This is a genomic window from Paenibacillus thermotolerans (assembly GCF_028745515.1).
Lineage (GTDB): Bacteria > Bacillota > Bacilli > Paenibacillales > YIM-B00363 > Paenibacillus_AE > Paenibacillus_AE thermotolerans.
Window position 1 is genome coordinate 1 of sequence record NZ_JAQZSG010000035.1, and the last position, 48,797, is coordinate 48,797.

Consider the following 48,797-nt stretch of genomic DNA (forward strand, 5'->3'; position numbering starts at 1 on the left):
TGAGAGAGTATTCGAGAGCATTCCCCTTAAATACGAGGGACGGACGCCACAGACCTTATATCGCCATTTTAACCGCCGTTATTCCGCTAACGGACACAACGGACGCTAATCCTCGATTTTTGGCGCATAAACCCGCTTTTTCGAGGTAATAACTGCGGTGGTGTCCGTTAAAAACTGCAAACTACACTCAAAACGCCTAATAGCTGTATCCCTGTCCGTTACGTTAGAGCGAGCCGCCGGCCATCCGAATTTGATAGGTCCGATACCTGAGATTGCCGCTCCTGATTACGAGCAAACATCTCTTACCAAGACAGGGTCGATCATATTGTCCGGTATTCCCTACCGTCGGCCCGCCCCTATATTGTCCAACAGCATGCGGATTTCCGCCATATCCCTGTTCGTTAGCGGCCCGAATTCCATTGCTTTGGCCGCTTCTTCCAGTTGGTTTATCGTCTTCAAGCCCGGAATCGGCACCGTGGCCGCACTTCGTCCCCACAGCCAAGCAAGCGCACCCTGAACCAAAGTTCGTCCGTTTGAAGTTAAAATTTCCTTGACGGCGTCGAGCCTATCCATAAAATCGGGGACCGGCTTACCGTTCTTGAAGTAGACCGCCCATTCGTGTCCCGCACCGCGAACGTCGTCTTTCGATATGAATGACGACCGGTCGAATTTTCCGCTAAGCAGCCCCATGGCGAGCGGCGCATTGTTAATGCTCGTCAGCTCGAGTCGTTCGCACACGTCGATCATTTGGGGATGATCCAGCAGCACATTGAGCCCATGCTGGATGGCGACGCCTGTCGACCTTTCCCCGAATGCTTCGGCGCGTACCGGATCAGCCGTGCTCCACCCGTAGCATCTGATCCAGCCTTCTTTCTTCAGAGTCTCCAGCGAGCCGATGACGGAATCAAGCTCTTCGAGCGTAACGTCGCCGGCATGGAGTTGATACAGATCGATATAATCGGTCCCAAGCCGCCGAAGAGACGCTTCGCATGCCGCACGTACATAAGCGGGGGAAACATCCGTGCGCGAGTATACTTGTTTGGCGGCAGCGTCATGCGTAAAGCCGAACTTTGTGGCAATTACAGCTTCCTGACGTTTCCCTTTCAAGGCGCGTCCAAGTATTTCCTCGCTATGCCCGACTCCGTACGCATCCGCCGTATCGAAAAAGTTCACCCCCAGCTCCAGCGCCCGGCCAATGGCGCGGATGGATGCTTCATCGTCGACTTCCCCCCATCCGTCCGCCAGTCCGTTCAGCCGGAACGGCCCCCCGATCGCCCAGCATCCGAATCCGAGCGGGCTTACCTCGATATCCGATTTTCCCAGCTTCTTTCTTGCCGTCTTCATGTGCCGATTCCTCCTTCTTTCCTGATCTCAAGCCGATTATAATGATTGGGAATGGTTCCTTGTAGAACCAATTATTTAATATTTTCAGGAACCAATTGGAGGATGGGGCTATGTTCGGCATTCAAATCGATTCGTCGCTTTCCTTGTCCGTCACCGCTCAACTATGCGGCCAACTGCGGCGCAATATTGAAAACGGCGTTCTTCCCGCGGGTACGCGCCTTCCGCCGACCCGAAAGCTATCCCAGGAGTTTGGCATTGCAAGGAACATCGTCATCGACGTCTATGAGCAGCTTGCCGCGGAAGGATACGTAACCGGAAAAGTCGGCTCCGGTACCTACGTCGCGGAAGGAATTTCCGCCAATCCGTTAAGCGAAGACGGAGACCAACCGGCAACCGATCCCGCCGTTCCGCACAGAGCCGACGGGTTCATCGACTTTACCGCGGGAACGCCGGATCTGTTCGCTTTTCCGCGAAAGGAATGGGCCAAATATTTGAAGGAGGCGGCCGAAGACGGCTCGAACAACCTTTACGATTACGGCGATATTCGGGGGGAATATGAGCTGCGGTCGGCCATTGCTTCGTATTTGTACCGGACGCGAGGCATGCGATGCCATCCGGACCGCATCATGATCGCATCGGGATCCGCAGACGGACTCGCATTGGCTGCCAGAGCCATGTCCTCCAGATTCCATTCCGTTTACCTCGAAGATCCGACGATCGAATTTGCACAGCATATTTTTCGTCATGCCCATTTCAAGCTGGTGCCGGTTCAGGTCGATGCGTCAGGCATGGAATTGCAGCATATCAGCCGTTTGGAAAAAGGCCACTTGCTTCTATTAACGCCGTCGCATCAATTTCCATGCGGAAGCATTCTGTCCATCCAGCGCCGGCAGCATGCCGTCAAGCTGGCGGAACAGTCCGATTCGTATATTTTGGAGGATGATTACGATGGCGATATCCGTCTCAAAGGCATTCCAGTTCCGCCGCTCTATACACTGGCGCCCGACCGCGTCATCTATATCGGAACCTTCAGCAAGACGCTTGCCCCGAGTCTTCGGATCGGCTTTATTGTCGTACCCAACAAACTGATCGGCGGTTTCGCCTCGCTTAGAGAAGAGATGAATTTGCGTGTCCCTTCCGTTCCGCAAATAGCTTTGGCTCGATTCATTCGAGACGGGCGGCTCGACCGGCACGTTTACAAAATGAAGCTCGTATACAGAAACCGGCGAAATCAACTGGCGGGCGCCTTGCATAACGCCTTCGGGGATCGCGTCACCGTATACGGCGACGAGGCCGGCATGCATATTATGGTTGAAATTTCCGGAATATCCTCCCCTATTGACTGGCATCGTGCCGAAGCATACGGCGTTCGTGTTCAAAGCCCTGAAGATTATGCCTTGATCAGGGGGATTCACGGAAACCGCATCGTGCTCGGATACGGGCACTTAAGCGAGCCTGAAGTTGTTGAAGGAATCGATCGAATCCGCCGGTTCGTCGAGTTTTCCGGCCAATGACTTTGCCGTAAGAGATGAGGTATAATGATGGAATTCATTGCGCTGCAATCCTATTTCTATTAAAGGGGCGACGTCTTTGCTCGCGAGAACCATGATCCTCTGCCTGATCGCTCTTATATCCTTCTCGCTTATTCCGCTATCCTTCGTTCTGGACCGCGACAATCAAACGGCACATCTGCGGGTGCATAACGGGGTTATGGATCTCTCCGGCTGGGACGATTCCGAGACAAAGCGAATCAAACTCGACGGCGAATGGGAATTTTACTGGAACCGGCTGCTGACTCCCGAGCAATTTCGGGAACAAGCGGCGGACAACCCTGTTCCCGACGCTTATATCGCGGTGCCTTCCCAGTGGAACGGAAAAAACATAGGGGGCGCAGCTTTGCCGGCTTACGGCTCCGCAACATACCGGATGACGTTAAAAAACGTGCCGTTCAGCGGCGTTTTTGCCATTAAAAAAATGAACATTCGCTTTTCAAGCGCCGTTTATGCAAACGGCCAAAAGCTGTTTGCGGACGGGGAGCCTTCGCTTCGGGCGGACGGCTACCGGAGCGGGAATGTGCCGCGAATCGGTTTTTTTTCCGCCGATCAAGGGGATATTGAGATTATTGTCCACGTTTCCAACTACGACTACATCAATGCGGGCATTCCGCTCTCCATCTACTTCGGCGAACAGGCCGCCATGACGGAGCATCAACAGATGAGCACGGGATTCGCGTTTGCGATTTTCGCCATTTTGAGCACTCTGGCCGGTACTTATTTCATTTGCTTCGTAATGGCCGCGGTGTATGCGAAAAGAGACTACACGCTGCTCGTCTTTGCCGTTATTTGCTCCCTATTCGCAGCGTACAACGGTTTGATCGAAGAACGTCCGCTCTCGCTCTTGTTTCCGCAGGTTCCGTTCGAAATATTGTATAAGGCGAAGGACATGATTTCGGTTGCCAGCTTCATCGTGTTAGCCGTCTTTTTTTATCAGTTCAATAAAAGTCTCATGTCCTTGAAAATTACCCGAATCATAACGTTTGTTCTCGGCTTTTCTCTCTTGCTGATTGTGGTGCTTCCCATTCGCGAGTACGTTGCCCTCCAACCGCTCGTCATCGGATTGTACGAGCTGCTCATTGTTTGGCTGCTGCTTCGAATCGCATTTCATTATATTAAGAACGGGGCTTCCGACCGGGTAAAAATGTTCCTGCTGTACATGGCGATCCTCTGCATTAACCTATACTCCTTGGACTTGATCCTTTTTGCCTATACCACAAAGGAAAATCAATGGCCCGGGCAAATCTATATCGTATTGTTTAACGTCATCCTGATATTTCTCATCGCATTGCGTTTTTTCGAGGCATATCGGACGATCGACGATATGAAAAACCATTTGATCCGGCAGGATAAGATCAAAGACGATTTTCTGTCCAACACCTCTCATGAATTGAAAACGCCGCTGAACGCTATTGTGAGCATTACCGACACCATTTTGAAGGGAGTAGAGGGTCCGGTAACCGAAAAGCAGGCGCAAAACCTGGCTATCGTGTTGGGGAGCGGAAAGCGGTTGACTCATCTCGTAAATGAACTGCTCGATTATTCCAAAATGAAGCACGGAGATATAGCGCTTTATAAGAGCAGCATCGATTTGAAGGCCGCTGTCGATTCCGTGATCCGAATGCATGCGTTCCTGCTTGGCGGAAAAAAGATCGAGCTCGTCAACGCCGTGCCGGACAACATGGCTCCGGTATACGCGGACGGAAGCCGTCTGCTTCAAATATTGCACAATTTGCTCGGCAATTCGCTCAAATTTACGGACCGCGGCATTGTCGAAGTTAGTGCGGAGGCAATCCGCGGGATGGTTCATGTACGGGTGAAGGATTCGGGCATCGGCATTTCCCCGGATATGCAGGAACGTATTTTTCAAGCATTCGAGCAGGGAGACGCATCGGAGACGAAACAGTACGGAGGAACCGGACTCGGCTTAAGCATTACCAAGAAGCTGGTGGAGCTGCAAGGCGGGCGGATCGAGGTAGATTCCGTTCCCGGACATGGCTCCGTATTTACGTTCACGCTTCCGGTTTCGGCGGGGGAGCCGGAAAGCTTTAATGAGCAGGCTGCAGGAGAGCATGAAGTTTCGTACCGAAACCGCAACGTAACCCAGGAATATCCGATCCGCATAAAAGGCGGTAAAGACGAACCGATTTTGGTGGTGGACGACGATTACGCCAATCTTCAATCGATGATCAACCTGCTCCGGCTGGAAGGCTATTCGGCCGTTGCCGTGAACAGCGGACGGATGGCGCTGGAGGAGCTGTCGCGAAAGACGGACTTTTTCCTCGTCATCTTGGATATCACGATGCCGGACATGTCCGGCATCGACGTGCTGATCAAGCTCAGGGAGCGGTTCTCGCCCTTTGAATTGCCGGCGCTCATGCTGACGGCCAGAAGCAGCTCGACCGATATGCTGCTGGCAATGGAGCACGGGGCGAACGATTTCGTCGGAAAGCCGTTCGAGGCCGAGGAGCTCATGGCGCGCGTTCGAAGCTTGACGCGGCTGAAAGCCTCCGTAAAAAACGCGAAGGATGCGGAGATCGCCTTTTTGCGGTCGCAAATCAAGCCTCACTTTTTGTTTAATGCGTTGAATTCGATTGCCGCGTTGTGCGTCGACGAGCCGCTCATCGCCGAGAAGCTGACGCTTGAGCTTTCGAAATATTTGAGAAGCAGCTTTGATTTTAAGCAGCTGGATTCTCTCACGACGCTTTCAAGCGAGCTAGAGCTGGTTAAGGCCTATATCAGCATCGAGAAGGCGCGTTTCGGCGAACGATTGCAGGTGGAGTACGACATCGATGCCGATATCGACATGGGCATCCGGATTCCGCCGCTGATCGTACAGCCGCTCGTGGAAAACGCCGTAAGGCACGGTTTGATGTCCAAGGTCGAAGGCGGTAAAGTAACGGTCGCGATCCAAAAGCTCAGTAACGATGAGGTGCGTTTTACGATTGAAGATAACGGCTGCGGCATGAGCGAGACCATGCTGGCGGAAGTGCTGAGGCCCGACCCGGAGAAAAAAGGCGTAGGGCTTTGGAACATAGGCAGGCGGATGAAGCTGATTTACGGGGAAGGTCTTCAAATTAAAAGCAAGGAAGGGGCAGGCACGAAGGTGATCTTTCGGATCGGTTCCCCCGCGGCTGAAGTATCGGGAGGCGAAGTATGATGAGGGCGTTGATTGTGGATGACGAGCCGTTATCCGTAAAGCGGCTGGGAAAGCTGCTCGGCGAAAGCGGCAAAGTCGAGAGCTGCGTAACGTTTTTGAATCCGTTGGAAGCTTTGGAGTTTGTGAAGACGAATCGGGTCGATATCGCCTTTCTCGATATTTCGATGCCGGGGATGGGCGGGATGACGCTTTCCAAGCGGTTGTCCGAGCTTGATGAGGAAATCGGCGTTGTTTTTGTAACCAGCTATGACGAATATGCGGTTCAAGCTTTCGATTTGAGCGCGCTGGATTATTTGCTTAAACCGGTAACCGGGGAGCGGCTGTCGAGAACGCTTGAAAGGTTTCAAAAACGGCGGGGAGGGTCGTCCGCCGAAACTCCCGTCTCTGTGTTTATGTTTAACGGCTTTAAAATTTTCGGACCTAGTCCGAATAAAGAGCCACTGAAGCTGAGGAGCCCCAAAACCGAAGAGCTGTTCGCTTTTCTGCTTTACAAAGGCGCCGTCAGCCGGGAGGAAATCATAGAGACGCTGTGGAGCGGACTGGACACCGACAAAGCGGGGAAAAATTTGAACTCCACCTTGTATTATATCCGCAAGGCGCTCGCGGACTATAAGCTGGAGCATTGCATCGAGGCCGACCGAAGCGAGGTCCGGATCGCGGAGAGCGGCATGTATTGCGATTTGTACGAGTTTAGACGGCTGTTGAAGGAAATGAGACTCCATCCGGAAAAACCCGGACTGCTCGAAAGGGCCGAAGCATTATATACGGGGGAATTTCTGAAAGGGAGGGCATACGATTGGGCGGGGGAAGAGACGCGGAAGCTGGAGCAGGATTATATTGAGCTGTTAGAAGCGTCGGCCCAATGGAGTGCCAAGCAACATGATCGGCAAAAATCGGTCCGTTATTTCGACGAGCTTCTTACATTGGATCCTCTTCGGGAAGATATTGCACACAAGCTGATCTGCTTGTACATAGAGCTTGGAAGGAAACATGAAGCGATTCGGCAATACCGTATTTTGGAGGATTCGCTTCGGCGGGAGCTTGGAACGATGCCCGACCGTCGGTTGCTTGAGATGATTACGAACATGACGCTGCAATAGGACCAATTACATTAGTGGCCTTAGGAATCTTGCAAGATTCTTAAGGCCTATTTTTGTTTATTTTTTGTTGATCGCTCAATCGTATAATGATTCCAAGATTCGACATTTTGTGTTGAAACATGTCGTAAGGGGTGAAATCATACAAACATTTTCTGCTAGCTTAGGACGATAATCGAAGAGCTTTACAAGTGAACGGAATGGAGATGCATCAATGAGAAGATTTCTAAAGCTGTTTTTAGTTCTATTAGTTGTTGGATCGGGATTTCAAAATGTTTTTCTGCAACATACATATGCGGCGGGCGCAACCATTACGTGGACCGGCGGCGGGACTAATAACTATTGGTCAAACCAGGCAAACTGGTCCACCAATACGGTTCCCGATCAATACGATATTGTCATTTTCGACGGGACGAGCTCGAAGAATGCCGTAATAGACCGGGAAGCGGGCGTGTACAGCCTGACGATCGCTTCGGGCTATGAGGGAACGATTTCAACGAGCGGTACCCAGACGTTTACGGTCAATCAAAACCTCGCGATTCATGGCGGCGGCTTCAATTTTAGCGGCGTTATGACCGTCAAAGGGACGACCTTCATCGACGGCGGGACCGTTCAGTTGAACGCTGCGGACAGCGCGGGAATCGCTTTTATGGATGATGTCGCTATTAACGGAGGCAATGTTTCCCTTAATGCCGCCTATTATGGCTACTATTACAAAGTATACGGAGATTTTGCAGTAAACCGAGACGGAGTAGTGGAGGGCTCGGCCAATACATCGATTCAAGTGTATGTTTCGGGTACGCAAACGTTCGATACGGGAGCTTCGGCGGTTACGCTGGCGAAGCTGATCGTCGAGAACGGAACAAGCCCGACGAAGCTGACGGTGGACGGGTTGTTAAACCTTAACAATGCCGGCAGCTACTTTCAGCAGAAAAGCGCAATGGACTTGCTTGGAACCATATCCTTCGGACCGGATGCGGCCGCCAGCAGCACCTTTGAAAATACGGGTACGCTTACGGTTTCCGCAGGCGCCGTCATCGATGCGCGGAATGCGAAAACCTACGTGAACTACGGAACCGTTACGGTTGACGGTTTAGGCACCATTCAGCGCAATGCCGCTGCGTTAGGGTTTACCGATGCAAGCGGCGTCGTGCCGGTTGCCGCAGTAAGCAACAACACCGTTTATATAACTTTATACGACGATAACGTCAATGTGCGCGGCAATGCAATTGACCAAGCGCGGGTAACCGTTACGAACGGCTCGGATTCGGAGGAGGTCATCCTGAATGAAACCGGGCCAAACAAGGGGATGTTCATCGGCTCCATTGCAACGGCGCTTTCAAGCGTACCCGGCGACGGCAAGCTCGCCTATGCCGGAAGCGAAAATATTCAAGTGAGCTATACGGATGCGAACGACAGCGGGGACACCATGACACGCTCCCTGCACCAACCCGATGCAGTTTGGGACGGCGGCGGCTCGGACGGCAAGTGGAGCGACCCGCTCAACTGGACCGGGGATCGATTGCCTACTTTGTTCGACAACGTCAAGTTCGACGGCACGTCGGGCAAGGATGCGGTCATCGATCGTCATGTAAAAATAAACGATTTTACAATGGCGGCAAACTATACAGGGAAAATAACCGCACCGCAGCAATTTGACTGGTTTGTTGAAGGCAATGCGGTGATCCGGGGCGGGACGCTCGATAATCAGAGCTATTTTGCCGTCAAGGGCACGACCGACATTGCGGGCGGCAACGTGAAACTGAAAACAACCTCTGCCAAATCCGAGGGGATGCTGTTCCGCGACGATGTGACGATCAGCGGCGGAACGGTATCGTTTGACGGCTATTATTACGACAATTACAACTATGAATACTATAACTTCAAGTTCTACGGCGATTTCAACATAATCGGAGGGACCGTTACCGGCACAAGCAATGCATCATTCCATGTATATGTTTCGGGAACGCAGCGGTTTGATACAGGCAGCAATGCACTGACATTAGGCAGATTCGCCGCCTTTAACGGTAACTCGCCGACGAAGCTCACAGTGGCGGGAGATGTTCGGATCGTCCGTGCAAACGGCGCTGCGGTGAACAGAACGATCGTAGAGCAGTCGGGAACGGTAACCTTCACTTCGGCGGCAAGCTCCGCCGTATTCGATAATGCGGGTACGTTTGCGGTTGCGGACGGGGCCGTGCTTGACGCGCGAAATGCGAAATCGTACATCAATACCGGTGCGATTACGGTGAGCGGCACGGGTTCCATCAAACGGACGGCATCCGTTGTCGGGTTTACGGATGCGGAGGGCAAACCTGTCAACACAATCAGCGGCAACAATGGTTACGTCACGTTATATGACGATAATGTCAATACAAACGGAAGCGCCAAGGATAAGACGACGGTGACCGTCATCAACCCTGCGACCGGTGACGAACAGTCCGTCGAGGTAACGGAGACAGATATTGCTGCGGGCAAGTTTATCGGCTCCTTTGCTACAGCGGCGCTTGCTTACGGGGGAACGGAAAATGATAATTTACAGGTGACCTATACGGACGCCCAAGACAGTGAAGATACGCTGACGGGCTATCTGCAGCGGGACCCGCTCGTCTGGGATGGGGGAGGCGCGGATACGAATTGGAGTAATCCCGAAAACTGGTCCAATAATAAGGTTCCGTCACCGTTTGACAGCGTTTCGTTTACCGCTGCTTCGATGAAAGACGTCACCGTCGATCTGAACGTTAATGTGCTCAACGTAACGGTTGGCGCGGATTATCGCGGAAAGATCGGATCGGATGCAACGAAAGCAATCACGGTTAACGGCGATTTGAAAATCAGCGGCGGAACGTTCGAGACCCAAGGCGATTTCGAAGTGAAGGGAAAAACCTCCATTAACGGCGGCACCGTGAACCTGCTGTCCTATCATCCGCAGCAGATACACTTCTCTGAAGACGTTACGATTAGCGGAGGTACCGTAAATTTCGGCGGCTATTATACTTATTTTCATAAAGATTTTCTAATAACCAAAGGAACAGTAAATTATACAGGCTATTACTACTATATTTACGGAGACTTCGATGTAGCCGGGGGGAATGTAAGCGGCTCGTGGAGCCCTATATTCTACGTCTACGTTTCCGGGGACCAGTTATTTAATGCCGGAGACAGAGCCTTGCAGGCGAGATTTTTTTACGTCTATGCGGGAACCTCGCCTACCAAGCTTACGCTGGCAGGCCATATTAAGATGGATACGTACGGAAGCGAATTTAATATTAGCGCGAACGTTCCGGTAGAGCTTGCAGGCAAGCTTGAGTTCGGGCCGAACACGGCGAATTCGAACAGCACCCTCCTCAATAACGGAACGTTGACGATCGGAGACGGCGCAGTATTGGATTTGCGGAATGCAGGCTTCTACAAAAATAACAACAAAATCGTTGAAGAAGGAACCGGCGGCATTCTTCGATGGGCGAAAGCGATCGGGATTACCGATGAGAACGGCAATCCGGCGCTGAGTAGCTTCCGTTTCGGCAGCCCGCTCATTGTCTCGCTCGTGGATGAAAATAGAAATCTGGATGCTACGGTTACGGAAAGTGTATATGTAACGCTGTATAACTGGACGAACGGCGATGAGGAGAGACTTGATTTAACGGAAGTCGGCGTAAACAAGGGTGAGTTCCGCAATTTATCCGGATTTACGACCGGTGTTACGGTAACGGAAGGCGTGTACAACACCCCGACGAACGTTACGCCTTACGACGGCATCTTTATAGGCGACGGAGCGTCGGCCGTCAATGACGCCATTCAGATCGTTTATCAGGATCCGAAGCACCGATTGGACGAGCAAGTCATATCGATCAACGCGCCGTCGCAAAAAATGTCGGTGATAACGATCGGCTATCCGAATAAAGACGTTACGACCTCCCCGGGGCGCACGACCTTTACGATCACGAATACGGGGGATAAGCCTCTCGAGCTGAGAAGCATGGTCATCGACGACCCGGAAAATTTCAAATTCGCCGGTGACCCGGATCTTACGGATTTGGGCCCGAATCAATCGAGAACGTTCGAGGTTTGGTTCACGCCGTCCACTTACGGAACCAAGCAAGCGAACCTGCTGCTCACGACGAACGATTACCGGAAAGGTACGACGGTCATTCCGCTTTCCGGTACAGCCGATCATACGCCGACGGCGGGTACGATTCCTACGGTTGTTGTCAACGGGACGACTCCGACGGAATTGGATCTGACGACTGTGTTTACCGACGAGGAGGATACGGCGGCAGGGCTGCAGTATTCCATTGTCGGGAATACGAATCCGTCGCTGTTTTCGGGCGTGGAGCTCGATCCGGTGACGAAGAAATTGAAGCTTACGTATGCAGCCAATAAAAGCGGTACGGCCAATATTACGGTAAGAGGCACGGATTCGGGCGGCTTGTTTAAGGATACGACGTTCACCGTAAAGCTGTACGCTCCGAATAACGCCGATTTGGCCGATCTTTCCTTAGGAGGATTCGGTCTGAACCCGGCGTTCGATCCAGAGGTTACTTCGTATAGCGTCAACGTTGCAAATACGGTGACCAGCGTAACGGTTCAAACAAGCCCGATCAGCCCGAATGCCGGCGTAACGGTTAACGATCAAGCGGTCGACGGCGCCGGAGCGAAAACCGTGACGCTAACGGACGGCTTGAACGAAATCAAGGTGACTGTGCTTGCGGAAGACGGGATTACCCGGAAAACGTACACGATTAACGTAACGAAAGCGGAGACGCCGAATCCGGATCTTGGAAGCATTGCGGTAAGCGCGGGCACGCTTAGTCCTGCCTTTGATCCGAATGTAATGATTTATAACGTCAGTGTGCCTAACGGCACCGATTCGATCACGGTCACTCCTGCGGTTTCCGACAGCCGTTCCACGCTATGGGTGAACGGAACGATGCTGGACAGCGGCGAGACGTCCGAAGCGTTCGCATTGACAGCGGGCGATACGAGGGACATTACGATTATTGTGACGGCTCACGACGGCACGACGACCAAAACGTATACGATTCATGCGACGAGACAGCTGTCTAATGTAGCAAAGCTTGGCGGTTTGATCGTAAACGGCGGATATGGGTTCAGCCCGGCATTCGACGCCGACGTGTTCGTGTATTCGATGACCGTCGAGAACGACGTTAGCGAGATTACGCTTGCTCCGGCCGCCGGTCATCCGAATGCAACAGTAACGGTAAACGGGCGGACGGGAGCGAACCGTGTAAGCCTGTCGGTCGGAACCAACGAAATTTCGATTGTCGTGACGGCGGAGGACGGCGTTACCGCGAAGACGTACACGTTGAACGTACTGCGTAAAGCCGCGCCGGGTACTTCCGCTCCGGCTCCGGCTCCCGCTCCGGAAAAGAAGGAGCAAATTAAGATTGACGTGGTTAACGGGCAAGGCGGGACTCCGGTTTCCGCGACCGTAATCGAGCGTACGACAAGCGCGGACGGCACGGTTAAGGATCAAGTTACATTTACGCAAGAGAGCGTGGTCGAAACGGTAGAAAAACTAGCCGAGCAAGCGATCGACACGGCTCGTCTTGTCATCCCGGATACGAACGACATTGTCGATGAAGTCAATGTAACGATTCCCGAAGGCTCCTTGGGCAGGATGAAGGACGGGAACATTAATCTGGAGATTTTTACGGAGAACGCGAAAATTTTTATCCCGAAATCGACGCTCTCCGGCTTTGATGAAGAGCTTTACTTCCGGATCGTGCCGATCAAGAAGGAAAGCGAAAAGAACATCGTCATCGAACGGGCCAAGAAGGAAGAGGCGGTTCGAGAAATCGCCAAGGGACGGCAAGTCGAAGTGTTGGGAAGGCCTGCCGTCATCGAAACGAACATGGAAAGCCAGCCCGTAACGATCACGCTGCCGCTGAAGGCTTCCGATTTGCCGAGCGCCGGTGCGGAGCGGGAAAACGTTCTGAACAATCTCGTCATCTTTATCGAACACGACGACGGGACGAAAGAGCTTGTCAGAGGAAAGCTCGTTACCTATAAAGAAGGTACGTTAGGCGTCGAATTCGGCATCGATAAATTCAGTACGTTCACAATGGTTTACATGGATGGGGCCGAGGCATACTTTGCCCGATTGGATCAAGAGAAAGAGCAAGAGCTTCTGGAAAATCAGAAACCGGCGGAGACGGCGGAGCATAAACGGTATATGTTCGGATTTGAAGACGGCACATTCCGCCCGAACGCATCCGTTACCCGAGCCCAAATGGCGCTTATGCTGTACCGCAATCTGAATATTGACACGGCGCCGCCGTCCGTTAGCAGCTATGCGGATGTCGCGGAGAACCATTGGGCGTTCGAAGCGATAGAGGCGATGCTCAGCGAAGGCATCATGCAGGGCAGCAATGGGCGATTCCGTGCCGATGCGCCGCTTAAGCGCGGGGAAATGGCGCAGCTTGTGGCGAACGTCTTGCAATTGACGAAGCCTGCGGAGCTGACGGGTTATTCCGACGTCGGCGGCCATTGGGCGGAGCAAGCCATTGCGAACGTCGTCGCCGCAGGGTATATGATCGGTTACGGGGACGGAACGTTCCGTCCGAACGAAGCGTTGACCAGAGCCGAAGCCGTGAAGGTGCTCAATCTTGTTTTCAAGCGCGGTCCGTTGAATGGAATGCAAGCGTCGGTTTGGCGGGATGTAGGGATAGAGCATTGGTCATTCGATGACATTATGGAAGCTTCGACAGACCATCGGTTCACCTTGGATGCGGATGGAAATGAACGAATCGTTCAGCCGTAAGCGTCTTCCATTTTAAAAAAGGCAGCTCCTTCGATCATAAGAGTCGAGGGGCTGTTTTGCGTATAAGGGGGGCGGCATCGGGGGAACGTATGAGCGAATTGTATTTACGGCTCGTTTTGAGCGCTAGGAGGCAGAAAGATGAGCGAAATCAACAAGAATCGTTTGGAACAAGGCCCGACAGAAGAAATGGCCGACGAGGCGCTGAAAAACAATTTTCGCTCGGTAGCGGATACGAGCTATGATCCGCAGCAGCGGAATGCCGAGACCGAGGCCATGCAAGGGTTGGCCGAAACGCATGAGCAGGTCAGTGACGATTATGTTTCGGGAGGAAACGAGAAAACATTTCTCCGCGAAGGCAAAGATTTGGCGAAGGAAGACGGGTTTGCTCCGGAAGTGTAGCCGTATGAAAAAAAGACGTGAAGTCCGGATTTATCGGCTCCGCGTCTTTTTTTATTGTATAAGCCGTGGCTTATAGCCAAGCTCTTTCATACTGCTTCGGCGGCTTGACGGCGTCCGGTAGCCGCAGCTTGTGCGCGGCTCTGACCGGCCAATACGGATCCCTAAGCAGCTCCCGCGCCAAAAATACGAGATCTGCCCGGCCGTTGCGGACGATTTCATCCGCGTGGGCCGGATCCGTAATAAGCCCGACCGCGCCCGTTGCAATGCCCGCCTCTCTGCGCAGCTTCTCCGCATAAGGAACTTGATAGCCGGGGAACACTTCGATGCCGGCGTGAACCAAACCGCCGGAGCTGCAATCGATCAAGTCGATGCCCAGCTCTTTCAACCGGCGCGCGTAATACACATGATCTTCCGGAGTCAGTCCTCCTTCCGCGTATTCGTTCACCGAGAGGCGAACAAACAGCGGCCCGTCCCATTCTCGTTGGACCGATTTCACCGTTTGCTCCAGCAGACGGAACCTCCCGTCACGGTCCCCGCCCCATTCGTCGTCCCGCTTGTTGCTTAGCGGAGACAAAAACTGATTGATCAAATATCCGTGCGCGGCATGAATTTCAATAATATCGAAACCGGCTTTTTTGGCGCGGGCAGCGCCTTGCGCGAACGCTTCAATCGTTTCATCGATCTGCGCCGGCGTAAGCGCCTCCGGAGTCCGGCTATTCTGGTCGAACGCAATGGCGGACGGTGCGACGATCGTTCCGTTCGTCACCGATTTGCGTCCCGCGTGGGCAAGCTGGATGCCGATCGCCGCACCGTGCGCGTGGGCGGACTCGGTCAACTCCGCAAGGCCGGCAACATGTTCATCCGACCAAATACCTAAGTCCTGTTGGGAAATTCGCCCTTGAGGCGTTACACCCGTCGCCTCCACCATGATCAAACCGGCGCCGCCGACCGCACGGCTCGTATAGTGTGTTTTGTGCCACGGCTGCACCATTCCGTCTTCGTCCATGCAGCTGTACATGCACATAGGCGACATGACGATGCGGTTTTTCAGCGTAACTCCTTTTATTTCCATAGGTGAGAATAAGCCTGCCAAAGTATGGTCCCTCCAATATCTTTTTACTGTTACAATAATGATTTCAGTTTTATTTGTCAATCCGCGCTCGATGGTCCCAACACTATTATCCAGAACATTACCCGCCGCTATGCGGTAAAAGGGTAAAGTGTAGGGCTCCCTAAAAACAAATGACCCAGCCTGCTCAGGCCGGGTCACAAACCAAAAAGCCAAAAAACAAAAAAACCAAAAGCTTTAAACGAGCTCGCTTTCCAAATAACGCTTCATCCATAAGCATACTTCCCAGAGATCGGCTACCGGCTGACGGGTGAACGGGAGAGCGGGCATATACGAGACCGGACCGAACTCGGGCGTAATCGTCAAATACTCCCGGCCTTCCTCGCGTCTTTGACGCACGACCTCTTTCCACCAGCCGACGTGGAGGTCCAGCTCCGTCTTCCACTCGGGTGCGGCGGGATGGTTTACTTGAGGACCTTCCGGATGGCCTACCCGCGTATGCAAGTGCAGCGTGCGGGAAATCGCCAGCGCGATATCATCGGCATGATCCTGCAAGTGGGATTCGCAAACGCACAGCCAATGGCTGAAATCGGCCGTAATCTTCAGCCCGTCGAATTCGCGGAGCAACCGTGCCGTCGTCCACGGCGTAAACATGGAGCGCTGCCGGTGCGTCTCGTGTCCGATCGGAAATCCGAATTCAGACTCCAGCTGCAGCGCCCCTTCAAAGAACGTTCGCTGTTCCTCCCAAGTGAACGAATCCTTGCCGCTATGCGCCGTTACGGAAAGTGGAGACAACGGAGCAAGCTCCTTCAGCTGGCTGCGGAGCGATTCCGTGTGGTCGGGCCCTCCGGTGAACGCCATGCCTATGTATGACAAATTGTATTGCCGGAGCAAGTCTTGAAATCGTCCCCGATCCCGTTCTTCGGGAAGCGGGGCTTCGACTCCGTCATAGCCCGCCTCCGCTATTCGTTCGAGATTAGCTTCAAGTCCGCCCTCCATGCCCCAAAGCGCTTTCATCCAAAGCAGCTTCATGTCTCTCATCTCTCCTTTCCGTGTATGCCATTACTATAACAACGGGTAGGGAACGGTTCAATCTTTACTTATGAAAATAAAGGAAATTTGAAATTTGAATCGAATAGTAAAGTAGGAGCCTGGTCCTATTCTCTTCGGTAAGGAGAACTATATGACTCTAGAGTTTAACTGGGTGGATTTCGCGGCATTCGGCGTTCTCAATCTTCTTTTTATATACGTGTTATTTGCTATTGAAATTCGCCAGCTTCATAAGGTGTATATCTTTTTTCATTTTGCGATGATGCTTTGGCCGTTCGGTCAATTTTCGCTTTCCATGACGGACGAGCCGCTCTACCACAGGATCTATTTGAATTTATCGTTTATCGGCATTGCCATGCTGTGCTTCGGGTGGCTGCTGTTCTCCATCATGCTCACCCGGGGCAACGGCACCATCAATCCGGCCCGAGCGTTGCTCCTCGCGTTGCCGGCAGTGGCGGCGGGAGCCATCGTGCTGACGGACCCGATTCACGGAAAATTCGCAGCACCCATAGGCGGTTTGCTGACAGACCGTTCTTACGGTCCGTTTTTTTGGTATTTTGCGGCATGCTGCATGCTGTACATCATAAGCGGCGCCTTGATTATGCTGCTGGCTCTCCGCCGTTCCGAAGCGTATACGTACCGGCGGCAGGTCATATTTTTTATTGCAGGGCTTACGCTGCTGCTCGGATGTGCGGCACTCGACACGGCGATCAACGCCAAACAATGGCTGCCTGAGCTTGAAGGAACGAGAGGCTTGACCTCCCTCGGGATCGTCGCCTCGGGATTTTGCTTTGTATTCGCGATGCGCAAGCACAATGTGTTTCAGGTCGTTTCCTTGGCGCTGCGCGAAGTCGTCGATTCGATGGAAACGGGCATCGTCATTCTCGATCAGCATCATGTCGTGCTTGACCATAATGCGTCGGGCCGGCGTTACTGTCCGGTGCCGATCGGGCGGTCTTTTCCGATTATGAGCTTGATGGAGGGAGCCATAGAGCCTCAATTCGGCAGGAAATTTTTGCACTCCTATTTTCATGAGAAGGGCAAATTTTTGCAGACGGAAATTATGATATGGGATGAAAAAAGGAACCCGATTCACGTCACGATGCGCATTACGCCTGTTTATAATGAGAGCGGCATTTACATCGGAAGAATCGTTACCTTTCAAGACGTTACGGAATGGCGCCATTTGGTCCGCGAGCTGCACGATCGAAACGAGGTGCTCGTACACCGCAATCACGATCTCACCCTTATTCAGCACGAGCTGTCCGAAGCGAACCGGAAATTGGAGCTGCTTGCGACCACGGACCCTTTGACAGGATGCTACAACCGCAGGTATTTGTTTCAGATGCTCGAGCATCAGCTGGCTGTGGAGCACCGGTATAGAGTGCCGTTCTCGATCATTTTGTTTGATGTGGATCATTTTAAGCAAATTAACGACTCCTTCGGTCATCAAATCGGCGATGAAGTGCTGAAGCATACGGCTTCCGTCATCAGGGGACGATTAAGGGAAACGGATATTTTTGCCCGATACGGCGGGGAAGAATTTATTATCCATCTCCCCCATACGATGAAGAGCGACGCTCTCGTACTTGCGGAGGAGCTGCGTACACTAGTAGAATCGCAGATATACCGCACAGACCGCGGTGAGGTAAACATCACGATCAGTATCGGCGTCATTTCCAGCGAAGGCCGCGGCCATAACGGCGAAAGTCCGAAGGAATGGCTGGCGGATTTGCTGAAAGAAGTGGATCAGGCGTTGTATGAAGCGAAGCATACGGGAAGGAACCGGATCGTGTTTGCATAAAAAGGTTTCGATCAACGAAATGACTGCATAGGAGCGAAGCGATATGAATCTCTTGATCGGTATCGATATCGGAACGACGAACAGCAAGGTCGGCGTATTTACCGCGGAAGGCGAGGCGGTGCGGACCGTCAGCAAGCCGACGGAGACGCTGCGCGACCGGCAGCTGGGATATTCCTACTACGATCCGAAGCGCATGTGGGAGAGCATTCGCTCGGCTTTGGCCGAAGCGTTGACAGGCTTGGAGGAGCACGATATCGCGGGCGTCGGCATTACGTCCATGGCGGAGAGCGGGCTGCTCGTCGACCGCCGGAGCGGAAAGCCGGTATCGCCGTTCCTGCCATGGTTCGATACGTGCTCGGAGCCTCAGGCAGGACTAATGAAGCGCGAATCGGATCCTTTCGAGCGTTTCGTCCGCTCCGGTTTGCACGGCAGCTTCAAGCTCGGGCTTGCGAAGCTGCTGTGGCTGAAGGAGCATTACCCGGAATCGTTCACGGCGGAAGCCGGGGAGCCGGTCTGGCTGTCGGCTTCCGGCTGGATCGCATACTGCTTGACCGGCTCATTCGCTTTCGATTATACGCTTGCCGCGCGGACTTATGCGTTCCGAATCGATAACAAAGCATGGGATAAGGAATGGATCCGGCATTTCGGATTATCCGCTTCCCTCTTTCCCGAGGCTTACCCAAGCGGCGCGATCGTCGGAAGAGTCCGCAAGGAGGCGGAAACAACCGGATTGAAAGCGGGAACACCCGTCGGCATCGCCGGACACGACCACGTCGCTTCGGCGCTTGCCGTCGGCGCCGTTGCGCCGGGAGTCGTCTACGACTCGATGGGTACCGCGGAGACGATGGTCGGAACGCTGGAGCCGAAGACGCTGACGAGAGAAGACTGGGAATCGGGGATTTCGTTCGGGCTTCATATCGCAGAGCGGCGCTATTTCTGGATGGGCGGCCAATCGGCTTCGGGCGGCTCGGTGGAGTGGCTGCGAGGCGTGCTGGGCGAGCAGGAGTTAAGCTACGCCGATATATTGGCGCTGCTGGAAGAGACTGCTGCCCAGCCGACGGGAATGCTCTATTTCCCGTATTTGACGGGCAGCGGAGCGCCCCGCCACGACTCGAAGGTGAAGGCGAGCCTGATCGGCCTCGCCAAAGAGCACGGGAGGGGCGATATTATTAAAGCCGTACTCGAAGGTACGGCTTATCAGCTCGAGTTTATTAAGCGCAGCGCGGAACGGTTGTCGGGGCAGCGGATCGAGCGCCTCCTCGTTGTCGGCGGGGGCACGCGCAACCCGCACTGGCTGACGGTGAAGGCCGATATCACCGGCTGCACGCTGGAGCTTCCGGGCATCCCGGAAGCGAGCTTGCTCGGCGCGGCGATGGCCGCCGGCATCGGGGCCGGCGTGTATACGAGCGCCGAAGACGCTTACGCCGCCGTGAAGGGGCGGCGGGACAACAGCGCGAGCGTCGCTCCGGATGCGGCGCGCCACGAGGCGTACCGCGCGCTGTACGAGCGCGGCTTCGAGCCGCTGCAGGAGCCGCTGCGGCGATTTTTCGCCGACCGCGGGTAGAGCTAATGTTCCTCGCTTGCGGCTCCCTCAAGCGGCAGCTGCGCAAGCGCTTCATAAGCAGGGCGCATGCCGAAGCGGGTGCGGTACAGCGTCAGCTCCCGGACGGTCCATTGCGACGCAGGGACGGGAGCGGCCGAATAAAGCATCGGTTTGGAGAAAGGCGTATCCCCGCCCCGGTAATTGCGCGCAACGGTAATGTGCGGACGGAACGGGCGCATTTCCTTCGCTACGCCTAAGCGTGCCGCCGCCTCCTCCGTCCTCGCATGCAGCTTCTCCAAAGCGTCCAAGCCGCTTCTTCCGCCGACTCCGCACCAAAGAATGCTTGGCGCGTTCGGACGGCCGAACACCCCGAGCGGCCCCAAGCTCAGCTCGAACGGAGCTTCGCCCCGAACGGCATTCCGCACGAGTGGGACAAGCTCCTCGCCGAGTTCAGGGTTCACATCCCCTATAAACTTAACGGTGACGTGCAAGTCGGCGGGATGCGTCCAACGGGCAAACGGAAGCGTTTCTTTCCAATTCGCGCAAGCCGACTGCAATGCTTCCTTCACGGACGGGGCCAGCGCGGCTGCAAAAAATAAGCGAACGGTACCTTCAGCGCGTTGATCGTGTGACAAGGGGACGAACCTCCAGTTTTTTTATCTCATTTCTATCGTTCCCCGAAAAATCATTTTGTAACAGAATTGTAATGCTAGCTTCATGATCGTTTAATATCCGGGAGTTATAGTAAGGATGACCCCCTTTTTGATAATATATTTATATCAAGCCTGCGGCAATGACTGCCGCAGGCTACTTTCTTTTTTAAGAACCTTCTTCCGAATTTACTAGCAATTGGAAGCGATTGGTGGTAAACTTTAACCAGTTAATAGTTTTCATAATTTGTTTGAAATTGGAAGTGTTCCCTATGCAAGCGTTGGACCAGCAATTCGGCCGGTTGTTTCATCAATACCGAGACCGAGTATATCATACAGCTTTTTATGTAGTGAAGGATCCTCATTTGGCCCAGGATGTGACACAGGAAACGTTTTTGAAGGCATTCAGGCATCTGCATTCGATCAAGAACGACGGCAAAGAGGGAGCATGGCTGACGACCATCGCAACGCATGCGGCGATCGACGCCGTCCGCAAGCGGAGGTGCTGGAACGGCGTACCTATGGAGCACCTCGCCTTGGCTCAATCGGGCGGAGCTACGGCCGCCTGCGCTTTGGAGGATGAGGTGAGCGCCCGTCTGGAGACGGAGCGCGTGATGGCTCAGATCGGGAAGATGAAGAAGGAGTACCGCGACGTGCTTCGGCTGAAGCTGTACAGCGGGCTCAAAGACGGAGAAATTGCCGGAATGCTGAATGTTTCTATCGGAACGATTAAATCTCGCATTCATCGGGCGAAGCGGCTGCTTCGCGATATGCAAATCAATAAATAGCCGAAAGGAAGAGAGATGATGTTTGAGCCGAAGCCGTTGTGGTTTTGGGCGGTTGGGATTGCAGCCGTTACGATCGCTTTCGTCTTGGAAATTCGAGACCGCAAGAAGATGAGAAAAACAACGAAGGAAACGAAGCGGAACGAAGAAATGAACGGCTAAAACCAATATACTTGGGAACGCTAATACCGTATGGAAATCTTTGTCGGCGGATGCGTCCCCCTGCCTTGCGTTTGCGGCCGGCCGAATACAGGAGCTCCAATGGCATCTGTGGTTCAGCTAGTCCGCAATGTGATATAATGGGCGGTGAAAATCGAGGGAAGGGTGACACGCAGTTGGGCAAATTTTTTTTGTTCAGCTTGATTTGGTGGATTACCGGAAACCCGATCTTTGCCGTCCTTATTTTATTGGCCATTGTTTATTTGTTGGATCGGCGATACGTCGGCTTGTTTCCAAGCATCACAAGGCCCTTCGCGTTGAATCGGCGGCTGGCGAGGGCGAAGCAGGATATACGTGCCCGCCCGTTCGATATATCCGCCAAGCAGGAGGCTGCCTCCATTTTGGTGGAGAAAAAGCGCTACAAAGAGGCGCTCCCGCTCTTGCAGGACGTAGTTGCAAGAAGGGACGATTCCGCTGAAGCGTTTTGCGATTTGGGCATATGTGAATGTAAGTTGGGCAACACAAACGACGGAGAACGGCATCTGCAGAGAGCGCTCGAGCTCAATCCCCGCATTCGGTACGGCGAACCGTATTTGAGGCTGGCGGAGGCGTTTGTTCGTACGGATTCCGGGAAAGCGCTGGAGGCGCTGGAGCAATTCCGCGCCTTGAATTCCTCGTCCTGCGAATCATATTATCGTTTGGGGCAAATTTACGAGAAGCTTGAGAGAAAGCAGCAAGCCAAGGAGGCTTATCGGGAAGCCGCCGTAGTTTACCGCGCGCTCCCCGCTTACAAGCGGAAGACGGAGCGCCGCTGGGCGTTGCTTTCTCTCTTGCGCAGGAACGTTGTATAACAGAAAGCGGGGAAACTGCGAATGGGTCGCGATGTATCCGAAGCCATGTTCATTTTGCTCATTATTGTTTTTACATTTGTAATCACAGCGGCACGGCTCAAGCGCAAAGGGAGAAAAAAGAGACCGTAACGCACAGGGGGCAACAGTAAACAATGTATTACATCAATGAAGATCAAATCCGGCTGCGGCTTGAATTCATTCCGACGATTACCGGGGTGTTGCGGCGGCTCGCGGAAGAAGACAACCGGGATCGCTACGACGCGGTATCGGGCTTCGCGGAGGAAAGAGCGCTGCATCTCGCGATTGAAGTGGTGACGGATGTAGGCAGTCTGCTGATCGATAAGTTTATCCTGCGCGATGCCAGCAGCTATGAGGATATCGTTGACATCATTCGAATGGAAGGCGTGCTGCCTGATGAGACGGCCGGCCGCTTCCGCGAGCTGATCGGTCATCGGCGTGCGCTTACGCAGCAATATATGGAGCTCGACAGAACGAAGCTGCGGCCGAAAGAGGAGCTTCTGGCGGTTGCCGATTTATTGGATGAATTTCCGAAGCACGTGAATGCTTTTATTGAGAAAGAGATGGCGGGCTTTATCGCTCCGGAAGGGCCGAAAGCATAGTCCGCAAAAAATTTAGACTTAAGGAGGAAATACCACGATGAGCGAATCGCAAGCCTTGAAATTGACCTCGTACACGACCAAAGGCGGCTGCGGGTGCAAAATCGGACCCGGAGAGCTGTCCGGCATTCTCGCCAGCATTCCGAAAAGCGAACGACACCCTAACCTGCTGGTCGGCACCGAGACGAACGACGATGCCGGCGTATATAAATTAACGGACGACCTCGCCTTGGTGCAGACGGTCGATTTTTTTACACCGATTGTGGATGACCCGTACGATTTCGGGCAAGTAGCTTCCGCGAATGCGCTTAGCGACGTGTATGCAATGGGCGGAACGCCGGTAACCGTGCTGAACTTGGTTGCGTTCCCGATTTCGAAGCTGGACCGGTCCGTGCTCGCGGAAATTTTGCGCGGAGCTTCCGACAAAGTTAGAGAAGCCGGAGCTACGCTGGTCGGCGGCCATTCCATCGACGACAACGAACCGAAGTTCGGTCTCGCGGTGACGGGGACGATACACCCGGATAAAGTGTTGACGAACGCAGGCGTACGGCCGGGCGACAGGCTGATTTTGACGAAGCCGATCGGCGTCGGCATCCTTACAACGGCGATTAAACGGGACAAGCTGTCTCCTGAAGAAATAAAGAGAGTAACTGCCGTGATGACGCAGCTGAATAAGAAGGCTGCGGAAATTATGGCCGGCTATGAAGTTCATGCGTGCACCGACGTAACCGGGTTCGGGCTGATCGGCCATGCGCTTGAGATGGCTAAGGGCAGCGGCTTCGGCATTCGCATCCGCAAAGGAGCCGTTCCCGTCCTGCCGCGGGTACGGGAGCTTGCCGAGGACGGCGTAGTGCCGGGCGGATCAAAAAACAATTTCCGCCACGTCGAGCCGCATGTCGACTTTGACCCCGCGATCGACGACATCGACAGACTCATTTTGTGCGATGCGGTCACTTCGGGCGGTCTGTTGATCGCGGTGAACGCAGAGCAGGCGGAGAAGCTGCATGGCGAGCTGCTTGAAGCGGGATTGGAAGCGGCCATGATCGGCGAAGCGGCGGACGAGCACCACGGCCGTATCGTCGTCACCGAATAGAGAGGAAGAATAACGCTTGGTAGAAGATATATCCGTCGAGGAATTTGTCGCGCTGTTAAACAAGGGAGGGATTGTCCCGATCGACGTCCGCTCGCCGGGAGAATTTGAGGAAGGCACGATTCCCGGAAGCCTCAACATTCCTTTGTTCGATAATGAAGAACGGCGGGAGATCGGTATCGCTTATAAACAGGAAAGCGTTGACGCCGCTAAAGACCGGGGACTTGAGATCGTCTCCGCAAAGCTTCCGCAGTTTATTCGCGAGCTGCAGTCGATACCGGGAAGAAAAGCCGTATTTTGCTGGAGAGGCGGCATGCGCAGCAAAACGTCCGCCACGCTGCTGTCGATTGTAGCCGGCAGGGTATACAGGGTAAAAGGCGGCATCCGCGAATATCGCCGTTGGGTCGTCGATACGCTGCAATCGTGGAATTTCACGCAGCAGGCGATTGTGATCAACGGGTATACCGGCACTGGAAAAACCGCTATTCTCCGAATGCTGCATGAGAAGGGTTATCCTGTGCTGGATTTGGAGGCGTTGGCCGGCCATCGCGGGTCGATCTTCGGAGCGGTCGGCATGGAGCCCAACAATCAAAGAACGTTCGATTCGCTGCTCGTCCACGAGCTCATTCGGTTGAAGGACACTCCTTATTTGCTCATGGAGGGTGAAAGCCGGCGCATCGGGAAAGCGATAATGCCGGATTTTCTGGTTGAGGCGAAGGAACGGGCCGTGCAGCTTTACTTGGAAATGCCCGTGAAGGAAAGAGTTCGGAACATTTTGAGCGATTACGCGCCCGAGCAGTATAAAGCGGAATGCCTTGAAGCTTTTCGTCGGATCGAACGCAAAATCCATACGCCTGTGGCCGCCCGAATACGCAAAGCGATGGAAGAGGACCGGTTTGCGGAAGCCGTGCAGCTGCTATTGGAATATTATTACGATCCGAAATACGAGTATACAATCGGCGAGTACGCCGCGGAGCTTGTTACCCTGCAAGCGGACAATGTGAAGGAAGCGGCGGAGAAGATTGAAGTATACTTGAAAAAGTGGACGAAAAAGGCGGAAAGAGCAAAGCACGTCTAATCGCAAATTATGAGTCGCCCTTCCCTCGGAAACATTCTGCGGGAAGGGCGATTTTTTATAGGAATTACTGCAGCTTACTACTATAACTCCAGAGCGGCAATATTGTAGGCAGGAACGCAAGTTGTATGTAGATACGCATTATTACCATAACTCCGGTACGACGATGTAGTAGGGAAGAGCGCGTAATTATCATCACTCCGGAGCTGCGGGAACGGATTATCACCATAACTCCGGAGCTGCGATGTAGTACGTAAGAAGCATATTCACCACTGCTTAAGAGCCGCGTTGTTGTATGTAAGAATGCATTATCACCATAACTCCGGTAGCACTTTTTTTGAGAAGGTTGACGAAAATAAGTATGTGAACACAGAAATCTTCCGGGGTCATGTATATAAAAGGTTATCGGATAGATTCCGCCGCTCAGAGTTGCGTTAATAAATGGATTTGGGAGAAAATCCTTGGTTGATTCCATAACTGGAGTTGGGACAGGTTCCGCGCTTCCGGTGTCAAGTATATAAAAGAGTTGTGGGATAGGTTCCGCGGTTACGTACATAAATGGGTATGGGAGAGGGTCAAAAATCGCTCCGGGGCCATTTATCTGCATGTTCATGGTAAAGATGCCCCCGCTTTGGCCGCATCACCATTTTGCCGGGTCGAAGTGCTCCATATCGAGTCCTTCCCAAATGTTGCCGATCGTGACGCCGTCAGGATGCTTGAATACGAGAAATGCCGTAGGCAAGTATCGTTCCCCTTGCTTGCTCGCCGGTTTATTCACGACGGTATATCCGGCCTCGTCATCCGCCGATCGCGTGACAAGCACGGTGGAGGCGCCGCCGTCCAGGTTGGCGGCGACAACCGCGCCGCGCTCGAGGAACAGCTCCTGTACGTCGTACAGCGTGGCGCCGATACTGTGCGTCTGGCGTCCGTCGATGACGGCAAACAGGACGGTGCCGTCTCCGGTTTGCGCAATGGCGGTGCGGGGGGCGATGCCCCAACCGTCCTCGTCGTTTTTGACGAGGCCTTTGCCGTTGACGATGAGCCGGGGGCGGAAGCTGACCGCTTCCTTCAGTCCCAGTCCGGCGATTTCGGCCGCCGTGTATTGTCCGGCAATCATTGAGCCTTCGAAGGTAAAGCCGATTATATCGATTTTTTCTCCCGGCTTGGAATCATTGTAGTATGTTTCGCCGTTCGTGATGACGATGCCCTTCGGCTTAAAGCCGTTGCCGGACCAGTTCGGATCGGAGAACGCGCCGCCGTTCACGCCGGCCTCCGCTCCGAGTCGCAAGAGCATGGAGCTCACGGTTTCCCCGCGTCCCGTTCGGTTCGGGATGCCGATTCGAATGCTCTTAGGGTCCGGGACGATAAGCAGATGTCCTTCCCACCCTTCGCCCGAAATCGGTTCGATCCGGTACAGCGGCTCCTCCGCATCGCTCTTCGTCTCAGACTTCGGCTCGGCATCTACGACAACGGGCCGGAGCTTTTCTTGGGCCATCGCGTCGAACCGGTTCTCATATTGCTCCAGGCGCCGTTGAAGCGCATTTTCCCCGATCAAATATTTCGCCCATTCGCGATGCTGCGTCGAAATGAGCGTGTCGACCGCAAGCAGCTTAAGCCGATGGCCGGAAGGGGTATATGTAAGCCAGGCCGCCCCGAGCAGGATAATGATCGCAGCCATCATCAATGAAAGCTTCAATCGGTGAAGCCATCGATGTCGTTTCAAAATAAAAAACTCCTCTGCATCCCGGTTGTCTATGTATTAAACGCCGGGAAGCGCAGAGAAGTTGCTTTTTATGCGTTGAGATTCGATTTTCGGATTAAGGCTTCAAATTCGTTCGGGGGAAGCGGCTTACTGTATATATAACCTTGTACCTCGTTACAGCCGCGTTCTCTTAAGAAATTGAGCTGCTCCTCCGTTTCCACTCCTTCCGCCAGCGAACGCATCTTCATCTGCTGGCTCATGGCAATCAGGGCGGTGACGATCGCAGCATTGTCCTCATCCGTCGTTACGTCCCGAATGAAGGAGCGGTCGATTTTCAGCGTGTGCACTCGAAACCTTTTCAAATAATTAAGGGAAGAGTACCCGGTGCCGAAGTCGTCGATCGAAATATGCACGCCGATTTTCTTTAATTCGTCGATCGTCTCCATCACAAAGCCGACGTTCTTCATCGCAACGGTTTCCGTAATTTCTAGGCAGAGCGCCTGCGGATTCAAGTCGTTGTCTGCCAAGGCGTCGCGGATCGATTGGACAAAATCGGGGTGCTGGAACTGCTGCATGGAAATATTAACGGCGACGCACAGATTAAATCCTTTGGTTTGCCATTCCTTGTTTTGTCGGCACGCTTCGCGAAGCACCCAGTTGCCGATCGGGATGATCAGACCTGTTTCCTCGGCAATCGGGATGAAATCTCCGGGCGAAACGAGTCCGAGCTCGCTGTGATGCCAACGGACGAGGGCTTCCATGCCGAAGATGGCTCCGCTTTCCAAGTTGACGAGCGGCTGATAATGGATGATGATCTGTTTTTTGTGAAGGGCCTTGCGCAGATCCGTCTCCAGCTGCAGTCGTTCGAGAGATCGGAAGTTCATTTCCGGATGATAAAATTCGAACGTATCTCCGCCCTTTTCTTTGGCGCGGTACATCGCCGTATCCGCATGCTTGATCAACGTTTCGGCATCCTCGCCGTCCTGGGGGAAGAACGCGGCGCCGATGCTTACGGTGACAAACAGCTCCTTATCGTCGAACAGGAACGGTTGGCTGATCAGGTCGCTAAGCCTGCGGGCATACTCGGCCACATGCGCGGGATTTTCCACATGGGGCAGCAGGACGATAAATTCGTCTCCCGAGAATCGGGCGATCAGCTCTTCTTGTCCGACCATAGAACGCATCTGGATGGATAAAAATCGGAGCATTTCATCGCCGACATGGTGGCCGAGCGTATCGTTGATCACTTTGAACCGGTCCAGGTCGAAAAACATTACTGCCGGCCGTTTCCCGGTACGCCGCGCATCCGCAAAACAGGAGGATAAACGTTCTTTGAACAACAGACGGTTCGGCAAGCCCGTAAGCGGATCGTGAAAGGCAAGGTAGTTGATCTTCTCCTCCACCCGCTTCCGTTCCTCGGAAATTCTCATGGCGGAGTACGATTTCATGAACATCGGGTGCTCCCCGGCTGCGGCCAATTGATCCACCAGTTCATTTAACGGCTCCGAGGATGAGTACATGCCGTCGGTGCGGGAGTCGGAGCTGGTGCGCAGTATTTTCAGCAGATTTTCGATGTGCTGCCTGTGAATGCGTGCCGCCGATGCGGTCTTATCAAGCAGGCCGCCGCCCTCGGAGTCGGTCAAATATATCGTGCCGCGGTCCGGGTCATAGCCCGACACGCGGTTCATATTGACAATGTTATTGCTGTCAAGCATTCGAAAGCCGTCCTCGTACAGCCACTCTTCCACCGCGTCGAACGACGTATTCAAGTAATATTTGTCAAAGGCCGTGTGGACGATATATTCGTTTTCGCGGACTTTGTCGATTTTTACAACTTGTGACGAGTCGATCGTTATGACGTCGCCGTTTCTCTTATCGCGGGTAACAGGTATTCTTTGCGTCATGCTTCAAGGACCAACTCCGATTTCGGGAAATGAGTCTATTCACCCACTTTCCATTGTAACAAGTTATGAAAAGAAAAGTTATAGTAAACTTGTCCTGTTTATCATCAATTTTCGACATTTTTTTGCATATTGATTGATCGCTGTCGATATTCGGTCGGAGACAAGCCGAATCGCCTCTTAAATTGCTTCGAAAAGTAAAGAGGGTCGGAGAAACCGATGCTTGCCGCAATATGCTCGACCGTCAGCGGCTGGTGCAGGAGCTCCTTGGCGCGCTCCATCCGTACCTGCAGCAAAAATTGCTGAGGAGACATGCCGACCGCGTTTCGAAACAGCTTGGAAAAGTAGGTGCGGTGGTAGCCCAAGTCTTTGGCCAGCTGGCTGATCGATTTTTGCTGCGAATATTGCAGCGAAAACCATTGAACCGCGCGCTCCACTTGGATTTCGGCATCGGACCATTTGCGCATCGGCTCGGGAACGGGAGGCTTAAGGCGCAGCCATTCGGCCATCAGCAGGCGAAGGTAGCCTCCGGATCGCACGTCGGCCGCGGCACCGATCTCCGACGAAAGACTTAAATAAACGGCGTAGATGAGGGAGGCGATTTTTTTGTTCGGCTTGCCGTTGCCGTGAATGATAGGCCGATCCGTCGAAACGCCGAGACGGTCCATCCATTTGGCCGCCATCGGTCCGCGGAAGGCGACCCAGCAATATTGCCACGGCTCCCGTTCGTCGGAGCAATATTCGGAGAGCGCATCTTGGAAAATAAAAAAGGTGTCCCCGGCTGCCAGCGGCTGCATTCCGTCCGCTGACCGGCACCAGCCTTTTCCGGACAGCACATAGTGAACAAGATAATAATCAAGCACCTGAGGGCCGACGTGATGCAAAGGCAAAGTCCGCTCCTGTCCTGAAAATAAAACTACAATTTCTCCATCCCCCGGACTTCCGTTCATTGCGATTTCAACCGTTTCTCTCCACATTCCGATGCCCCCTATTTACAATTACGATTGCATCATATCAAAATCTCTCTCGGAAAAAAACTACAAAAGTACATGTTCAAACAACGAGTCTCCATAGGCACAAGCCGCAAAAACGGATAAAGTTGGGGGTGTGAGGAAGCGTTTTCGCGTTCTATTTCAAAGGAGGATCACCATGTCTAAAATTACGTTTTTAGGTGCAGGAAGTACGGTATTCGCAAGAAACGTTCTCGGCGATGTCATGTGTGTCCCGTCTTTACAAGGCTTTGAGCTGGCGCTGTTCGACATTGATCCGGAGCGGCTGAAGGATTCGGAGATGATGCTGAACAATTTGAGAAACACGCTCGGCAGTACGTGCCGAATCGTTGCCTACAGCGATCGGAAAGAGGCTTTGCGGGGCGCTAAATATGTAGTCAATGCAATTCAGGTCGGCGGCTACGATCCGTGTACGATAACAGACTTCGAGGTGCCGAAAAAATACGGGCTTCGCCAAACGATCGCGGATACGATCGGCATCGGCGGCATTTTCCGAAATTTGCGGACGATTCCGGTTATGCTCGATTTCGCGCGCGATATGCAAGAGGTGTGCCCGGACGCATGGTTCCTGAACTACACGAATCCGATGGCGGTTCTGACGAATGTGATGAATACATACGGCGGCATTAAGACGGTCGGTCTTTGCCACAGCGTGCAAGCGTGCATTCCGGGATTGTTCCATCACCTCGGCATGGACATGACGGGCGTGAAATCGAAGATCGCCGGCATCAACCATATGGCTTGGCTGCTTGAAGTGACGAAGGACGGCGTCGATTTGTACCCCGAAATCAAGCGCCGCGCCGCGGAGAAGCAGAACGAAAAGCACTACGACATGGTCCGTTACGATATGATGCTGAAGTTCGGTTATTACGTTACGGAATCGTCCGAGCACAATGCGGAATATCATCCGTATTACATTAAGAGCAGGTATCCGGAGCTTATCGAGCGCTTTAATATTCCGCTGGACGAATATCCGCGGCGCTGCGTCAACCAAATCGCCGGCTGGAAGAAGATGCGCGAGGAGCTTGTGAACAACAAGGAGCTGTCGCACCAGCGTTCGCACGAGTACGCGTCTTATATATTCGATGCGATGGAAACGAACGAGCCGTTCAAGATCGGCGGCAACGTTATGAACACGGGACTCATTACGAACTTGCCGAAGGAAGCTTGCGTCGAGGTGCCATGCCTTGTCGACAGAAGCGGCGTAACGCCGACATATGTGGGCGATTTGCCTCCGCAGCTTGCGGCGCTGAACCGGACGAACATCAATACGCAGCTGCTTACCATTGAAGCGGCCATTACGCGCAAGCGCGAGCACATTTATCATGCGGCGTTCCTTGATCCGCACACGGCGGCGGAGCTTTCGCTCGACGATATTGTCTCCCTCTGCGACGATTTGATTGAAGCGCACGGCAGCTGGCTGCCTGAATTCAACTAATAGCTTTGTTGCCCAAGAAGATCCTCCGAAGCGAGGGTCTTCTTTTTTTGTGTGCCCGCTGACTCATTGCTAGTCCAATAGCACAATCGTATAATGAATGCTTAAGGGTTCGTGACCTTTTGCGCAGAAGCTACATATTCTGCATGTGATAAGAAAAGAAGAGGTTCACAATATATTGAACAAAGGAAGCGGTACAGCGTGTCAAACCAGCAGGCCATTGCAGTTTTAGATTCGGGTGTCGGAGGATTGACCGTAGCGAAGGAAATCATGAGGCAGCTTCCTCAAGAACAAATCATTTATTTCGGGGACACCGCTCGGGCTCCGTACGGCCCTCGGCCGGCGCACGAGGTTGAGCGATTTACCGAGGAAATCGTTCGTTACTTACAGCATTTCGATCCGAAAATGATCGTCATCGCATGCAATACGGCAACGGCCGTCGCACTCGATACGATTCGCTCGGCAGTGGATGTTCCGGTGCTCGGAGTCATAACGCCGGGCGCCAGAGCGGCACTGAAGGTGACGCGCAGCGGCGAAATCGGCGTCATCGGCACAGAGGGCACGATTCGCAGCGGAGCGTACGAAGCTGCGCTGCGGCGCATCGCGCCGGGCGTAAGGGTTGTTTCTCAAGCGTGCCCGGCCTTCGCTCCGATGGTAGAGAGCGGGGAATATCGCACCGGCGGCGCGCGAGATACCGTATGTAATTCGCTAAAGGGCATTAAGGACGAATCGATCGATACGTTGATTTTAGGCTGCACGCATTATCCGTTTTTGACGGATTTGATCCAAGAATGCATGGGGCCGGGCGTAACGCTCATCTCCTCCGCCGACCAAACGGCTCGGGACGTCAGTACGCTGCTTTATCATAACGGGCTGCTCGCATCCTCAGAAAAGACCCCGGTCCATCACTTTTTCTGCAGCGGGGACGAAGAGATGTTCAAGGCGATCGCGGAAGAATGGCTGGGCGATATGATTCGAACTTCCCCTGTCATATGGCAGATGCCCAGTTTTCTTTAATCGGCGGGACTGATAGAATAGAATGAAGATTCGTTACAGCGAAAAAAACGGTATGACGGATTGCCCGTAAGGGCAACGCTAAGAGCATACTCTTCTGCCGAGGGGGCCGCTCTTAATGAAAAAATGGTTTTCTTTCACGACGTGGGCGCGCGTTGCGGCCAAAACAGTCGCTTACCTCCGCTCTCCGCTGATTCCGTTATGGGAAAAAGCGCTGCTGCTGGTGCCGGTGGCCGCCTACTGGGTGCTGCCGGATGCGCTGCCCTTCCTTCCGTTTGACGACATTGCCGTAACCGTTATTTTGGTCAATTGGTTTATCGGGCGAATCGAAAAGAAATATCCTGCCGTGAAGGCGGACAAGCGTTACATAAAATGATTCCGCTAAGGAGAAAAGGAGCAAAACCATGAAGTGTAAAATTACCCGCAACGCAGCGAAAATTTTGCTGAAGGAGCTTGAAGGAGAAGAAAACAAAGACATGAAGCTCCGCGTGTACGTAACTCATGCGCACGGAGATCATGCCCATTACGGCCTTGGCATTGACGCGCCGACGGACGAGGATGAGGTCGTATCCACTGACAAAGGGATCGACGTCATTATGAAGAAAGGCGACGAATTTTTGGACGGGGTCATTATCGACTACTTGTACACCCCGCAAGAAGGATTCGTCATTACGAATCCATCAAAGGGAAATCACGGCGAGCATTAAACTCCGCCGACGCGTCCGCGCATGCTTTCTCCCGGGAAAGCGCGCGGACGATTTTTTTGCCCGGAGTATTCACCCGAGGGCGGCCGTTACAGAACGACTTGAGCGAGGTCGGTATAGACGGTTCCGAACAACTGGCTGTCCTGAGACTTCAGCTTCGAGATGAGAAGCTTGCTGTTCGACACGGCTTTGGCCGTTCCTCCTGCCTTAACGATGCTTTGCACGTATCCGGTAATGCGCTCGAGCGCTTCCTCCGACAGCTCGTCGGCTCCCATAAAGTGAAACACGACTTTAAGCGGTTTAATAAACTGGAAGCCGTTTACCGCCCCGCCTAGCGAATCCAAATCGCTTGAACCGACACCGGCGCGAAGCGTTACGATAAATACGCCGTTTTTGTTGATGATCTCAAAGGAAGGTTCCCGGGAGTCTGCAGTCGATTCCGGCTCGGCTTTCGCGGCCTCATCCTTTTTCTCCTCTTCATCCGGGGCGTTAAGCACTTGATTGATCGTATGGAGCACTTTTTCCGCCGTGATCGGCTTTAATATGTAATGCTTCGCACCGTTCTGGATCGCCTCGAACACCATGCTGCGCTGGTCGAGCGCGCTGATCATAATGATACTGGCCTGCGGGTACGAAGCGATAATTTTTTTAACGGCGTCGATGCCGCTCATGACCGGCATCGTAATATCCATCGTGACGATGTCGGGTAGAAGCTTTGCATATTCCTTGTACGCCTCAATTCCGTTCGCCGCCTCCGCAACGACCTGATGGCCGGCCTCCGTGAGCAGCATCCGCAAATTTCTGCGCATCAATATCGAATCGTCAACAATCAGTACAGTAGCCATTGTGATTTTTTCCACCTTTGATTTATTTTTTAATAATGCCGATCGTAACCGTTCCGTGCTCTCCCGCCAAATCGCAGGCCCATACTTCCGATTCCGCGACCTTTACGGACGCGCCTTCCGTGAAAACCGTCATCGGAGGGTCGATATTCATGTAAGATTCCAGCCCCTGGAACGTTTGCAGCGAATTTCCGATGATGATGTTCGCCGCTTCCGCCAGCGTATCCTCCATGAGCGCGTCCGCTTCCTCCGGCGTCACTTCGCCGTAAGCCATGCGCTTCATCAGCGTCTCAGAAGCGTACTCATCCATCGTGAGCACGAACATCCCTTCGAAAGCGCCTTGAACGCCGATGAACGAGGTCACATTGTGCAGCAAAATTTTTTCGGTCGGCTCTTTACGGATGACGCTCCGTTCGGGGAACTCCATTCCCGTAGCCTCCAGGAAGAAATGCTGCGCTTTGTTTGCGAGCGGCTCGAGCAAGGATCCGACGGAGATGCACGGCATGTCCTCCGGACGGTCGTAGGGGAGCCGAATGGCAAACACGGTGCCTTTTCCCGGGGAGGATTCCACCGCCATCGTTCCCCCCAGCCTCTCCGCTTCATAAAGCACGGACGATAAGCCGACGCCTCGTCCGGACAGCTCCGTCACCTCGTCCTTAGACGATATTTCACCCAAGAACACTAGCTTGAGCGCCTCGTCCTCGGTCAACCGCTCCAGCTCTTCCGGCTGCATGACGCCTTTTTCCAAAGCTTTGCGTTTCACCTTATCCACATCGATGCCGCGGCCGTCGTCCGAGATCGTAATCGAGAGCTCGTTCTCGTTAAGCTCGACCCGGCAGCGGATTTCGCCCCACTCGTCCTTGCCTGCGGCTGCGCGCTCGTCGGGCGGTTCGATGCCGTGATCGACAGCGTTGCGGAACACATGAACGATCGAGCGGACGAGCGGCTGATACGGCTCGCCGTCAATGAGAAAATCGCCGCCTTCGATTTCGAAAGGCTTCAGCATCCTGTCCAATCGCTCGGCCATTCCCGCCACATAATCGGGGTAGGCGACCAGCATTTCTTTAAAAGGTTTGAATCGGAGCTTGCGCAGCTCCGGCAAAAGCAGCAAGCAATCCGCTTTGGAAAGCGTCGACACCATTTTGCGTTCGAGTTCCAGGAGCTTCGAGCGGTCGACGATCAGCATGCGCTCTTGCTCGAAGAAGGCGTCTCCCAATATCGAACGGAGCACCTCTTGCTCCTCGCGCAGCCATCCGCCCATCCGCAGCTCGCCGACGATCCGTGCGATTTCTGGGGCGGGGCGCAGCTCCGCTTCCTTGCTAAGGCGCGAAATGAGCGATTCCGCCTCATGAAGCCGTTCGGCCATCCGAATCATGCCGAGCTGGGCGAAGCTTCCTTTGAACGTATGTAAATTGCGGAACAGATCGAACAGCGCATTTTTGAGCCGCTCCCCCGTTAAGGCGGGGTCGAGACCTTCCGCGCACCATTCTTCGAACGATTGCACGACGGAGGCGTAATCGTTGTAATTGACGACGACCTTCACGACCATCTGGAGCGTGTTTCGCTCCTCCTCCATGCGGTTTTGCAGCTGCCTTTTCTCCGTAATGTCCGTAAGAATAACCATGCATCTTTCCGCTTCCGAACCGGCGTCGCCGTCGGCCGGAATCATCTTGTATTCCACTTGGACGTGTCTTTCTCCGATTCGGGTCTCGTCCGGAAGGAGCGGCATGTACACGTTTCTTTTCCCGGCGTCGGTTTCCTGAAACAGCTTGACGAGAAGTCGCTCTACAAAAATCCGCTGCTCGTCGTCCGCTCCCGCCAGCAGCTCCGGGAAGGAGCGGCCGGCGATCGATCCGCCGTACAACCGGGTGCATTCGGCGCTAAATTCGTCGTCGACGGTAAGACTGGGGCCGAACGTAAGAAACCCCTGCCGTGCGTTATCGAGGAGATTTCGTACGCTTTTTTCCTTCTGCAGCAGCAGGCTTTGCGCGAGCTGGAGCTGCTGCTTGGAGCGGACAAGCTCTTCGTTCTGCGCTTCCAATTCGTCGTTCTGGTCCTCCAGCGTCGACTTTTGCCGCTGCATCTGCTCGGCGTACCGCTGCATATTGTCCATAATGCGGTTCGTCGAGTCCATCAGCGATTCCATCTCGCGAAGCGGCCGTTTCAGCACGATCTTCGCATCCAGCGATTTCTCCAAATCTTCTTCGGCGAGAGCTTTCACCTTTTGCTCAAGCTGCAATATAGGAGTAATAATCGGAACAGTAAACAGGGCGCTCATGATCCGGGTAAGCAAGAGGGCGAACATGAATAAAAGGAACACGACGATAAGCAGCCCAAATGTCAATGCAACCGGAAGCATCGGGTTGATGCCGACCATAATGGAGCCGATTTCGTTGCCGTCCGCATCGGTAATCGAGTGGACGGTTTCGATTTTGTAATACTCGAACAGCTTGCCGATCAAGCCTTCCGCAGGCATGCTGATCGAGGAAATGTTGGAATACAGCACATCGCTGCCCAGCAGCACCTGCACATAGACGGCGTCCTCCTGGACAGGAGCGCCTTGAATCGCTCCGTCTTCCTCCGTAAAGGAGTACGACCACGACAGCTGCTCCACCTTCGTGATATGCTCGATTCTATCGCGAACCCACTTCATGGCTTCCGTGTCGGAGCTGTCGAGCTCGCTCAGCGAGGCCAATCCGAAATGCTCGAGAAATATCGGAGAGCTGAAATCGTTGGCCAGCGACGAACCGAAATGGTTCGAAACCGCATAGGAAACGGGACGAAATATGCCCGCGACCGTGAGCAGTAATATACAACTAAAAAGAAGGATATTAATAAATGAGGAAAAATGGATGTTCCGCACAATACGCTTCCTAAGCGTGCGGCGGTTTTTTCGTTTCGGTTTCTGGGTCTCGGGGAGGGGGCTCGGTCGGATGGCTTGATTCATTTTGTCGCGATCACCTGTTTTTCTAGGAAATTAGCATCATTTAGCAATCTAGCACCTATTATAGCAAATTATTTAATGGGAAGAATGATTGAGTAGGAAAAGCTTGTTTCGTGTAAAATGGTACTGAAAAACATTACTTAGTGCGGAGGGGAATCAAATGTCGATGGATGCGGAGCAGTATACGGAATCGTTGCTTCCTTCGGATGCGCAGCTGGACAAAGTGCTCGAGTCGATCCGTGCGAACGGAATGCCGGAAATATCGGTCAAACCGGGATACGGCCGGCTGCTTACTTTGCTTGTAGCCGCTTCGGGGGCGAAACGCGTGCTTGAAATCGGAGCGCTTGGAGGCTATAGCGGCATATGCTTGGCAAGGGGACTGCGGGACGGCGGCGAATTGATTTCGCTGGAGCTGAAGCAAGATTTCGCCGACCTCGCTTACCGGAATTTATCCGAAGCCGGCTTCGGGAGCATGGTCAACTATCGGGTGGGGGAAGCGTTGGACAGCTTGGAGGCTTTGGCGCAGGAAGGGCAGAGGTTCGATTTCTTCTTTATCGATGCTGACAAGGGGAATTATCCGAATTACTTGGAATGGGCGCTGCGGCTTGGGAATCCCGGGGCGATCATTGTCGGAGACAACACCTTGCAAAACGGAAGAGTAATGAATGAAGATGCCCAGTCGCCTTCGGTCGTCGCCATGCGGGAATTCAACGAGCGGATGACATCGGACCCTCGACTTGACGGACTGCTGCTGCCGGCTTACGACGGATTAGCCATTGCGCGCATCAAGTGAATACATAATTTTGCTCCGGAGTTCATCTCGCTCCGGAGTTTTTTATATTCGAAACTATGACAGCCGAAAGAATGCAATGTGATGAGAACCAATCGTGGTGAGGGCCTTATCGCGTTCGTGTTGGGGACCGGATATCGTGTTGGGGACTTTTTGTGTTAAGAGGCTGAAATCGTGTTGGGGACTGTATCGTGTTGTGGACCGAATCGTGTTGAGGACTGAATCGTGTTTGAGGATCGTATCGTGGTGAGGACTGAATCGTGTTTAAGGACCGTATCGTGGTGAGGACTGAATCGATTTGAGGACTGAATCGTGTTGAGGACCGTTTAGTGTTGAGGACTATCCGTGTTGGACCCCTTATCACCATGACTCCGGTAGTCGGATTACCAAAACTTTCATCGTTTTTTTGCCGACAAACCTTGGAACGGTTACGATCCATTCCGGCTCTGGCGTTAACCATTGCATTCAAGTAACAACCGGAGTTATATATATAGTCAACTAACAGAGGAATGTTTCTCTGAGGAGCAACTCTCCAAAGTGAGGGAAAAAAGATTGAAATGGGAACAGGTGTTTGATATAATGTAAAAAAAGGAAGCGCGGAGAAACGGAAAAACGGAAAAACGGAGAAACGGAGGTTTGCTCATGGACAAGGTTGCTGCGTACGTGTTTGCCGGTGCGATCGACGATTGGACGGTGCTTCGAGGCCAATTTGATTTTGAGCGCATTTTTCCGAATGAGGAGGTATGCCGGGCTTATTTGTTCCGCCGGCGCTGGCCGTCCGGCTTTGTTTGCCCCCGCTGTTACGATGTAACCGGCTACGAGCTTCATAACAGGGAGCTTATTGAGTGCGCCAACCGAAAGTGCCGTTATCAAACCTCCATCACTTCCGGAACGATTTTTCACCGCAGCAAATTGCCTCTTCGCATATGGTTTAAAGCGCTCCAGCTGTATACCGGGAAAAACATCTTCTCGCCTTCGGCGTTCAGCAGGCTGCTGAAGGTGTCATATAAGACGGCATGGTCGATGCTGCAAAAGCTGCATGAAGCTTACAAATGTTACGATAGGGAGCAGCTTAGCGAGCTTCATCATCCTCTTGCCGCGGTAATTAACGACCCCGCAGACGAAGAGGATTGCGGGTTAACGGACGAGATTTTGATGGCTCACGAATGCACGGACGGAATCGAGGAAGAGGGAGCTTTGCCGGACGACCCGGAGGAGGCAGCGGCGTTCTCCGCTGCGGGTCTGCTCCTGCAGAAGAAAATAACGAAGGAGGAATGGATGAAGCGGAAATGGATTCGGAAGGTTATGTTTCAAACGCCGGGACGACGTTTGCCGGGATTTTTTCTGTTGTATTTCAATGCGTGTATATGGTCGCCGCCGATCTACCGGATCAATAGGTTTAGCTTTTCCTTATGAAGAGGACACGGAAGCGGAACGATTTCGCAGCGTAAAGTAAGCCCATGTCGCATTCCCGAGCAGTAATATGCATGCGAACAAAAAAATGCCCCGAATGCCGATCATACCTGACATCAAGCCTCCCGCCATAGGGCCGAGAATGTTCCCGAGGCTTAGAAAGCTGCTGTTAAAGCCGAAGGTGCGGCTTTCCATTCCGTCCGGCGTAAATTTGCGCAGTAAAGCATTGACCGAGGGAAGCATGCCGCCCATAAATATGCCCATCACGAAGCGGGAAGCAAGCAGCTGCCACACGTTACTAACGAAGGCTTGGGGAACGAACGCCAGCGCCGAACCGAGCAGGCAAACCGCCAGCACCTTTTCATGCCCTACACGGTCGGCGAACCTCCCCAGCAGCGGGGAAGCGGCCATATTGGCAAAACCCGTTACCGAGCCGACGAGCCCTGAATAAAATGCGAGCATAACTTGTCCATGAAGCTCTTGCACGAACAATGGAATGAGCAGCGCAGAGCTTTGAATGGAAACTTGGATGCCTACGGTAAGAGCGAACAAAGCGGGAAGCTGTCTTGCCTGAACCAGCTTGCGGAAGCTTGCCGTCAGCGACATTTTTGCCGCTGTCCTTGCTTCCTGCTTGTTGAAGTTTTCTTTGACGATCAACATTGCTAATAGCGATGCGATAAATACGAGACTGCCGGTTATGTAGAAAATCGGCCGATAGCCGACCCATTCGGCCAGCAAGCCTCCGATAAACGGTCCCAGAATCGTTCCGGCGACCGCTCCCGATTGCAATGTGCCCATTGCAAAGCCCATCCGTGCCTTTGGAGCGGTAGCGGACATCAGTGCGACCGCGGCTGGGACGTTGCCTGAAATCAGACCGTTAATCATGCGAAGCGCCAGCAGCTGCCAGGCGTTCGTAGCAAATCCCATTAATAGTAAAACAATGGACATTCCGAATCCGGAGCGCAATAGCATGATTTTTCTGCCGTAGCGATCGGCGAGACCACCCCACAGCGGCTGGAAGATGAACGAAGTGATGAAGTTGCTTGCAAATATCGCATTGGCCCACCAAGCTACCGCCTTCGGATCGGTCACGCCCAAATCTTCCTGCAAATATAACGAAATAAACGGTATGATCATCGTCATGCCGGCCATAACGAAAAATTGTCCGAACCATAGCACGGCTAAATTGATTTTCCATCGTTCCATCTGCTCTTCCGCTCCTCTCGTTCTTGTTATTATACACGATTTTGACGAATGCATAATTTTGCTAAAGGCGGGTCACCTTAATGCATGGCAGTACATCCAAGCTTTACCAAACGCATAAGGAGATGACCCATTCATGAAGTTCGGTGCACATGAGGTATTGGAATGCGCTGAGATTTTGCGCGAAAAGACGAATTTGATCAACCATTTCGCTTTATATGAGCAGGAGGCGCAAAACGGGCAGCTTCGTTCGATGATTCGCCACCATATGGAAACCGCTATGATGGCTTACGACGAAATGGTAGGCTATACGCATGACTACAGCGCCAGTCTGGGGATGCAGCCCCCTTTTCCGCAGCCTGATCCGAACATAGAGAGCTTGAAATACGGGTTGAGAAACCCGAAACCGATGGCGCCGCAGCCGACCGGCCGGTTTAACGATTTAATGATTATGAACGCGATGCTTGCATGCCACAAGGCTTCCGCAGAATGCCACATCCAGCGCGGACTGGAGGTATCCGATCCGAATTTGCGCCGGATGTTCTTGAACGGGGCGATTACCTGCTACAACCAAGCCTACGAAGTGTTCTTATTTATGAACCAGCAGGGCACATATCAAGTTCCGTCGATGGACAACCATACGGCGAAAACTTACCTCCACTCTTTCCAACCCATGAATCAGCAAGGCGGAATGGGGGTCGGCATGAATGCAGGAATGAATGCCGGCATGAACGTGGGGGCGAGCGCCGGTATGTCCGCCGGAACGATGGGGACGCATGCCGGTATGTCCGCCGGAACGATGGGAACGCATGCCGGTACGATGGGAACGAACGCCGGCATGCCGGCCGGCGGCAACATGGGAACGGGCATGAATATGGGAACGCATTAAGCTCATTACATTAACGATTCTCGGAAAAGAAGCGTCCCGCAGACGCTTCTTTTTTTGGTATAATGGCGAAAGTATATGGGGAGAGGACACGTACATAAGGGGAATAAACAATGATCCGCAGTCGAACTGAGATAGCGCGAAAGCGCAAACAACAAAGGCGGCGCCGTTTGGCGGCGGCGAACTTGTGTTTATTGGCTGCAATAGCAGCCGTTTTGTTATGGAACGGTTGGTCCACGGGTCAGGGCGGGGACCGCTCCGCCGAGCCGCCGGCCGTCGAACGCACCGATGACGTTCCGGGCGATTCCGCCGGGGTTGGACCCGGAGATGCCGAGGAGTCTGAAAATACGGCCGGACCGGACGATGCGGACGAACCCGCGGACGGTTCTAAAGCGGGCGCCGGGGATGGACAATCATCAGGGGACGTTTCGGACGGGGACGATTCATTAGACGGAGGAGCTTTGGAGGATCGAGCTTCCTCCGTGCGGCTTGCTTTTGTAGGCGATGTTCTGCTAGGCAGCTATGTAGAGACGCTTATGAAACGCAACGGCTTTGAGTACCCGTATTTGCAGGTGAAGCAGCTGCTTCAGGACGCGGACGTGACGGCGGCCAATTTGGAAACGGCGGTCACGGGCGACCGTGAGAAGGCCGGGCTGAAGCAGTACGAATTCCGTAGTCCGCCGGAGGCTCTGCCTGCTTTTGCCGATGCGGGCTTCGATATCGTGACGCTGGCGAACAACCATACGCTCGATTTCGGTCCGGAAGGTCTTCGCGATACGTTTCGGCACTTGAAGGACAACAACATTCAATACGTAGGAGCGGGAGAAAATGCTGAAGAAGCGTTCGCACCCGTATATATCGAGAAGAACGGGCTCACAATCGCTTACCTTGGCCTCAGCCGGGTCGTCCCAAACGTGGATTGGAAGGCGGGTAAAAATAAGCTGGGGGTTGCCGAAACCTACGATTATCGCCGTGCCCTCGAGGAGATCCGGAAGGCGAAGGAGCAGGCGGACTTAGTAGTGGTACTGGCGCATTGGGGCAACGAACGGGAGCTGAATGCGGATCCGCTGAAGCAAACCGATTTGGGTCACCGGTACATCGATGCCGGGGCGGACCTTGTTATCGGTTCGCATCCCCACGTGCTTCAAGGAATTGAGAGCTACAAAGATAAGTGGATCGTGTACAGCTTGGGGAATTTTGTATTTACGACATCCAAGGATCCTTTAACGTACGATTCGGGGATCGTTTACGCCGATTGCGACCGGGCGGGCGCCTGCAGCTTGCAGCTGGTGCCTGTCAAGGCAGATTCGCCGCAGCCGGTGCCGATGGAGGCGGACGACGCTTCCAAAGTCATTGAGCGCGTTTCTTCTCTTTCCGTGAACGCGGTATTGAATGAGGACGGCCGCGTAAGACGAAGCTCGTCCGGTGAAGGAGATGCACGATAATAGTGCTTTGAAGGCAAGTTTGAGAACGGAAATCCGAAAGGAACGTGACATTCGGAAATGAAGCGAGAAGAGTACCGCAATGTGTATTGCGTCGGAAGGAATTACGCCGAGCACGCGAAGGAGCTCGGCAACAGCGTGCCGAAGTCGCCGCTTATTTTTCTGAAGCCGTCCCATGCGATCGTTCCGATGGAAGGCGAGTTGACTCTTCCTGCCGGCGTCGGGGAAATTCATCACGAGGCGGAGCTGGTGCTGCACGTAGCCAAAGCGTACACGCCGGGAGCGCGTGTGGAAGAACTGATCGACCGGATCGGGCTCGGTCTCGATTTCACGCTCCGCGACGTCCAGTCGGAGCTGAAAAAGCAGGGGCAGCCGTGGCTCCCTGCCAAAGGCTTCCGCGGTTCCGCGCCGCTGACCGCGCTGTTTCCGTTCCCCGGAACGGAACGGACGGAGGCCGCCGAGTTCTCGCTGCGCAAGAACGGCGAAACGGTGCAGCGCGGCTTTGCGCGCGACATGATTTTTCCGCTCCGGACGATTATTGATTTTATCGGGAATCAATACGGACTTGGAGCGGGGGACTTGATCTTCACCGGAACTCCGTCCGGTGTCGGCAAGGTCGAGGCGGGCGACCGCCTCGAGCTATATTGGGAAGGCGCCTTGCTGGGCGCCTCTACGGTGCGGCTGCAGTAGCGGCCGCTTTCTTATTTTCACACCGCTTCCTCCGGAAGCAAGTCTCTGTACTCGTCGCGGATGCGGAGAATTTGCGGGAGCTGTTCAAAGAACGCGTCGACGACCTTCGGGTCGAAATGGTGACCGCGCTCCTCTTGAAACAGGTTCAAAATCCGGTCCAGATCCCACGCCTTCTTATATACCCTGTCGCTGGCGAGCGCGTCGAACACGTCGGCGATGGCTGTGATCCGGCCGAAAATATGTATGTCCTCGCCGGAAATTCCTTTCGGATAGCCTTTGCCGTTCCATTTCTCATGGTGCTCGTAAGCGACGATCGCGGCCGTCTTCAGAATGCGGCGGTTCGAATTTTTTAATAAATTGTAGCCGATTTCGGTATGCGTCTTCATAATGTCGTATTCTTCGTCGGTCAGCTTGCCCGGCTTCTTCAGGACGGTGTCCGGTATCGCCACCTTGCCGATGTCGTGCATAGGGGAGGCCATCTTCAGCAAATCGGCATCGTCCTGCGACATGCCTAATCCGAGAGCAAGCACATAGGAGTATTCGGCGACACGTTTGACGTGGTTGCCCGTTTCCTTCGAACGGCTTTCGCCGATTTCGCCCATCGTAAAGATGATTTCCCGCTGGGTCGCTTCGATCTCGTTCGTCAGCATAACGGACTCGATCGATTTGCCCGAATACGATGCGGCCAGCACCAAGTATTCCAGGTCCTTCTCGGAAAATACTTGCTCCACGGTCATTTTGTTGATCGCTTGATAGGCGCCGATCATATGGCCTTCGTTGTTTCGGAACGGAACGACCATTAACGCTTTGGTCCGGTAGCCGGTCCGTTTGTCCACCGAGATGGCGCCGCTTTGCAGCACGTCGTGGTATTCCTCGTTCGTATAGGCGTCGTCGATAAAAATCGGCTCCCCCTTCTCGATGGCCATGCCGACCAAGCCCGATTTGAGAGGGATCCGAATTTCCTTTACGCCATGAGCCACCGTCGTAAACAGCTCCTGCGTGCGTTCGTCGATCAGCCAAACGGAGCAGCGGTCGGCCACAACCATCTCGCGCCCCATGTTCGCCATCAGGATCAGCACGTTATCGAGCGTGCGCTCGTTTCCGATTTTAGCCGTATAATCGAATATGACTTTAAGCATTTGTTCCGGGGTTAAATTTTTTTTAAACCTGGGATACTCCAGTTCATGAGCCTCATGCATAAAAAAATTTCGGCACCTCTCTACCTATTAGTAGTCCGTTCATCGCATCCTTATTTTAGCAGGTCAACCGGTTCATGACGATCATTTTTTCAATTAGAAAAAAATTTTTTGAATATTTAGACTTGTCATTATATGATAATAGGAAGCATAAAATTTTTTTTACGAAACACATTGAACGAGTGAAGAAATGACGGAGGTGGCCTCAAATGGCGGATCGTGCAACTGATAAAAAAATTTTCGTGTACACAGGTCCGGACGGTTCCGGTCGGAAGACAGTGGCGGATGCGGTCGGATTGACATTGGGCTTGCGGAAGGTCATTTCGTACACGACGCGGGCAAAAAGACCGGTAGAGGAAGACGGGCAGGATTATCACTTTTTGTCGAAGGGCGAGTTCGAAGAGGCCGTGTCGCGCGGGGAGTTTGTCGAGTATTTGACGATCGACGGTAACGAGTACGGCATCAAGCAGAAGGACATCGAGGAGCTGTTCGAGAAAGGCAGCGTCTATTTGATCCTGAACCGCCACGGAGCGGACATTCTCCGGAACACTTACGGGGACAGCGTGGTGCGCATATTTATTTATGCGGATCGGAATACGGTGGCGCAGCGGCAGCGGGAATACGGTTTGGACAAAGCGGAGATCGATCGGCACTTGTCGCGGTTTGAGGAAGATATGGCATATGGCGCCTCCTGCGAGCATTCGGTGGAAAACATCGGGGACCTTGGGCATACGGTGTTTCATGTGACGAATTTGTTGGAGGATTATTTGCAGCGGGATTTGGTCGATAAGGATTGATGTTGAAAAACGAATGGCTTGGGTGAATGAGCCCCTTCGGATCCGAAATTCGGATTTGAGGGGGCTTTTTGTGTCTAGCTTTGTAAGTTTTTTGTAAGTCGGCTTAAGTATAGTTCTGGTTGTGAAGGTAACGGAATCGGGTGCTTTGCCGGAGGTGATGTTTTTGAAGTACGCACCCTTATTTTTCCAGAATACCGCGGGGAGGTAAAAAGGTTGATATTGAATGCAATACGACGAAAAATGTGCGCACTGCTTGTCGCAGCATTAATTGTAACCCTGCTTGTTCCAATCCAGGTTTTGGCGGCGGGAGAAAAACCGGTCATTACTAGTATTAGTGAAACGCCGGATCCGAATTATCATATGATCGATTTGTTTTGGAGCAGGGATGATGCCCCGGACTCTTACAAGATATACAGATCGAGCGTCAGCCCTGAGGGTCCGTACGATCTTATAGGCACCACACAATTTAAAGGCTTTGCGGATACGGACTTTTCCGCCGAAACCACTTACTGGTATGTAGTTGCAGCCATTGTCGGTACTGAGGAGTTCCGCTCCGATCCGAAACAATTTGCGACCGGTCCGGGCTTTGAGGATGCATTGCCAGCCGGCACTGTTAGTCTGGAATATTTAGGCCATTCCGCTTTTATTATGTCAACGGCTCAAAATAACATTTTGATAGACCCTTGGACACCGCCGTATTTCGGTTTGCCAAGCATTGACTTGGCGGGCAGAGCGGCGGATATCGATTACATTACGGTCAGTCACCAGCATCTTGACCACAATTATATTGAGGCAGCTCCGGGTGCGCAGCCGATCCTTGGGGTCAAATTCAATGAAAACTATTCTTATGAATTTAACAGCATCACCGATTCGATCTACGGGGATGTTACGATTTCTAATGTTTTGCTCCCGCACTTTGAAACGGATTTCCCTGATCGGGATTATGAACCGAACGCAGGCTTTATTTATGTAACGGGCGGCATGAGAATCGTCCATATGGGCGATGCCTTCGGGCCGATTATCGACGGGTTGACCGAGGCGGAAACATCTTCGTTGAAAGGAACGGGAATCGACATCTTGATGCTCCCCGTGGGGAACGCTTTCGGAGGTGCCCACGACAGTATCAAATTGCTGGACGTTATCAATAAACTAGAACCAAGAGTTGTCATTCCGATTCACCCATGGACGCACAAGCAGCCGTTCCTCAATGCGGCAAAAGCTGCGGGAATAACGGTTGTTGAGAAACAATCGACGGAACGATTTAAGCTGACGGACTTGCCTCCGTCGGGCACCGTCATATGGAACATGCCTGGGAGCATCGTGCCGGAGACGTTGAATGTCGAATCTACCGTACCTGCAGATCATGCTGCAGATGTAGAGACCGATGCGATGATCATTGCTACGTTCAACAGCGAAGTAGCCATGACCGATGCGGACGGCTTGAAGGTTACGGTGTCTGATAGCGTGTACGGACCTAGGGATGCCGTTGCCATCTTAGGCGAAAATCCCCGCCAATTGTTGATTCAAGGCGTTTCGCTGGCAGAAGGAACGGAATATACGGTCAAAATTCCTGCCGGATTCGTTAAGAAAGCCGCAGGGACTGAAGTGAATCCGGTATACAGCTGGAGCTTTACAACGAAGAGCGCTTCAGGGGCACAGGATACCGTACCCCCGACGCTGATCAGCGCCGTAATTGCCGAAGACGGCATGACACTCGCTCTTGGATTTAATGAATCATTAAATAAACATTTTATTTCTGACCCCACGCAGTTCTCTCTAAGCGGCACAGCATCGCATATTGTCGCTGCCATACTCGACCCTGAGGATGATGCGGATCAAACGGTAGTTCTTGTTTTGTCGAGCGCTGTTCGAGCCGGCGAGACGGTAACGGTGTCTATTGCGGAAAACACCTTGAAGGATGCCGCGGACAATGGCAATGCTGCGATAACCGGCTTTGCGGTTAACAATAGGTCCGCCGTAGCCGCGACGACGCACATTTACGGAGATTTCAAGCTTCCGTCCACTGCAAATGCCTCCGATTTCCGAGTGAGGATATTTAAGGGGAGCGCAGTGCCTTCGGGAGAGGCTGGTTCGGTTGCCGATGCCGTGTACGGCGGGGAAAACTCGGGCATTGAAGTAGGCTTCGCTATACGCGAAGTAACCGGATCGACGTATATCCATTTTAGTTTGGACGTTGTACCGGGGACTTACAGTATGTTGATAACCGTACCCGGCTTTCAGAAGAAGCTCGAGGGCCTGCAAGTGCCCCTGGAGCAATATTGGAGCTTTATCCCTGCGAACAGTTTGAAATACACGTACCACGATACACAGATCGCTTATGTAGAGCTTGATCGGATTCAAACGGGGGGCAGTAATCCGCCTTCCACACCGCCGACCGGAAATCCAACGACAGGAACTCCTCCGACAGGAACTCCTCCGTTGGGAGCACAGACCGCTCCTTCGCCGGCTTCCTCCAGTACCGGAGCGGAAGTTACAAAACAAACATTGGAGAATGGGAGACAGGTCGTTAAAGTAACCTTCGATGCTCAAAAGCTCGGTGCTTCTCTCGGTCTACTGAAGGAAAAAGCACAAGGCTCGCAAATTTTAACGATTGATATTACCGAGATCGGGGAGATTACAGCCGTTGAGCTGCCCGCAAGCGAAATTGCTAAAGCGGCAAACGAAACGCCGAACGCCGTCATTTCTATACAAACCGCTTCGGCAAGCTACGAGCTCCCGATCACGCTGCTGGATATTGCGGCAATTGCGCAAGGAATGGGCGTGGAGCTCAAAGATCTGAAGGTGAGCGTCACCATGGAACAGGTTGGCGGCGCGACGGCGGCGGCGCTGCAAAGCAAGGCGGCTGAGAACGGAGTCACGCTGCTTGGCGACGCGATTGAATTCACCATCACCGTTGAAGCGGGCGGCAGCTCCAAGGAAGTAAACGATTTCGGAGGCACCTTCGTTACGCGAACGATTACAATCCCGCAACCGGTCGACGGAGCGACGGCCACCGCCGTAATGTACGATCCGGTAACCGGGGAGATGCGGTTCGTACCGGCGCAGTTCGTAACGGAGAACGGCCGAACGAAGGTCATTATGAAGCGAAACGGCAATTCGATCTACACCGTCGTACAATCGGACAGAACGTACGGCGATATCGGCAGCCATTGGGCGAAGCGGGATATCGAGCTGCTCGCATCCAAGCTGATATTGAGCGGAACGTCGGAGACGGCGTTCGCGCCGAACCGATCGGTTACGCGCGCCGAGTTTGCGGCAATGCTTGTAAGAGCGCTCGGACTTAACGAGAACAAACAAGCTGCTGCGGCGTTCTCGGATGTGTCGTCGGAGCAATGGTTTGCCGGATCGGTCGGCGCAGCGGCCGATGCGGGAATCGTAACCGGATTTGACGGCGGCGTGTTTAAACCGGGTGAGCGCATTACCCGCGAGCAGATGGCGGTTATGATTGCTCGGGCGATTGCTTTCGCAGGCAATCCGGCGGACGCGGCAGGCAAGACCGGCCTCGCGGCAGAATTTAAGGATGGTGCCAACATCAGCAGCTGGGCTCGGCCGGCGGTGCTCCAAGCGGTGCATTCGGGCATCCTGTCCGGCAGACCCGACGGAACGTTCGCACCGGTAGAGGCTGCAACCCGCGCGGAGGCCGCAACGATGCTGAAGCGTCTGCTGACGCACCTGGAATTTATCGATTAATTCATAGCAAAATTATTTCGGAATCGGGAGTTTTTCTCCCGGTTCTTTTTTTTCTACGACTGACCAATTAACTAACAAGGATTTCCA

General features: G+C 53.3%; 35 protein-coding genes. 24 read left to right on the forward strand and 11 right to left on the reverse strand.

What is annotated here, in order from left to right; genetic code table 11:
- Nucleotides 1-339 precede the first annotated feature (339 nt).
- A complete protein-coding gene (locus PT964_RS21815; RefSeq protein ID WP_274365476.1) occupies nucleotides 340-1,344 on the reverse strand; it encodes an aldo/keto reductase in 1,005 nt (334 codons plus the stop codon).
- A 110-nt stretch (nucleotides 1,345-1,454) separates the two neighbouring features.
- On the opposite strand from PT964_RS21815, the gene pdxR reads away from it, so the two are divergent.
- The 5 genes from pdxR to PT964_RS21840 all read left to right on the forward strand — a co-directional run bounded on the left by pdxR (nucleotide 1,455) and on the right by PT964_RS21840 (nucleotide 14,337).
- A complete protein-coding gene (gene pdxR, locus PT964_RS21820) occupies nucleotides 1,455-2,858 on the forward strand; it encodes a MocR-like pyridoxine biosynthesis transcription factor PdxR (RefSeq protein ID WP_274365477.1) in 1,404 nt (467 codons plus the stop codon).
- 76 nt (nucleotides 2,859-2,934) lie between these two features.
- Nucleotides 2,935-6,057 (forward strand): ATP-binding protein, encoded by a 3,123-nt coding sequence (locus PT964_RS21825; protein ID WP_274365478.1) that lies wholly within the window; start codon nucleotides 2,935-2,937, stop codon nucleotides 6,055-6,057.
- Nucleotides 6,057-7,157 carry a response regulator gene (locus PT964_RS21830; protein ID WP_274365479.1) on the forward strand — a complete coding sequence of 367 codons (1,101 nt, stop codon included), beginning with the start codon at nucleotides 6,057-6,059 and terminating at the stop codon, nucleotides 7,155-7,157. The genes PT964_RS21825 and PT964_RS21830 overlap by 1 nt, the downstream gene beginning before the upstream one ends.
- Before the next feature lie 211 nt (nucleotides 7,158-7,368).
- A complete protein-coding gene (locus PT964_RS21835) occupies nucleotides 7,369-13,938 on the forward strand; it encodes a cadherin-like beta sandwich domain-containing protein (protein WP_274365480.1) in 6,570 nt (2,189 codons plus the stop codon).
- Between the two features lie 138 nt (nucleotides 13,939-14,076).
- Complete coding sequence (locus PT964_RS21840) at nucleotides 14,077-14,337, forward strand: YozQ family protein (RefSeq protein ID WP_274365481.1); 261 nt, start codon at nucleotides 14,077-14,079, stop codon at nucleotides 14,335-14,337.
- Nucleotides 14,338-14,407: 70 nt separating this feature from the next.
- Here the strand turns inward: PT964_RS21840 and namA are convergent, their stop codons facing one another.
- Together namA and PT964_RS21850 are read right to left on the reverse strand one after the other, a co-directional pair.
- Nucleotides 14,408-15,409, reverse strand: coding sequence for an NADPH dehydrogenase NamA (namA, locus tag PT964_RS21845; RefSeq protein WP_274365482.1), 1,002 nt, complete (start codon nucleotides 15,407-15,409; stop codon nucleotides 14,408-14,410).
- 234 nt (nucleotides 15,410-15,643) lie between these two features.
- Nucleotides 15,644-16,438, reverse strand: a complete 795-nt coding sequence (locus tag PT964_RS21850) for a sugar phosphate isomerase/epimerase family protein (RefSeq protein ID WP_274365483.1) — start codon at nucleotides 16,436-16,438, stop codon at nucleotides 15,644-15,646.
- A 151-nt stretch (nucleotides 16,439-16,589) separates the two neighbouring features.
- Between PT964_RS21850 and PT964_RS21855 the strand changes: the two genes are divergently transcribed.
- A complete protein-coding gene (locus tag PT964_RS21855) occupies nucleotides 16,590-18,260 on the forward strand; it encodes a histidine kinase N-terminal 7TM domain-containing diguanylate cyclase (protein ID WP_274365484.1) in 1,671 nt (556 codons plus the stop codon).
- A gap of 43 nt (nucleotides 18,261-18,303) precedes the next feature.
- Nucleotides 18,304-19,824: an FGGY-family carbohydrate kinase gene (locus tag PT964_RS21860; protein ID WP_274365485.1), complete on the forward strand. Its 1,521-nt coding sequence runs from the start codon at nucleotides 18,304-18,306 to the stop codon at nucleotides 19,822-19,824.
- 2 nt (nucleotides 19,825-19,826) lie between these two features.
- Here the strand turns inward: PT964_RS21860 and thpR are convergent, their stop codons facing one another.
- Nucleotides 19,827-20,438: an RNA 2',3'-cyclic phosphodiesterase gene (thpR, locus tag PT964_RS21865; protein ID WP_274365486.1), complete on the reverse strand. Its 612-nt coding sequence runs from the start codon at nucleotides 20,436-20,438 to the stop codon at nucleotides 19,827-19,829.
- 287 nt (nucleotides 20,439-20,725) lie between these two features.
- Between thpR and PT964_RS21870 the strand changes: the two genes are divergently transcribed.
- The 6 genes from PT964_RS21870 (at nucleotide 20,726) to mnmH (ending at nucleotide 25,033) form a co-directional block, all read left to right on the forward strand.
- Nucleotides 20,726-21,241, forward strand: a complete 516-nt coding sequence (locus PT964_RS21870; protein ID WP_274365487.1) for an RNA polymerase sigma factor — start codon at nucleotides 20,726-20,728, stop codon at nucleotides 21,239-21,241.
- A gap of 18 nt (nucleotides 21,242-21,259) precedes the next feature.
- Nucleotides 21,260-21,400, forward strand: coding sequence for a hypothetical protein (locus PT964_RS21875; RefSeq protein WP_274365488.1), 141 nt, complete (start codon nucleotides 21,260-21,262; stop codon nucleotides 21,398-21,400).
- A gap of 173 nt (nucleotides 21,401-21,573) precedes the next feature.
- Nucleotides 21,574-22,248, forward strand: a complete 675-nt coding sequence (locus PT964_RS21880; protein WP_274365489.1) for a tetratricopeptide repeat protein — start codon at nucleotides 21,574-21,576, stop codon at nucleotides 22,246-22,248.
- Nucleotides 22,249-22,400: 152 nt separating this feature from the next.
- Complete coding sequence (locus PT964_RS21885; protein WP_274365490.1) at nucleotides 22,401-22,868, forward strand: DUF86 domain-containing protein; 468 nt, start codon at nucleotides 22,401-22,403, stop codon at nucleotides 22,866-22,868.
- A 37-nt stretch (nucleotides 22,869-22,905) separates the two neighbouring features.
- On the forward strand, nucleotides 22,906-23,958 hold the full coding sequence (gene selD, locus PT964_RS21890; RefSeq protein ID WP_274365491.1) for a selenide, water dikinase SelD: 1,053 nt from the start codon (nucleotides 22,906-22,908) through the stop codon (nucleotides 23,956-23,958).
- Nucleotides 23,959-23,974: 16 nt separating this feature from the next.
- On the forward strand, nucleotides 23,975-25,033 hold the full coding sequence (gene mnmH, locus PT964_RS21895) for a tRNA 2-selenouridine(34) synthase MnmH (protein WP_274365492.1): 1,059 nt from the start codon (nucleotides 23,975-23,977) through the stop codon (nucleotides 25,031-25,033).
- A 637-nt stretch (nucleotides 25,034-25,670) separates the two neighbouring features.
- Here the strand turns inward: mnmH and PT964_RS21900 are convergent.
- The 3 genes from PT964_RS21900 to PT964_RS21910 all read right to left on the reverse strand — a co-directional run bounded on the left by PT964_RS21900 (nucleotide 25,671) and on the right by PT964_RS21910 (nucleotide 29,610).
- Complete coding sequence (locus PT964_RS21900) at nucleotides 25,671-26,753, reverse strand: phosphodiester glycosidase family protein (protein ID WP_274365493.1); 1,083 nt, start codon at nucleotides 26,751-26,753, stop codon at nucleotides 25,671-25,673.
- Nucleotides 26,754-26,821: 68 nt separating this feature from the next.
- Entirely contained in the window at nucleotides 26,822-28,636 is a 1,815-nt protein-coding gene (locus PT964_RS21905) for a putative bifunctional diguanylate cyclase/phosphodiesterase (RefSeq protein ID WP_274365494.1), read from the reverse strand.
- Nucleotides 28,637-28,740: 104 nt separating this feature from the next.
- The gene (locus tag PT964_RS21910) at nucleotides 28,741-29,610 is read right to left on the reverse strand and encodes an AraC family transcriptional regulator (RefSeq protein ID WP_274365495.1); all 870 of its coding nucleotides are present in this window, start codon (nucleotides 29,608-29,610) and stop codon (nucleotides 28,741-28,743) included.
- Between the two features lie 172 nt (nucleotides 29,611-29,782).
- On the opposite strand from PT964_RS21910, the gene melA reads away from it, so the two are divergent.
- The 4 genes from melA to PT964_RS21930 all read left to right on the forward strand — a co-directional run bounded on the left by melA (nucleotide 29,783) and on the right by PT964_RS21930 (nucleotide 32,799).
- A complete protein-coding gene (gene melA, locus PT964_RS21915) occupies nucleotides 29,783-31,081 on the forward strand; it encodes an alpha-glucosidase/alpha-galactosidase (RefSeq protein ID WP_274365496.1) in 1,299 nt (432 codons plus the stop codon).
- A gap of 198 nt (nucleotides 31,082-31,279) precedes the next feature.
- Nucleotides 31,280-32,095, forward strand: a complete 816-nt coding sequence (gene racE, locus PT964_RS21920) for a glutamate racemase (RefSeq protein WP_274365497.1) — start codon at nucleotides 31,280-31,282, stop codon at nucleotides 32,093-32,095.
- 115 nt (nucleotides 32,096-32,210) lie between these two features.
- Nucleotides 32,211-32,468 carry a hypothetical protein gene (locus PT964_RS21925; RefSeq protein WP_274365498.1) on the forward strand — a complete coding sequence of 86 codons (258 nt, stop codon included), beginning with the start codon at nucleotides 32,211-32,213 and terminating at the stop codon, nucleotides 32,466-32,468.
- A gap of 28 nt (nucleotides 32,469-32,496) precedes the next feature.
- Nucleotides 32,497-32,799, forward strand: a complete 303-nt coding sequence (locus tag PT964_RS21930; protein ID WP_274365499.1) for a HesB/IscA family protein — start codon at nucleotides 32,497-32,499, stop codon at nucleotides 32,797-32,799.
- An 86-nt stretch (nucleotides 32,800-32,885) separates the two neighbouring features.
- On the opposite strand, the gene PT964_RS26615 is transcribed toward PT964_RS21930, so the two are convergent.
- A complete protein-coding gene (locus tag PT964_RS26615) occupies nucleotides 32,886-33,641 on the reverse strand; it encodes a response regulator (protein ID WP_425262784.1) in 756 nt (251 codons plus the stop codon).
- Between the two features lie 22 nt (nucleotides 33,642-33,663).
- Complete coding sequence (locus tag PT964_RS21940) at nucleotides 33,664-36,501, reverse strand: ATP-binding protein (protein ID WP_274365500.1); 2,838 nt, start codon at nucleotides 36,499-36,501, stop codon at nucleotides 33,664-33,666.
- A gap of 241 nt (nucleotides 36,502-36,742) precedes the next feature.
- Between PT964_RS21940 and PT964_RS21945 the strand changes: the two genes are divergently transcribed.
- Complete coding sequence (locus PT964_RS21945; RefSeq protein WP_274365501.1) at nucleotides 36,743-37,375, forward strand: O-methyltransferase; 633 nt, start codon at nucleotides 36,743-36,745, stop codon at nucleotides 37,373-37,375.
- Nucleotides 37,376-38,014: 639 nt separating this feature from the next.
- A complete protein-coding gene (locus tag PT964_RS21950; RefSeq protein WP_274365502.1) occupies nucleotides 38,015-38,788 on the forward strand; it encodes an IS1595 family transposase in 774 nt (257 codons plus the stop codon).
- Here the strand turns inward: PT964_RS21950 and PT964_RS21955 are convergent.
- The gene (locus PT964_RS21955; RefSeq protein WP_274365503.1) at nucleotides 38,783-39,991 is read right to left on the reverse strand and encodes an MFS transporter; all 1,209 of its coding nucleotides are present in this window, start codon (nucleotides 39,989-39,991) and stop codon (nucleotides 38,783-38,785) included. The two genes, PT964_RS21950 and PT964_RS21955, sit on opposite strands and share 6 nt — an antisense overlap.
- 133 nt (nucleotides 39,992-40,124) lie before the next feature.
- Here PT964_RS21955 and PT964_RS21960 point away from each other — a divergent pair, with 133 nt between their 5' ends.
- From PT964_RS21960 to PT964_RS21970, 3 genes are all read left to right on the forward strand, one after another.
- A complete protein-coding gene (locus PT964_RS21960; RefSeq protein ID WP_274365504.1) occupies nucleotides 40,125-40,877 on the forward strand; it encodes a spore coat protein in 753 nt (250 codons plus the stop codon).
- A 110-nt stretch (nucleotides 40,878-40,987) separates the two neighbouring features.
- Nucleotides 40,988-42,319, forward strand: coding sequence for a CapA family protein (locus PT964_RS21965; protein WP_274365505.1), 1,332 nt, complete (start codon nucleotides 40,988-40,990; stop codon nucleotides 42,317-42,319).
- Nucleotides 42,320-42,376: 57 nt separating this feature from the next.
- Nucleotides 42,377-43,006, forward strand: a complete 630-nt coding sequence (locus PT964_RS21970) for a fumarylacetoacetate hydrolase family protein (protein ID WP_274365506.1) — start codon at nucleotides 42,377-42,379, stop codon at nucleotides 43,004-43,006.
- A 17-nt stretch (nucleotides 43,007-43,023) separates the two neighbouring features.
- Here PT964_RS21970 and PT964_RS21975 read toward each other — a convergent pair whose 3' ends face one another.
- Nucleotides 43,024-44,205, reverse strand: a complete 1,182-nt coding sequence (locus PT964_RS21975; protein ID WP_274365507.1) for an HD domain-containing phosphohydrolase — start codon at nucleotides 44,203-44,205, stop codon at nucleotides 43,024-43,026.
- A gap of 206 nt (nucleotides 44,206-44,411) precedes the next feature.
- On the opposite strand from PT964_RS21975, the gene PT964_RS21980 reads away from it, so the two are divergent.
- Nucleotides 44,412-44,999, forward strand: a complete 588-nt coding sequence (locus tag PT964_RS21980) for a guanylate kinase (RefSeq protein WP_274365508.1) — start codon at nucleotides 44,412-44,414, stop codon at nucleotides 44,997-44,999.
- A gap of 219 nt (nucleotides 45,000-45,218) precedes the next feature.
- Nucleotides 45,219-48,710 carry an S-layer homology domain-containing protein gene (locus PT964_RS21985; RefSeq protein ID WP_274365509.1) on the forward strand — a complete coding sequence of 1,164 codons (3,492 nt, stop codon included), beginning with the start codon at nucleotides 45,219-45,221 and terminating at the stop codon, nucleotides 48,708-48,710.
- The last annotated feature ends 87 nt before the right edge of the window (nucleotides 48,711-48,797 follow it).

Excerpts from the sequence above, each read along its gene's own strand:
- PT964_RS21815 (WP_274365476.1), bottom strand. The coding sequence starts at position 1,344 with ATGAAGACGGCAAGAAAGAAGCTGGGAAAATCGGATATCGAGGTAAGC.
- pdxR (WP_274365477.1), top strand. The coding sequence starts at position 1,455 with ATGTTCGGCATTCAAATCGATTCGTCGCTTTCCTTGTCCGTCACCGCT.
- PT964_RS21830 (WP_274365479.1), top strand. The coding sequence starts at position 6,057 with ATGAGGGCGTTGATTGTGGATGACGAGCCGTTATCCGTAAAGCGGCTG.
- PT964_RS21835 (WP_274365480.1), top strand. The coding sequence starts at position 7,369 with ATGAGAAGATTTCTAAAGCTGTTTTTAGTTCTATTAGTTGTTGGATCG.
- PT964_RS21840 (WP_274365481.1), top strand. The coding sequence starts at position 14,077 with ATGAGCGAAATCAACAAGAATCGTTTGGAACAAGGCCCGACAGAAGAA.
- namA (WP_274365482.1), bottom strand. The coding sequence starts at position 15,409 with ATGGAAATAAAAGGAGTTACGCTGAAAAACCGCATCGTCATGTCGCCT.
- PT964_RS21850 (WP_274365483.1), bottom strand. The coding sequence starts at position 16,438 with ATGAAGCTGCTTTGGATGAAAGCGCTTTGGGGCATGGAGGGCGGACTT.
- PT964_RS21855 (WP_274365484.1), top strand. The coding sequence starts at position 16,590 with ATGACTCTAGAGTTTAACTGGGTGGATTTCGCGGCATTCGGCGTTCTC.
- PT964_RS21860 (WP_274365485.1), top strand. The coding sequence starts at position 18,304 with ATGAATCTCTTGATCGGTATCGATATCGGAACGACGAACAGCAAGGTC.
- PT964_RS21870 (WP_274365487.1), top strand. The coding sequence starts at position 20,726 with ATGCAAGCGTTGGACCAGCAATTCGGCCGGTTGTTTCATCAATACCGA.
- PT964_RS21875 (WP_274365488.1), top strand. The coding sequence starts at position 21,260 with ATGTTTGAGCCGAAGCCGTTGTGGTTTTGGGCGGTTGGGATTGCAGCC.
- PT964_RS21885 (WP_274365490.1), top strand. The coding sequence starts at position 22,401 with ATGTATTACATCAATGAAGATCAAATCCGGCTGCGGCTTGAATTCATT.
- selD (WP_274365491.1), top strand. The coding sequence starts at position 22,906 with ATGAGCGAATCGCAAGCCTTGAAATTGACCTCGTACACGACCAAAGGC.
- PT964_RS21905 (WP_274365494.1), bottom strand. The coding sequence starts at position 28,636 with ATGACGCAAAGAATACCTGTTACCCGCGATAAGAGAAACGGCGACGTC.
- PT964_RS21910 (WP_274365495.1), bottom strand. The coding sequence starts at position 29,610 with ATGTGGAGAGAAACGGTTGAAATCGCAATGAACGGAAGTCCGGGGGAT.
- melA (WP_274365496.1), top strand. The coding sequence starts at position 29,783 with ATGTCTAAAATTACGTTTTTAGGTGCAGGAAGTACGGTATTCGCAAGA.
- PT964_RS21925 (WP_274365498.1), top strand. The coding sequence starts at position 32,211 with ATGAAAAAATGGTTTTCTTTCACGACGTGGGCGCGCGTTGCGGCCAAA.
- PT964_RS21930 (WP_274365499.1), top strand. The coding sequence starts at position 32,497 with ATGAAGTGTAAAATTACCCGCAACGCAGCGAAAATTTTGCTGAAGGAG.
- PT964_RS26615 (WP_425262784.1), bottom strand. The coding sequence starts at position 33,641 with ATGGCTACTGTACTGATTGTTGACGATTCGATATTGATGCGCAGAAAT.
- PT964_RS21945 (WP_274365501.1), top strand. The coding sequence starts at position 36,743 with ATGTCGATGGATGCGGAGCAGTATACGGAATCGTTGCTTCCTTCGGAT.
- PT964_RS21950 (WP_274365502.1), top strand. The coding sequence starts at position 38,015 with ATGGACAAGGTTGCTGCGTACGTGTTTGCCGGTGCGATCGACGATTGG.
- PT964_RS21955 (WP_274365503.1), bottom strand. The coding sequence starts at position 39,991 with ATGGAACGATGGAAAATCAATTTAGCCGTGCTATGGTTCGGACAATTT.
- PT964_RS21960 (WP_274365504.1), top strand. The coding sequence starts at position 40,125 with ATGAAGTTCGGTGCACATGAGGTATTGGAATGCGCTGAGATTTTGCGC.
- PT964_RS21965 (WP_274365505.1), top strand. The coding sequence starts at position 40,988 with ATGATCCGCAGTCGAACTGAGATAGCGCGAAAGCGCAAACAACAAAGG.
- PT964_RS21970 (WP_274365506.1), top strand. The coding sequence starts at position 42,377 with ATGAAGCGAGAAGAGTACCGCAATGTGTATTGCGTCGGAAGGAATTAC.
- PT964_RS21975 (WP_274365507.1), bottom strand. The coding sequence starts at position 44,205 with ATGCATGAGGCTCATGAACTGGAGTATCCCAGGTTTAAAAAAAATTTA.
- PT964_RS21980 (WP_274365508.1), top strand. The coding sequence starts at position 44,412 with ATGGCGGATCGTGCAACTGATAAAAAAATTTTCGTGTACACAGGTCCG.